The sequence below is a fragment of the Bradyrhizobium liaoningense genome, from assembly GCF_018130785.1.
In the GTDB taxonomy this organism is placed as follows: domain Bacteria; phylum Pseudomonadota; class Alphaproteobacteria; order Rhizobiales; family Xanthobacteraceae; genus Bradyrhizobium; species Bradyrhizobium liaoningense_A.
In genome coordinates this window covers 1-56,979 of sequence record NZ_JAFCJT010000027.1, presented here as the reverse complement: position 1 = coordinate 56,979, position 56,979 = coordinate 1, and the positions used below count along the sequence as shown (strand labels likewise).

The 56,979-nt window shown below is 64.0% G+C and carries 53 protein-coding genes and 1 pseudogene (1 of these 54 only partly in view); 32 read left to right on the top strand and 22 right to left on the bottom strand.

What is annotated here, in order from left to right; translation table 11 throughout:
- On the top strand, window positions 1–722 hold the 3' portion of the coding sequence (locus tag JQ627_RS33420) for a flavin-dependent oxidoreductase (protein WP_212488611.1). 556 nt of this gene lie to the left of the window's left edge; 722 of the gene's 1,278 nt are visible here — the last part of the coding sequence; its start codon lies beyond the left edge, outside the window; its stop codon occupies window positions 720–722.
- Between the two features lie 208 nt (window positions 723–930).
- Here JQ627_RS33420 and JQ627_RS33415 read toward each other — a convergent pair whose 3' ends face one another.
- Window positions 931–1,353: a PaaI family thioesterase gene (locus JQ627_RS33415; RefSeq protein ID WP_212488610.1), complete on the bottom strand. Its 423-nt coding sequence runs from the start codon at window positions 1,351–1,353 to the stop codon at window positions 931–933.
- Window positions 1,354–1,604: 251 nt separating this feature from the next.
- Between JQ627_RS33415 and JQ627_RS33410 the strand changes: the two genes are divergently transcribed.
- Window positions 1,605–3,353, top strand: coding sequence for a sensor domain-containing diguanylate cyclase (locus tag JQ627_RS33410; protein ID WP_212488609.1), 1,749 nt, complete (start codon window positions 1,605–1,607; stop codon window positions 3,351–3,353).
- Between the two features lie 4 nt (window positions 3,354–3,357).
- On the opposite strand, the gene mutY is transcribed toward JQ627_RS33410, so the two are convergent.
- Window positions 3,358–4,455, bottom strand: a complete 1,098-nt coding sequence (gene mutY, locus JQ627_RS33405; RefSeq protein WP_212488608.1) for an A/G-specific adenine glycosylase — start codon at window positions 4,453–4,455, stop codon at window positions 3,358–3,360.
- A 120-nt stretch (window positions 4,456–4,575) separates the two neighbouring features.
- Between mutY and JQ627_RS33400 the strand changes: the two genes are divergently transcribed.
- From JQ627_RS33400 to JQ627_RS33360, 9 genes are all read left to right on the top strand, one after another.
- Entirely contained in the window at window positions 4,576–5,067 is a 492-nt protein-coding gene (locus JQ627_RS33400) for a DUF721 domain-containing protein (RefSeq protein ID WP_212488607.1), read from the top strand.
- Window positions 5,068–5,207: 140 nt separating this feature from the next.
- The gene (locus tag JQ627_RS33395; protein ID WP_212488606.1) at window positions 5,208–5,864 is read left to right on the top strand and encodes a DsbA family protein; all 657 of its coding nucleotides are present in this window, start codon (window positions 5,208–5,210) and stop codon (window positions 5,862–5,864) included.
- 217 nt (window positions 5,865–6,081) lie between these two features.
- Window positions 6,082–9,546, top strand: coding sequence for a chromosome segregation protein SMC (smc, locus tag JQ627_RS33390; protein ID WP_212488605.1), 3,465 nt, complete (start codon window positions 6,082–6,084; stop codon window positions 9,544–9,546).
- Window positions 9,547–9,697: 151 nt separating this feature from the next.
- A complete protein-coding gene (locus tag JQ627_RS33385; protein ID WP_212488604.1) occupies window positions 9,698–10,678 on the top strand; it encodes a small ribosomal subunit Rsm22 family protein in 981 nt (326 codons plus the stop codon).
- Between the two features lie 136 nt (window positions 10,679–10,814).
- Window positions 10,815–11,375, top strand: coding sequence for a LemA family protein (locus tag JQ627_RS33380; protein WP_028158227.1), 561 nt, complete (start codon window positions 10,815–10,817; stop codon window positions 11,373–11,375).
- A gap of 32 nt (window positions 11,376–11,407) precedes the next feature.
- The gene (locus tag JQ627_RS33375) at window positions 11,408–12,610 is read left to right on the top strand and encodes a M48 family metallopeptidase (RefSeq protein ID WP_212488603.1); all 1,203 of its coding nucleotides are present in this window, start codon (window positions 11,408–11,410) and stop codon (window positions 12,608–12,610) included.
- A gap of 206 nt (window positions 12,611–12,816) precedes the next feature.
- Window positions 12,817–13,569, top strand: coding sequence for a hypothetical protein (locus tag JQ627_RS33370; protein WP_039146506.1), 753 nt, complete (start codon window positions 12,817–12,819; stop codon window positions 13,567–13,569).
- 62 nt (window positions 13,570–13,631) lie between these two features.
- Window positions 13,632–14,300, top strand: a complete 669-nt coding sequence (locus JQ627_RS33365) for a hypothetical protein (RefSeq protein WP_212488602.1) — start codon at window positions 13,632–13,634, stop codon at window positions 14,298–14,300.
- Window positions 14,301–14,393: 93 nt separating this feature from the next.
- Window positions 14,394–14,726: a GIY-YIG nuclease family protein gene (locus tag JQ627_RS33360; protein WP_212488601.1), complete on the top strand. Its 333-nt coding sequence runs from the start codon at window positions 14,394–14,396 to the stop codon at window positions 14,724–14,726.
- 24 nt (window positions 14,727–14,750) lie between these two features.
- Here JQ627_RS33360 and JQ627_RS33355 read toward each other — a convergent pair whose 3' ends face one another.
- The 5 genes from JQ627_RS33355 to petA form a co-directional block, all read right to left on the bottom strand.
- Window positions 14,751–15,290 carry an adenine phosphoribosyltransferase gene (locus JQ627_RS33355; protein ID WP_212488600.1) on the bottom strand — a complete coding sequence of 180 codons (540 nt, stop codon included), beginning with the start codon at window positions 15,288–15,290 and terminating at the stop codon, window positions 14,751–14,753.
- Window positions 15,291–15,299: 9 nt separating this feature from the next.
- Complete coding sequence (locus JQ627_RS33350) at window positions 15,300–17,465, bottom strand: anthranilate synthase component I (protein ID WP_212488599.1); 2,166 nt, start codon at window positions 17,463–17,465, stop codon at window positions 15,300–15,302.
- Window positions 17,466–17,693: 228 nt separating this feature from the next.
- Window positions 17,694–18,368, bottom strand: a complete 675-nt coding sequence (locus JQ627_RS33345; protein WP_212488598.1) for a dienelactone hydrolase family protein — start codon at window positions 18,366–18,368, stop codon at window positions 17,694–17,696.
- Between the two features lie 147 nt (window positions 18,369–18,515).
- Window positions 18,516–20,579: a cytochrome b/c1 gene (gene fbcH, locus JQ627_RS33340; protein ID WP_212488597.1), complete on the bottom strand. Its 2,064-nt coding sequence runs from the start codon at window positions 20,577–20,579 to the stop codon at window positions 18,516–18,518.
- Window positions 20,580–20,641: 62 nt separating this feature from the next.
- On the bottom strand, window positions 20,642–21,172 hold the full coding sequence (gene petA, locus JQ627_RS33335; protein WP_212488596.1) for a ubiquinol-cytochrome c reductase iron-sulfur subunit: 531 nt from the start codon (window positions 21,170–21,172) through the stop codon (window positions 20,642–20,644).
- A gap of 290 nt (window positions 21,173–21,462) precedes the next feature.
- On the opposite strand from petA, the gene JQ627_RS33330 reads away from it, so the two are divergent.
- From JQ627_RS33330 to JQ627_RS33310, 5 genes are read left to right on the top strand one after another with little or no spacing between them, the layout of a single operon-like run.
- Entirely contained in the window at window positions 21,463–21,930 is a 468-nt protein-coding gene (locus tag JQ627_RS33330; RefSeq protein WP_212488642.1) for a tRNA (cytidine(34)-2'-O)-methyltransferase, read from the top strand.
- Between the two features lie 10 nt (window positions 21,931–21,940).
- Complete coding sequence (gene queE / locus JQ627_RS33325) at window positions 21,941–22,573, top strand: 7-carboxy-7-deazaguanine synthase (RefSeq protein ID WP_212488595.1); 633 nt, start codon at window positions 21,941–21,943, stop codon at window positions 22,571–22,573.
- 17 nt (window positions 22,574–22,590) lie between these two features.
- On the top strand, window positions 22,591–22,956 hold the full coding sequence (locus tag JQ627_RS33320; RefSeq protein ID WP_028153666.1) for a 6-carboxytetrahydropterin synthase: 366 nt from the start codon (window positions 22,591–22,593) through the stop codon (window positions 22,954–22,956).
- Between the two features lie 4 nt (window positions 22,957–22,960).
- Window positions 22,961–23,860, top strand: a complete 900-nt coding sequence (gene hemF / locus JQ627_RS33315; RefSeq protein WP_212488594.1) for an oxygen-dependent coproporphyrinogen oxidase — start codon at window positions 22,961–22,963, stop codon at window positions 23,858–23,860.
- Window positions 23,851–24,609, top strand: coding sequence for an HAD family hydrolase (locus JQ627_RS33310; protein ID WP_212488593.1), 759 nt, complete (start codon window positions 23,851–23,853; stop codon window positions 24,607–24,609). The genes hemF and JQ627_RS33310 overlap by 10 nt, the downstream gene beginning before the upstream one ends.
- Before the next feature lie 291 nt (window positions 24,610–24,900).
- Here JQ627_RS33310 and JQ627_RS33305 read toward each other — a convergent pair whose 3' ends face one another.
- The 3 genes from JQ627_RS33305 to JQ627_RS33295 form a co-directional block, all read right to left on the bottom strand.
- Entirely contained in the window at window positions 24,901–25,902 is a 1,002-nt protein-coding gene (locus tag JQ627_RS33305; RefSeq protein ID WP_212488592.1) for an adenylate/guanylate cyclase domain-containing protein, read from the bottom strand.
- 356 nt (window positions 25,903–26,258) lie between these two features.
- Entirely contained in the window at window positions 26,259–26,900 is a 642-nt protein-coding gene (locus JQ627_RS33300; RefSeq protein WP_212488591.1) for an HD domain-containing protein, read from the bottom strand.
- A gap of 177 nt (window positions 26,901–27,077) precedes the next feature.
- A complete protein-coding gene (locus JQ627_RS33295; protein WP_212488590.1) occupies window positions 27,078–28,256 on the bottom strand; it encodes an alkene reductase in 1,179 nt (392 codons plus the stop codon).
- Window positions 28,257–28,337: 81 nt separating this feature from the next.
- On the opposite strand from JQ627_RS33295, the gene JQ627_RS33290 reads away from it, so the two are divergent.
- The 5 genes from JQ627_RS33290 (at window position 28,338) to JQ627_RS33270 (ending at window position 32,936) form a co-directional block, all read left to right on the top strand.
- Window positions 28,338–28,715, top strand: coding sequence for a helix-turn-helix domain-containing protein (locus tag JQ627_RS33290; RefSeq protein WP_212488641.1), 378 nt, complete (start codon window positions 28,338–28,340; stop codon window positions 28,713–28,715).
- Window positions 28,716–29,089: 374 nt separating this feature from the next.
- Window positions 29,090–29,317, top strand: a complete 228-nt coding sequence (locus tag JQ627_RS33285; RefSeq protein WP_212488589.1) for a YodC family protein — start codon at window positions 29,090–29,092, stop codon at window positions 29,315–29,317.
- Window positions 29,318–29,547: 230 nt separating this feature from the next.
- Window positions 29,548–30,999 (top strand): PLP-dependent aminotransferase family protein, encoded by a 1,452-nt coding sequence (locus tag JQ627_RS33280; protein WP_212488588.1) that lies wholly within the window; start codon window positions 29,548–29,550, stop codon window positions 30,997–30,999.
- A 282-nt stretch (window positions 31,000–31,281) separates the two neighbouring features.
- Window positions 31,282–32,400 (top strand): acetylserotonin O-methyltransferase, encoded by a 1,119-nt coding sequence (locus JQ627_RS33275; RefSeq protein ID WP_249143609.1) that lies wholly within the window; start codon window positions 31,282–31,284, stop codon window positions 32,398–32,400.
- 11 nt (window positions 32,401–32,411) lie between these two features.
- Window positions 32,412–32,936 (top strand): cytochrome c, encoded by a 525-nt coding sequence (locus JQ627_RS33270; RefSeq protein ID WP_212488587.1) that lies wholly within the window; start codon window positions 32,412–32,414, stop codon window positions 32,934–32,936.
- 106 nt (window positions 32,937–33,042) lie between these two features.
- On the opposite strand, the gene JQ627_RS33265 is transcribed toward JQ627_RS33270, so the two are convergent.
- Window positions 33,043–34,116 (bottom strand): TauD/TfdA family dioxygenase, encoded by a 1,074-nt coding sequence (locus JQ627_RS33265; protein ID WP_212488586.1) that lies wholly within the window; start codon window positions 34,114–34,116, stop codon window positions 33,043–33,045.
- 153 nt (window positions 34,117–34,269) lie between these two features.
- Complete coding sequence (locus JQ627_RS33260) at window positions 34,270–34,581, bottom strand: hypothetical protein (protein ID WP_249143608.1); 312 nt, start codon at window positions 34,579–34,581, stop codon at window positions 34,270–34,272.
- A 171-nt stretch (window positions 34,582–34,752) separates the two neighbouring features.
- Between JQ627_RS33260 and JQ627_RS33255 the strand changes: the two genes are divergently transcribed.
- On the top strand, window positions 34,753–35,796 hold the full coding sequence (locus JQ627_RS33255; RefSeq protein ID WP_212488584.1) for a medium chain dehydrogenase/reductase family protein: 1,044 nt from the start codon (window positions 34,753–34,755) through the stop codon (window positions 35,794–35,796).
- 269 nt (window positions 35,797–36,065) lie between these two features.
- Here the strand turns inward: JQ627_RS33255 and JQ627_RS33250 are convergent, their stop codons facing one another.
- Window positions 36,066–36,446: a hypothetical protein gene (locus JQ627_RS33250; RefSeq protein ID WP_212488583.1), complete on the bottom strand. Its 381-nt coding sequence runs from the start codon at window positions 36,444–36,446 to the stop codon at window positions 36,066–36,068.
- Window positions 36,447–36,796: 350 nt separating this feature from the next.
- A complete protein-coding gene (locus JQ627_RS33245) occupies window positions 36,797–37,636 on the bottom strand; it encodes a DUF1194 domain-containing protein (protein WP_212488582.1) in 840 nt (279 codons plus the stop codon).
- Here JQ627_RS33245 and JQ627_RS39700 point away from each other — a divergent pair.
- Together JQ627_RS39700 and JQ627_RS33235 are read left to right on the top strand one after the other, a co-directional pair.
- Entirely contained in the window at window positions 37,635–38,507 is an 873-nt protein-coding gene (locus JQ627_RS39700) for a hypothetical protein (protein ID WP_212488581.1), read from the top strand. The genes JQ627_RS33245 and JQ627_RS39700 overlap by 2 nt on opposite strands.
- Before the next feature lie 193 nt (window positions 38,508–38,700).
- A complete protein-coding gene (locus JQ627_RS33235; protein WP_212488580.1) occupies window positions 38,701–40,332 on the top strand; it encodes a winged helix-turn-helix domain-containing protein in 1,632 nt (543 codons plus the stop codon).
- 101 nt (window positions 40,333–40,433) lie between these two features.
- On the opposite strand, the gene JQ627_RS33230 is transcribed toward JQ627_RS33235, so the two are convergent.
- Window positions 40,434–41,861 (bottom strand): DUF1254 domain-containing protein, encoded by a 1,428-nt coding sequence (locus JQ627_RS33230; RefSeq protein WP_212488579.1) that lies wholly within the window; start codon window positions 41,859–41,861, stop codon window positions 40,434–40,436.
- Window positions 41,862–42,141: 280 nt separating this feature from the next.
- Between JQ627_RS33230 and JQ627_RS33225 the strand changes: the two genes are divergently transcribed.
- On the top strand, window positions 42,142–42,819 hold the full coding sequence (locus JQ627_RS33225; protein WP_212488578.1) for a hypothetical protein: 678 nt from the start codon (window positions 42,142–42,144) through the stop codon (window positions 42,817–42,819).
- Window positions 42,820–43,097: 278 nt separating this feature from the next.
- Here the strand turns inward: JQ627_RS33225 and JQ627_RS33220 are convergent, their stop codons facing one another.
- A complete protein-coding gene (locus JQ627_RS33220) occupies window positions 43,098–43,838 on the bottom strand; it encodes a dienelactone hydrolase family protein (protein ID WP_212488577.1) in 741 nt (246 codons plus the stop codon).
- Here JQ627_RS33220 and JQ627_RS33215 point away from each other — a divergent pair.
- Together JQ627_RS33215 and JQ627_RS33210 are read left to right on the top strand one after the other, a co-directional pair.
- A complete protein-coding gene (locus JQ627_RS33215) occupies window positions 43,837–44,034 on the top strand; it encodes a hypothetical protein (RefSeq protein ID WP_212488576.1) in 198 nt (65 codons plus the stop codon). The two genes, JQ627_RS33220 and JQ627_RS33215, sit on opposite strands and share 2 nt — an antisense overlap.
- A 70-nt stretch (window positions 44,035–44,104) precedes the next feature.
- Complete coding sequence (locus JQ627_RS33210; RefSeq protein WP_212488575.1) at window positions 44,105–44,407, top strand: hypothetical protein; 303 nt, start codon at window positions 44,105–44,107, stop codon at window positions 44,405–44,407.
- Between the two features lie 192 nt (window positions 44,408–44,599).
- Here JQ627_RS33210 and ppk2 read toward each other — a convergent pair whose 3' ends face one another.
- A complete protein-coding gene (gene ppk2, locus JQ627_RS33205; protein WP_212488574.1) occupies window positions 44,600–45,433 on the bottom strand; it encodes a polyphosphate kinase 2 in 834 nt (277 codons plus the stop codon).
- 384 nt (window positions 45,434–45,817) lie between these two features.
- Between ppk2 and JQ627_RS33200 the strand changes: the two are divergent.
- Window positions 45,818–45,964 (top strand): annotated as a pseudogene (locus JQ627_RS33200) (glutathione S-transferase family protein); the annotation flags it as partial.
- A 198-nt stretch (window positions 45,965–46,162) separates the two neighbouring features.
- On the opposite strand, the gene JQ627_RS33195 reads toward JQ627_RS33200, so the two are convergent.
- The 5 genes from JQ627_RS33195 to JQ627_RS33175 are packed head-to-tail and all read right to left on the bottom strand — an operon-like array spanning window position 46,163 to window position 49,736.
- On the bottom strand, window positions 46,163–46,933 hold the full coding sequence (locus JQ627_RS33195; RefSeq protein ID WP_212488573.1) for a sulfite exporter TauE/SafE family protein: 771 nt from the start codon (window positions 46,931–46,933) through the stop codon (window positions 46,163–46,165).
- Window positions 46,930–48,186 (bottom strand): CCA tRNA nucleotidyltransferase, encoded by a 1,257-nt coding sequence (locus tag JQ627_RS33190; protein WP_212488572.1) that lies wholly within the window; start codon window positions 48,184–48,186, stop codon window positions 46,930–46,932. The genes JQ627_RS33195 and JQ627_RS33190 overlap by 4 nt, the downstream gene beginning before the upstream one ends.
- A gap of 10 nt (window positions 48,187–48,196) precedes the next feature.
- Complete coding sequence (locus JQ627_RS33185) at window positions 48,197–48,460, bottom strand: DUF6111 family protein (RefSeq protein WP_212488571.1); 264 nt, start codon at window positions 48,458–48,460, stop codon at window positions 48,197–48,199.
- Window positions 48,457–49,128: a CoA pyrophosphatase gene (locus JQ627_RS33180; protein WP_212488570.1), complete on the bottom strand. Its 672-nt coding sequence runs from the start codon at window positions 49,126–49,128 to the stop codon at window positions 48,457–48,459. Before JQ627_RS33180 ends, JQ627_RS33185 begins: the two co-directional genes overlap by 4 nt.
- Window positions 49,125–49,736, bottom strand: a complete 612-nt coding sequence (locus tag JQ627_RS33175; protein ID WP_212488569.1) for a DUF1285 domain-containing protein — start codon at window positions 49,734–49,736, stop codon at window positions 49,125–49,127. The genes JQ627_RS33180 and JQ627_RS33175 overlap by 4 nt, the downstream gene beginning before the upstream one ends.
- A gap of 258 nt (window positions 49,737–49,994) precedes the next feature.
- Here JQ627_RS33175 and JQ627_RS33170 point away from each other — a divergent pair, with 258 nt between their 5' ends.
- The 4 genes from JQ627_RS33170 to JQ627_RS33155 are packed head-to-tail and all read left to right on the top strand — an operon-like array spanning window position 49,995 to window position 56,818.
- Window positions 49,995–50,993: a MoxR family ATPase gene (locus tag JQ627_RS33170; RefSeq protein ID WP_212488568.1), complete on the top strand. Its 999-nt coding sequence runs from the start codon at window positions 49,995–49,997 to the stop codon at window positions 50,991–50,993.
- Complete coding sequence (locus JQ627_RS33165) at window positions 50,993–51,937, top strand: DUF58 domain-containing protein (RefSeq protein WP_212488567.1); 945 nt, start codon at window positions 50,993–50,995, stop codon at window positions 51,935–51,937. Before JQ627_RS33170 ends, JQ627_RS33165 begins: the two co-directional genes overlap by 1 nt.
- Window positions 51,934–54,747 carry a DUF4159 domain-containing protein gene (locus JQ627_RS33160; protein ID WP_212488566.1) on the top strand — a complete coding sequence of 938 codons (2,814 nt, stop codon included), beginning with the start codon at window positions 51,934–51,936 and terminating at the stop codon, window positions 54,745–54,747. Before JQ627_RS33165 ends, JQ627_RS33160 begins: the two co-directional genes overlap by 4 nt.
- A 7-nt stretch (window positions 54,748–54,754) precedes the next feature.
- A complete protein-coding gene (locus JQ627_RS33155) occupies window positions 54,755–56,818 on the top strand; it encodes a hypothetical protein (protein WP_212488565.1) in 2,064 nt (687 codons plus the stop codon).
- The last annotated feature ends 161 nt before the right edge of the window (window positions 56,819–56,979 follow it).

Below are 56,979 nucleotides of genomic sequence, written 5' to 3'. Positions count from 1 at the left end.
TCTGGCGCGGCGTGACGCCTTCCAAGGCTTTCCTCACCGGCCGCACCATGATCATGGCCGGCCACGAGATCCTGAAATTCGTCTGCTATCCGATCTCGAAGGCGCCGGATGCGGCCGGCAATCATCTGATCAACTGGGTCGCCGAACGCCACATGCCGCCGACCTATCAGTGGCGGCGCGAGGACTATAACCGCACCGCGCGGCTGGAAGAGTTCCTGCCCTGGTTCGAGAGCTGGCAGTTCGACTGGCTCGACGTGCCCGGCCTGATCAGGAACTGCCCGCACGCCTACGAATATCCGCTGGTCGACCGCGATCCGGTGTCGCAATGGACTTTTGGCCGCGTCACATTGATGGGCGATGCCGCGCATCCGATGTACCCGATCGGCTCGAACGGCGCCTCGCAGGCGATCCTCGATGCCCGCACCATCACCCGCGAGATCCTGGCGCATGGCCCAACGACTGCGGCGCTGCTGGCCTATGAGGCCGAGCGGAGGCCGGCGACCACCGACCTCGTCCTGCTCAACCGCAAGAACGGACCCGAGCAGGTGATGCAGCTCGTCGAAGAGCGCGCGCCCGGCGGCTACGACGTCGTCACCGACGTGCTGTCGCAGAAAGAGCTGGAGGATATCGCAGCGAACTACAAGCGCGTCGCGGGGTTCCAGGTGGAAGCGCTGAACGCGAAGCCGCCGATCGTGAGCAAGGACGCCCGCGCGAGGGCGTGAGTTTGCCGGAGAGGCAGATGCCAGTTGATGCGCCCTCCCCCCTTGTGGGAGAGGGCAGCGACGCTGGCAGACACGGACACACCCGGGTGAGGGTTTGTCTCCGCACATTCATCTCGCTATTTGAATCCGCGGAGAGATACCCCTCATCCGGCGCTTCACGCCACCTTCTCCCACAACAAGTAGAGAAGGAAGAGCAGTGCGCGGCCAGCTATTTGCCCACCACCCTCGCCGCCTCCAGCAATCGCTCGCTCGCGGTTGCCGTCGCCAGCACCGTGCCGTCTTCGGCCATCAGCTTCGCCTCGACGAACGCAATCGTCCTGCCGAGCTGCGTCACCTTGGCCTCACCGACGATCGGGCCGGGCTTTGCGGGGCTGAGGAAATTCACGGTCATGCTGATGGTGGTGGTGTAGAGCCGGCCCTCGCTCATCACCAGGACCGCAGGCCCCATCGTATCGTCGAGCATGGCCGAGAGCATGCCGCCCTGGATAAAACCCGCCGGGTTGCAGAATTCGGGCTTGCCATCGAAGCCGAGCCTGATCCAGCCGTCCTCGGGACGGGCATCGAGCAGGCTCCATCCCAACAGCTCGGCGCAGGGCGGCCTCTTGAAGTTGTCGAGCGCAGTCTTGACCATGCGGACCTCCGTTGCCCTCGACAGATAGCGTAGGCCTGCTGACACCATCATGGCAGCAGGCGATCCGCCGCAGCGCAGCACTCCGGGGAAATACGGAAAGACATGCGGATTTAGGGCATTCCGCACGGGCCTTAAGGCCCCCTCAACCAACAGGCTTCACGACCGATTCAATACGATCCAATCGAGCAATTCGCCGGTAAGCGGTTGGAAGTTACGACATGGGACAAGCGACGGTGAACCGGAGCCTTTCCATGCGTGCCCTTTTGCAGCAGGCCGCGAACCGCCTGCACGCGATCGAAGACCATCTGACGGTGCGGACGCAGATCGCTGCGGCGGTGGCGGCGATGTCCATCGTGCTCGTGGGCACGTTAGCTGCCGGCGCCGCACTCGTGAGCTACAGAAACACCGCCGCACTCATTGAAAGCAGCGTCGCAGGCATAGCATCCAGCGCCTCCGGCCGGCTCGACCGCTTCATGGCGACGCGCCAGCAGGAGATGAAGCTGTTCGCGGAGCTGCAACCGATGAAGGGAACCTGGCAGGGTGATCCGGCTGCGCTGCGCAGCTCGCTGGAAGACCTCCAGCGCTCGTTCTCCGAATTCACCTGGATCGGCTTTGCCGACGTCCAGGGCAACGTCGTCGCCGCCACCGGCGGCCTGTTGCAAGGCAAGTCTGTGGCCGCACGTCCCTGGTTCAAGCAAGGTCTTGAAAGGGTCGCCGTCGGCGACGTGCACGAGGCCGTCCTGCTGTCCTCGCTGCTGACGCAGCGCGCCAACAACGAGCCCTATCGTTTCGTCGACATCGCCGTCCCCGTGCACGATGCTAGCGGCAAGCTGCTCGGGGTGCTCGGCGGTCATCTGAGCTGGGATTGGGCCAGCAATCTGATCAGGGACGTCGAAGCCAACGACGGCAATACGGACACGACGCTCTCGATCCTCAGCAAGGGCGGCATGGTCCTGCTCGGCCCGCAGAAAGAGACGATCCGGTATGGCGGCGACGAACTCGCCGGCCTTCTGAAGACCGGCGTCGGCACCTTCCGCGAGACAGCGGACGGCCAGCAGATGCTGACGGCATTCCACGTCGGCAAGGGTCACCGCGACTATCAGGGACTGAACTGGATCGTCACCGCGAGCCAGCCGGCGAGCGTGGCGCTGGCGGCTGCCATCTCCTCGGCGCAAATGATCTTGGCAATCGGTGCGGCCACCGCGCTGATCGCGCTGTCACTGGCCGTGCTGGTGTCGCGACGGATCGCGGCGCCGATCATCGCCATCACGCGGGAAGCGGACCGCATCGGACGCGCCCATGGCCCGACCATGCTCGCGCGGCAGAGCGGCTCGGCCGAGGTCGTGCAGCTCTCGCGCGCGCTGCGCTCGCTGCTGCGCCGCATCGGCCTTGCCGAGGAGCGCACCAGGGAAGCCGAGATGCGCGCGACCGAGAATGCGATGCAGCTCCAGGAGGACATGCTGAAGCTGCGCCAGCTCGCCGAAACAGATTTCATGACCGGCCTGATGAACCGCCGTTCGTTCCTCGCCGTCGCCGACGATACCGTCGCGTTCTGCCGCCGCTACAAGCGCAACATGGCGACGCTGATGATCGATATCGATCATTTCAAGAAGATCAACGACACCCATGGCCACGCCGCCGGCGACGACGCCATCAAGAGCATCGCCGAGATCATCGGCCAGTCGATCCGGACCACCGACAAGGCGGCCCGCTTCGGCGGCGAGGAGTTTGTGGTGCTCTTGCGCGAGATCGATCAGGAGACCGCAATCCTGCTCGCGGACCGTATCAGGACGTCGATCGCGGCCGCGACGGTGCGCCACGGCGACACCGTCATCCCCGTCACCGTCTCGGTCGGGCTTGCTCTGTTCGACGAGAGTGACCGGGACGTGCAGGACGTCATCGAACGCGCCGATCAGGGCCTCTATGTCGCCAAGAAAACGGGGCGCAACCGCACTTTCCTGATGCCGGCGACCGACGAGCGGGCGGCGCGCGCCGCCTGAGAGCTCAGCCCAGCGCATGCGCGATCACCTTGCGCATGACGTTGGGCAGCGCCTCATCGGCGAGGGTCGCGATCGGCACCCAGCGCATGCCGGCGGGCGGGCGCGTACGGGCTTCGGCCTTTGCCGCATAGACCACGAGCTCCAGCGGGAAATGCGTGAAGACGTGGGTGACCACACCGACCTTGCGCTGCCAGCGCGACAGCCCCTTCAGTTCCGGCGCCTGCTGTTTTGCGGTCGCGTCTTCCTGTCCGGCGAGCCAGTCCGAGCCGGGCACTTCGGTCATGCCGCCGAGCAGACCCTTCTCGGGCCTCGAGCGGACAAGCAGTTCGTCCCCGCGCGTGATGACGAAGGCGGCGCCGCGCCGCAACGTCCCGCTCTTCTTCGGCGCCTTGCGTGGAAACGTCTCCTGCGTGCCCTGCGCGCGCGCCGTGCAATCCTCGTTCAGCGGACATAACGAGCAGGCCGGCTTCTTGGGCGTGCAGATCGAGGCGCCGAGATCCATCAGTGCTTGTGCACTATCGCCGGCGCGGGAATTGGCAAGCAGCGTCGCTGCCAGTTGCTGGATCCGCGGTTTTGCCTGCGGCAGCTCCTCCTCGACCGCGAACAGGCGCGACACCACGCGCTCGATGTTGCCGTCGACGGGCATGGTGCGGCGGTCGAACGCGATCGCCGCAATCGCCGCCGCCGTATAGGGCCCGATGCCCGGCAGCGCGCGCAAGCCCGCTTCGGTGTCGGGAAAGAAGCCGCCATGGTCCCGCATCACCGCGACCGCGCAGGCATGGAGATTTCGCGCGCGGGAATAGTAGCCGAGCCCGGCCCACATCCGCAGCACGTCATCCTGCGAGGCCCGCCCCAGCGCCGTGACGTCAGGCCAGCGCGCGACGAATTTTTCGAAATAAGGGCCGACCGCCTTGACCGTGGTCTGCTGGAGCATGATCTCCGACAGCCAGACGCGGTAGGGATCCGACGCCTCGCCGGGCATCGCGCGCCAGGGCAGACGGCGGCGATGGCGGTCGTACCAGGCGAGCAGCAGCTGCGGGCGCGGCGACGCTTCCGGCTGCACGGGTTCCGGCTTGGCCTTGAGGGCGGACTTGAGGCTCATGCCCTCACTGTAACCACGTCGCGCCGGCCTCTCCACGTCATGCCCGCGCTCGTCGCGGGCATCCACGTCTTTCTTCGCGGCGGGGAGCCCTTGGATCGCGCCGGGGTGCTATAAGGGTCCATGTCCAAATTCCCTCCCAAACCCGGTCCCATCAGCGCCAAGCCGCTGTCGCTCCTGCTCAACGACGTTTTTGCCGAGGCCTATGCGAAGCAGGGTTTTGCCGCGCGCGAGCTGGTGACGCGGTGGGCGCAGATTGCCGGGCCGGAGATCGCGGCCCATGCCGAGCCGCTGAAGATGCAATGGCCGCGGCCGGTCGAGGGCCAGCCGCAGGAGCCGGCGACCCTGGTGCTGCGGGTCGAGGGGCCGATGGCGCTGGAGATCCAGCATTCGGCCGACGTCATCCTGGAGCGGGTCAACCGCTTCTTCGGCTGGAGCGCGGTCGGCAAGCTCGCCTTCCGCCAGGCCCCCCTGTCCCGGCCCCGGCAGCGGCCGCGACCCGGCCCGCCGGACCCCAAATCGGTGGCCAAGGTGGCGGAAAGCCTGGGGGACATCGAAGATGAAGAATTGAAGACGGCGCTGGCCCGGCTCGGGGCCGCCATCAAGCGAAATTGAGCCTCATTCCGCCGCTAATCTGGACCCGTCCTTGCCGCTCGCCATTGCCTCAAACGACGTTTCAAGCTAGCGACAGGCCGCCCGGGCGGGAACTCGATAAAACCCCTGGGGCGACACCACGCCAATCCCGGGAGCCGACCTTGATCATCACCCGCCGCGCCTTCACCACGATGCTGTCGCTGACCGGGCTTGCCGCGCTCGCCGGGTTGTCGCCGCTGCGGTTCATCTCCGAAGCGATGGCGCAGGCCGCCGCCGACGTCGCCAAGCCCGTATCGCTGCCCGACATGGCGCTGGGCCCGAAGGAAGCCGCCGTCACCATCACGGAATACGCCTCGATGACCTGCCCGCACTGCGCAGCGTTCAACGAGCAGGTGTTCCCCAAGATCAAGTCGGAATACATCGACACCGGCAAGGTGCGTTACGTCTTCCGCGAGTTCCCGCTCGACATCAAAGCGGCCGCCGGCTCGATGCTGTCGCGCTGCATCGCCAATGGCGACGCGCCGAAATACTTCGCCGTCACCGACATGCTGTTCCGCCAGCAGAGCGACTGGGTGATGAAGAACACCACCGAGACCCTGACGCGGATCGGCAAGCAGGCCGGCCTCACCCAGCAGCAGGTCGAGGCCTGCCTGAAGGACCAGGCGCTGCTCGACAAGATCGCCGCCGACCAGAAATATGCCAGCGACGTGCTGAAGGTGGATTCGACGCCGACCTTCTTCATCAACGGCGAGAAGATCAAGGGCGAGACCTCGTTCGAAGAATTCGCCAAGAAGATCAATCCGCTGCTGAAGAGCTGATTCGCTCGTCAAGATTCTGATTCGCATCTCGAAAGCCGTAGCTTTCCCGGCATAAATCCCTTGGGAAAAGCGGCTTTCGCCGGTTGCCCTTGCGGCGCACCGCGGCCATTGTCCAGCCGCATGAGGCGCCTCGCGCGACTCACCCAGAGAGTGACATTGCCTTCCATGGTATTGTCCCGGCAGGGGGATTCGCGCCTGCCAACAGAGATGCGTGCTTATGAAAATCACCCGCCTGCGCCTTCACGGCTTCAAGTCCTTCGTTGAAGCAACGGACTTCGTCATCGAGCCCGGCCTGACCGGTGTGGTCGGACCCAACGGCTGCGGCAAGTCGAATCTCGTCGAAGCGCTGCGCTGGGCGATGGGTGAGACCTCGTACAAATCGCTGCGCGCTGCGGACATGGACGCGGTGATCTTCGCCGGCTCCGGCAACCGTCCCGCGCGCAACCACGCCGAAGTGACGATGACGATCGACAACACCGATCGCACCGCGCCGGCGGCGATGAACGACAGCCAGCTTCTCGAAATCTCCCGCCGCATCGAGCGTGAAGCGGGCTCGGTCTATCGCATCAACGGCCGCGACGTCCGCGCCCGCGACGTGCAGATCCTGTTCGCGGACGCCGCCACCGGCGCGCGCTCGCCGGCGCTCGTCCACCAGGGCAAGATCGGCGAGATCATCCAGGCCAAGCCCGAGCAGCGCCGCCGTGTGCTGGAAGATGCTGCCGGCGTCGCAGGCCTGCACGCCCGCCGCCACGAGGCCGAGCTGCGGCTGAAGGCCGCCGAAACCAACCTCACCCGCGTCGAGGACGTGATCGGCCAGCTCTCCGGCCAGATGGAAGGCCTGAAGAAGCAGGCCCGTCAGGCCGTGCGCTATCGCGAGGTCGCGGCCAAGGTCCGCAAGGCCGAAGCCACGCTGTTCCACCTGCGCTGGATCGGCGCGCATGCCGACGTCAACGAATCCGGCCAGACCCATGATCTCGCCGTGCGCGAGATGGCCGAGCGCACCCAGCACCAGGCCGAAGCCGCCCGCATCCAGGCGATCCGCGCTGCCGAAATGCCGGCGCTGCGCGATGCCGAAGCGCGCGCCGCGGCCGGGCTGCAGCGCCTGACCAATGCCCGCGAGCTGCTCGACCGCGAGGAAGAGCGCGCCAAGGAGCGCGTTGCCGAGCTCGAGCGCCGCCTCGCCCAGTTCGAAGGCGACATCTCGCGCGCCCAGCAGCAGACCATGGACGCCGACGTCGCGCTGCAGCGGCTCGACACCGAAGATGCCGAGTTGAAGGAAGAGATCAAGTCGCGGGTCGAGAAGCGCTCCGGCGTCGACGAGCGCGTCGGCGAAGCCGAGGCGGTGCTGACCGAAACCGAGCAGCAATTCGCCGAGCTCACCACCGCGCTCGCCGACCTCACCGCCAAGCGCAACCAGCTCGAGGCCAACGTCCGCACCCACCGCGACAAGCTCGCCCGGCTCGACCAGGAGATTTCGAATGTCGCGGCCGAGGAGCAGAAGCTCGCCGACGAAACCGGTGGCTTCGGCGATCTCGACGAGCTGACCGCAACGGTCGAGACCGCGGAGCAGACCCTTGCTGCTTCGGAAGCCGCCGCGCAGGCGAGCGAAGCCGCGCACGTTGCCGCGCGCCAGACACTGGAATCCTCGCGCTCGCCGCTGGTCGAAGCCGACAAGCGCGTGCAGCGTCTCGATACAGAAGCGCGCACGATCTCCAAGATCGTCAACGGCGAGACCAAGAACCTGTGGCCGCCGATCATCGACGGTATCACCGTCGATAAGGGTTTTGAGAAGGCGATCGGCGCCGCGCTCGGCGACGATCTCGACGCGCCGGTCGATCCGTCCGCACCGATGCGCTGGACCAATGCCGGCGTCACCGACGGCGATCCGGAGCTGCCCGAGGGCGTCGTGCCGCTCGCGAGCCACGTTCAGGCGCCCGCGGAGCTGGCGCGCCGCCTCGCGCAGATCGGCGTGGTGCCGCGCGAGCGAGGTGCCGAGCTGGTATCGCAGCTCAAGACCGGCCAGCGGCTGGTCTCGCCCGAAGGCGATGTCTGGCGCTGGGACGGCTTTGTCGCCGCAGCCCACGCCCCGACCGGCGCGGCTCGGCGCCTTGCCGAACGCGCCCGCCTCGTCGACATCGAGAACGAGCTGGAGCAGGCCCGCATCGACGCGCAGATCAAGCGTCAGGCGCTGGAGAATGCCGAGTCCGAGCTGCAGATGGCCGCCAGCACGGAAGGCGCTTCGCGCGAAGCCTGGCGCGCCGCCCAGCGCGAGCTGAACGTCGCGCGTGAGCGCCATGCCACGGCCGAGCGCGAGATCAGCCGCCGCGCCGCGCGCAAGGCGACGCTGTCGGAGGCGCACAGCCGTCTCGCCGCCGACCGTGCCGAGGCCGAGGCCGCCTACGAATATGCCGAGGCCGGCATCACCGAGCTGCCGTCGAGCGAGGACACCGAGACCCGTCTCGCCGCCGTCCGCAGCGACATCGAAGGCCATCGCCGCATGGCCGCGCAGGTCCGCGCCGAGGCGCAGGCGCTGGCGCGCGAGGCCGAGCTTGCCGACCGCCGCGTGCAGGCGATCCTCGCTGAGCGCACCGAGTGGCAGAACCGCAAGGAAAGCGCGGCCTCTCACATCGACACCATCCAGACCCGCATCACCGAGGTCTCGATCGAGCGCAGCGATCTCGAAAACGCACCGCAAGTGTTCGCCGAGAAGCGCAGCGCGCTGATCACCGAGATCGAATACGCTGAAAACGACCGCCGCATGGCCGCCGATGCGCTCGCCTCGGCCGAGACCGCGATGGCCGAAACCGATCGCGTCGCGAAATTGACCCTCGAAGCGCTCTCGAGCTCGCGCGAGGCCACCGCCCGCGCCGAGGAGCGCATGGAAGGTTCGCGGCGCCGGCTCGAGGACATCGAGCGCGAGATTCGCGACATGCTCGAAGTCGAGCCGCAGGCCGTTGCCGGCCTCGCCGAGATCGAGCCCGACGCGGAGCTGCCGCCGCTGCACGACATCGAGGAAGACCTCGAAAAGATGCGCCGCGACCGCGAGCGCCTCGGCGCAGTGAATCTGCGCGCCGAGGAAGAGCTGCGCGAGGTCGAGACCCAGCACACCGGCCTCGTCACCGAGCGCGATGACCTCGTTGAAGCCATCAAGCGGCTGCGCCAGGGCATCCAGAGCCTCAACAAGGAAGCGCGCGAGCGGCTGCTGACCTCGTTCGAGGTCGTGAACAACCACTTCAAGCGCCTGTTCGTCGAGCTGTTCGGCGGCGGCGAGGCCGCGCTGCATTTGATCGAGAGCGACGACCCGCTGGAAGCCGGTCTCGAAATCATCGCCAAGCCCCCGGGCAAGAAGCCGCAGACGCTGTCGCTGCTCTCGGGCGGCGAGCAGGCGCTGACCGCGATGGCGCTGATCTTCGCGGTGTTCCTCACCAACCCGTCGCCGATCTGCGTGCTGGACGAAGTCGACGCGCCGCTCGACGACCACAACGTCGAACGCTACTGCAACCTTCTGCACGAAATGACCGGCTCGACCGACACGCGCTTCATCATCATCACGCACAACCCGATCACGATGGCGCGGATGAACCGTCTGTTCGGCGTCACCATGGCCGAGCGCGGTGTCTCGCAACTGGTGTCGGTGAGCCTGGCCGAGGCGGTGGACATTCTCGACCAGAACGTGGCGTGAGGCAGCGGTCGCGCCACACCCATTGACGTCATCATCCGCCTTGTGCGCAAATTGCGCGCTGGAGCGGATGATCCAGTACGCGGTGACCTCTCGGTTTGACGGCGCTATCTCGGAGTACTGGATGCCCCGCCTTCGCGGGGTATGACCGCGGATGATGATCGCTCCCACACTCCCCCCTGAACTGAGAGCAGCCCTCGACGGCAAGCTCCAGGGCTTTTCGCGCACCGACGCAGCACAGCGGTCGCAGAAAATCTCGACCACCTACCGTGCCGGCGGCGGCTCCGGCACGATCAAGTCGGAAGCCGATGCGCTTGCCTATGCACTCGCGCGGATGCCGGCGACCTATGCGGCCGTTGCCGCAAGCCTGAATGCGCTGACCGAAATCGTACCTGAGTTCGCCCCGGAAACATTGCTCGATGTTGGTGCAGGTCCGGGCACCGCGAGCTGGGCCGCAGCGGAGGCGTTTCCGTCGCTGCAGGATTTTACACTGCTCGACGCCAACGCCACGCTGAGCCGGCTCGCGCTTGAGCTGGCGCGCGACAGCACGCGACTGGCGGAGTGCCGCTATCTGCCCGGCGATGCCGGCGGCAACCTCGCCGAGGTCTCGCAAGCCGATCTCGTCGTAGCCAGCTACATCATCGGCGAGCTCAGCGAGGCCGATCAGCGCAGGCTCACGGAGGCGATGTGGGCCAAAGCACGTCACGCCCTGGTCGTGATCGAGCCCGGCACGCCGGCGGGATACGCCCGCATCCTCGCGCTGCGTCAGCAATTGATCGCGCTAGGTGCCTACGTCGCCGCGCCCTGCCCGCATGAAAAGCCCTGCCCGCTCGCGGCGTCCGACTGGTGCCATTTCAACCAGCGCCTGCCGCGCTCCCAGGCGCACCGGCAGATCAAGGGCGCTGAGGTGCCGTTCGAGGACGAACGTTTTATTTACGTCGCCCTGACCCGAACAGCGCCAGCAACACGGGCCGCGCGCGTGCTGGCGCCGCCGGATGTCGGCAAGGCCGAGATAAGCGCAAAGCTCTGCACGGAAGAGAACCTCGCGATCATCAAGGTCCCGCGGCGCGACAAGGCCGCCTATGCAAACGCCCGGCGCTGGCGCTGGGGCGACGCGGTCATTGCCGAAAGTTAACTTCGTCGGGCGCTTTTGCCTTGAACTCGGATGGTTCCTCATTCGACCAAGTCTTACCTCCCTCTGCGCCGGGCTCTCATCCTGCGCCAATTTGGTCTAGGCTGCGCCCGCCTTCTTTCCCCTTCAGGAGTTCTCCATGTCGACCGGCTGGATCGTCCTCGGCGTCATCGTCGTCCTCGTGTTCCTGGCGTTCAGCGCCTACAACCGGCTGGTGGCGCTGGGCCAGCGCGTCGGCCAGGCCTTTGCCGATATCGACGTGCAGCTCAAGCAGCGCCACGACCTGATCCCGAACCTGGTCGAGACGGTGAAGGGCTATGCTTCGCATGAGCGCGGCACGCTCGACGACGTCATCAAGGCGCGCAACTCGGCGATGTCCGCGCAGGGACCGGCGCAGGTGTCCGCCGCCGAGAACCAGCTCTCCGGCGCGCTCGGCCGGCTGATCGCGCTGTCGGAGGCCTATCCGGACCTCAAGGCCAACGCCAATTTCCAGCAGCTCGCCAGCGAGCTCTCCGACCTCGAGAACAAGATTGCGGCGAGCCGCCGCTTCTTCAACAACGCGGTCCAGGAATACAACACCGGCATCCAGCAGATGCCCGCAGCCCTGTTCGCCGGCATGTTCGGCTTCACCAAGAAGGATTTCTTCGATCTCGGCGCCAGCCGCACCGAGGTCGAGGCGGCGCCGCAGGTGAAGTTCTGATTTGAGCCGATAGGCCGGCAGGGCATCGCGTCATGGCCGCGTATGGTCTCTACACGCACATCGCCTCGAACAAGTTTCGTTCGATGGTGCTGCTCGCCGGCCTGTTCGCGCTGGTTTACGTGCTGGTCTATGCCGGCGCGCTGGTCGCCGAAGTCGTCCTCAACGGCAATGAAACCGTCGCCTACTATCTGAGCCGCGCCTTCGCCGACCTGCTCAAAGCCGCTCCCTTCGCGACGATCGCGGCGGCCGTCTGGATCGTGATCGCCTATTTCTTCCACCAGTCGATGATCGACGCCGTGACCGGCGGCCATGACGTTACCCGGCAGGAGGAGCCGCGGCTCTACAATCTGCTCGAAAACCTCTGCATCTCGCGCGGCATCACCATGCCGAAGCTGAAGATCATGGAGAGCCCGGCGCTGAACGCATTCGCAACCGGCCTCAATCCGCGGCAATATTCGATCACCGTGACCACGGGTCTCCTCAATGCGCTGAACGACAAGGAGACCGAGGCGGTGCTGGGCCACGAGCTGACCCACATCAAGAACGGCGACGTGCAGCTCATGGTCGTCGCCGTCATCATTGCCGGCGTGGTCGGCTTCTTCGGCGAATTGTTCTTCCGCCTGTTCACGAATTTCAGCTGGAGCTCCGGCTCCGGCGGCTCGTGGTCGTCGGGCTCGTCCTCATCGTCGCGATCGTCCTCGTCGTCAAGCGACGGCAAGAGCTCCGGCGGAGGTGCGGTGATCGTGATCATCATCGCGGTCGTGCTGATCGTGGTGGCGTGGCTGGTGTCGCAGGTGGTGAAGCTCGCGCTGTCGCGTTCGCGCGAATATCTCGCCGACGCTGGCTCGGTCGAGCTGACGAAAGATCCAGACGCCATGATCTCGGCGCTGCGCAAGATCGAGAACCGCGGCGAGCTGCCGGGCGCCACCTCGGCGGTAATGGAGCTCTGCGTCGACAATCCGCGCGAGGGCTTTGCCGATTTGTTCGCGACCCATCCCTCGGTGCAGTCCCGGGTCGACGCGCTGGTCAAGTTCGCGGGCGGCCATGATCCCGGCCCGCTGCCACCGCCCGACGAGGCGAACGAGCCTGAGGCACAGGTGGAGCGGCAGGACGGCCCGTCGCCGTTGCGCCAGGGGCCCTGGGGGGATGCAAGCGGCCCGGCCAGTCCGCCGCCCGTGCCCGCCCCCTCCGGAACTGCAGCCGGCAACCCGATGGGTCCATGGGGCCGTCGTTAAGGGTGGGATTTTAAGCGACTTGCGAAGGGTTGCGTTGCGATTGGGAAAAACCTCGGAAATTGCCACAACCAGAGGCCGAGGATTTGAATTCTCCCTTGTTTCTGCCATGTTCGCGCCCAACAGCAGACTTGGGACATCCTTGGGACATCGATTTGGGGCCCGGCCGATTGCGACCTCGCAATCGGAGGGCGCGTTAGGGGACAGCAATGGCAAAGCCGGCAGTGGTTGTGGTGGGCGCGGACAAGGGCGGAGTGGGCAAGACCACGGTGTCCCGCACCTTGCTCGATTATTTTTCCGCCAACAACGTACCGACACGCGCCTTCGACACGGAGTCGCCGCGCGGAACCCTGAAGCGCTTCCACCCCGAGATCACCGAGATCGTCGACATGATGACGACGGCCGATCAGATGAAGATTTTCGACACGCTCAACGCGGCGAGCCCGTCGGTGACCGTGATCGACGTCCGCGCCGGCCTGCTCTCGCCGGCATTGGCTTCGCTCCGCGACATCGGCTTCCTCGACGCCGCGAAGGCCGGCCAGATCACCTTCGCGGTGTTCCATATCCTCGGCCCCTCGATCGCCTCGCTGGACGAGATCGCCGAGACCGCGGGCTTCATGGGCGGCGCAAAATATTTCCTGGTGAAGAACTTCATCAACGACACCCAGTTCTTCCAATGGGACCAGTCGACCTACAATTCCTATTTCCACCGCATCAAGGACGCGACCGAGCTGACCATCCCCAAGCTCAACGAAATGGCCTATGAACAGGTCGAGGTATCCTCCGTCCCGTTCCTGAAATTCGTCGCCAACAAGGGCATCAACGACGAGGCCGCGAACTATTCGTTCGTGCTGCGCGGCTATGTCCGGCACTGGCTGGCGAATGTCTGGAGCGAGTTCGACCGGATCCGGCTGACCGACATCGTCGGTTCGAAGCCCGCCACCCGCAGCAGCGAAAAATAGTTGCGGACCCCGGGCGGATACGGCTGGATTGAGCGACAAGTCCGCTCAGATAATAGTTCGCAATGTCCGCAACGCCCGTCTACATCATCTGCTCGCCCCGCCCGCAGGTCGGCAAGACCCTGCTGGCGCGGCTGTTGAGCGAGTTCCTGTTGCTCAAGAACGGCAACGTCACGGCCTTCGACGTCAATCTGAAGGAGCCGTCGCTGCTCGACTATCTGCCAAAGATCACCGAGACCGCCGACGTGATCGACACCTACGGCAAGATGCAGCTGATGGACCGCGTCATCGTCGACGACGGGCTTGCCAAGGTCATCGACCTCGGCTTCCACGCCTTCGACGAGTTCTTCAAGATGACCGACGAGATCGGCCTGCTCAAGGAGGCGGCACGCCGGCATGTCGCGCCGATGATCATGTTCCTCGCCGACACCGACCGCGTCTCGGCCCGCGCCCATGAGATGCTGCGCGATCAAATCCCGCGCGTGAACCTGATCACGGTCGACAACGAATACGTCGTCCGCGGCGAGTTGCCGGCGGCGATGGCCGGCGGCCGGTTGTTCCGCCTGCCCGCGCTGCCCGGCTTCCTGAAAACCTATATCGACCGGCTGAACTTCTCCTTCACCGGCTATCTGCGCCAGGAAAAGGACGCCTCCACCGAGCTGCACCAGTGGACCCGGCGGAACTACCTCGCCTTCCGCGAGCTCGAGCTCAGCCTGATCCTGCAGCGGTCCTGAGGCGATAATTTTTACCCGGACAATATTGACTGCGAGCCCGACCGGATCTATCGAGGCGGACATCGGTATCCCCCTCAGCAAGGTCCCACCCCCGTGAGCATCGACCGGAAGGCAGCCGTCGCCGCCTACAAGGAGCGGAAGACCATTGCGGGCATCTTCGTCGTCCGCTGCGCGGCCTCCGGCGAGGCCTGGGTCGGCCAGGCGCCGAACCTGGAGACCATCCAGAACCGCATCTGGTTCTCGCTGCGCCAGGGCAGCCACACCTGCCGCGCCCTCCAGGCCGCCTGGAACGCGCATGGCGAGGCGGGCCTGACGTTCGGCGAATGCGAGCGTCTGGAAGATGAGGAGACGGACTACGTCAGGAATGCGCTCTTGAAGGAGCGCATGCTGCATTGGCGGTCGGCATTGAAGGCCGAGGCGATCTGACGATCGCCGGGGCGCCGACGCGGCTCAGTGCCCCTCGAACGTCGTCAGCGTGCGCACCGGCACGTCCATGGCGCGCAGCTTGGCGGCACCGCCGAGATCGGGCAGATCGACGATGAAGCAGGCGGCGACCACATTGGCGCCGATCTGGCGCAGCAGCTTCACCGCACCTTCCGCAGTGCCGCCGGTGGCGATGAGATCGTCAACCAGGATCACCCGCTCGCCGGGGCGGATCGCGTCGACATGCATCTCCATCTCGTCGATGCCATATTCGAGAGAGTAAGCGATGCGCACGGTGGTGTGCGGCAGCTTGCCTTTCTTGCGGATCGGCACGAAGCCGGCGGAGAGCTGGTGCGCCACCGCGCCGCCGATGATGAAGCCGCGCGCTTCCATGCCGGCGACCTTGTCGATCTTGTTGCCGGCCCAGGGATTGACCAGCTCGTCGACCGCACGGCGGAACGCACGCGCATCCGCGAGCAAGGTCGTGATGTCGCGGAACATGATCCCAGGCTTGGGATAGTCGACGATGGTGCGGACGCTCGCCTTCAGATCGTGGTCAAAAGTCATTGGTGCCTCTCAATCAACGCGCGCATCCAGCCGGAACGCATTCTCGACAATCCGCAGGCCCGCCTCGCCGCTGAGCGACATCAGCGATTCCGGGTGGAACTGCACGCCGGCAACCGGCAGGGTCTTGTGCTCGAGCGCCATGGCGACGCCGTCCTCGGTGCTGGCGGTGACATCAAGCACCTCGGGCATGCTCTCGCGCTCGACATAGAGCGAGTGATAGCGGCCGATGACGATCTCGTTCGGCAGATTGCGCATCAGGCGCCCGCCGCGGACCTGCACCCGCGAGGGCCGGCCGTGGGCGGGGTGCGTGAGCTGACCGAGCTCGCCGCCGAAATATTCGCCGATCGCCTGCACGCCGAGGCAGACACCGAACACCGGCAGCTTTTTCTCGAGCGCCGCGTCGATGGTCTTCTTGATTGCGAAATCCTCAGGCCTGCCGGGGCCGGGCGACAGCACCAGCAAATCCCACCTCTTCTTTTTGAGCATGTCGAGCGCATGCACATGGCGGACCACGGTGACGTCGGCGCCGACCTGGCGGAAATAATCGGCCAGCATGTGCACAAAACTGTCGTCGTGATCGATCAGCAGCACCTGCTTGCCCGAACCGGTCGCATCTGGTGCGAAGGCCGACAGCGGCTTTGGCGGATCGCCGCGCAGCGCCTGGAACAGGGCTGCGGCCTTGACCTGGCACTCGCGATCTTCGGCCGCGGGGTCGGAGTCGAACAGGCAGGTGGCACCAACGCGCACCTCGGCGAGACCATCCTTCATGCGGATGGTGCGGATGGTGAGGCCGGTGTTGATGCTGCCGTCGAAATTCACCGCGCCGATCGCGCCGGCATACCAGCGCCGCGGCGAACGCTCGTGATCCTCGACGAACTGCATCGCCCAGAGTTTTGGCGCGCCGGTCACCGTCACCGCCCACGCATGGGTGAGGAAGGCATCGAGCGCGTCGAAGCCGGGACGCAGCATGCCCTCGACATGATCGACGGTGTGGAAGAGTTTTGAGTAGGTCTCGATCTGCCGCCGCGCCAGCACCTTGATCGTGCCGGGGACGCAGACGCGCGCCTTGTCGTTACGGTCGACGTCAGTGCACATGTTGAGCTCGAACTCGTCCTTCTCCGAGTTCAGGAGCTGGCGGATCTGCTCGGCGTCGCCGATCGCATCGGTGCCGCGCGCGATCGTGCCCGAGATCGGGCAGGTCTCGACGCGGCGTCCATCCGAGCGCACGAACATTTCCGGCGAGGCCGAGACGAGAAATTCACCCTCGCCGAGATTCATCAGCGCGCCATAGGGCGACGGGTTGATGACGCAGAGACGCTGGAACACTTCCGCCGGCGAGCGGTCGCAGGGCTCGGCAAAGAGTTGTCCGGGCACCGCCTCGAACAAATCGCCGCGCGCGAAAGCCGCGCGCGCGGTCTCGACGGTGGCCTGATATTCGCCGGGCGCGTGATCGGCAAAACCCTGCCGCGGCGTCTTGAGGTACGGGCTCTCGGCAGTCTCGCGCGGCAGGCCTTCGGTGGACTTGCCCTTCCACGCAAAATCGTAACTCAGCACCACGCCGCGGCCGGTGGCGCGGTCATAGGCGAGAAGGCGATCCGGCACATAGAGCACGATGTCGCGTTGGTCCTGTTCGCGCGCACGCTTCTGCACGAGGTCCTCGATCTGGAACACGAGGTCATAGGCGAAGGCGCCGAACAGGCCGAGCAGCCCGTCGTCATTGGCGGAGAAGGCGGCGACGAGATCGCGCACCAGCGACATCACGCTGGCGCGGCGCGTGCGTTGGTCTTCCTCGACCGGCGCATCGCCGCGGATGATGTGGCCTGACAGGCGCGAAGCGGTCTTCTCGGAGATCACGACGCAGGGCTCGCGCAGAACGTCGGCGAGGAAGGCAATCAGCACCTGCCCGCGCCCGTTCAGCGCTTCCAGCTTGAAATTGACGCCAGTGGTTTCGAGCTTGAGCGGCGGATCGGAGAAGCCGAGGTCAAAACTTTCGTAGCGGCCGGGCACGGTGGTGCCCGAGGACAGCACCACGCCGCGGCGGCGGTCGAGCAGGCTGATGAGATCGTCGAGCCGGTTGGCGCCGCCGGTAAACTGCTCCGCCACGCGCGTGATCGCGAGACCGCCGCGCGTCACATAGTCGCTTCGGGCCGGGAGGGCAAAGACTGTCCTGTTCATGTCGTCCTCTTACGAAACTTGCCGAGGAAACGCCACACAGGACAAACGATCAGGCCGCCGCACTGCGTGGCGACCTTCGACGATTTTGAGAATTGAAATCGCACCGGCCACCTCTTTAGGAGGTGCGCCACCAAAGACGGGCTGGGCGGACGGCGGTGCTCATGGGGCGGATACTCACCATGGCGCGGGGACGGCGTCAAGGGTGGCCCCGCGACCCGGAAATAGCGATTACCCCAGATGCCTCCGGAAAAACTCCGTCGCCCTTCCCCAGGCAAGTTCGGCGGCTTCGCGGTCGTGCACGGCCTGGCGCTGCTCGTTGACGAAGGCGTGCTCGGCGTCATAGCGGAACAGCTCGAGCGACTTGCCGGCGGCCTTCATGGCCTTTTCGAAGCCCGTGACCAGCTCGGGCGTGCACCAATCGTCCTTGTTGGCGAAATGGGCCTGGAGCGGGATTTTGACGTCGGCGGGCTTGGCCGCCTGCTCGGGCGGGATGCCGTAGAACACGACACCGGCGGCGAGCTCCGGCACATGCACCGAGCCGATGATCGTGACGGCGCCGCCGAGGCAGAAGCCGGTCAGGCCGACCTTGGCACCGTTGCGCGACAGATATTGCGTGGCGCCGCGCACGGTCTGCGTGGTGGCATCCATGAAGTCCAGCGAGTTCATCTCTTTGCCGGCGGCGTCCATGTCGTGATACGGCACCACCTTGCCCTTGTAGAGATCGGGCGCCAGCGCGTCGAAGCCGGCCAGCGCAAAGCGGTCGCACAGGCCCTTGATCTGATCCGACAGCCCCCACCATTCCTGGATCACGACCACGCCCGGCGCGTTGCCGCGCGCGGCATTGGCGAGATAGCCCGAGGCGTCCTTGCCGTCCGGGCGCTTGAAGGTGATCACGGTTCCCATGGTGTCCTCCGACGAGTTTCTGGGGAGCGGTTAGCGGTATTTTGGCCGCTGCGCGCGCGATAGGCAATCGCGCCAAACAACACACGCTCGTGTCCAATAAAAAAGCCCCCTCACGGGGGCTTCTCTGTTTTGTCTCGTATGCACCGCTCAGTGCGAGTCGGCCCAGACCTTCTTCTTGGTGAAGTACATCAGGAACGCGAAGATGATCAGGAACACGAACACCTGGAAGCCGAGGCGCTTGCGCGCTTCCATGTGCGGCTCGGCGGCCCACATCAGGAACGTGGTGACGTCCTTGGAATATTGCGCGACCGTGGTCGGCGAGCCGTCGTCATAGGTCACCTGGCCGTCGCTGAGCGGCTTCGGCATCTTGATGGCGTGGCCCGGGAAGTACTTGTTGTAGTAGGAGCCTTCCGGGATGGTCACGCCCTCAGGCACCTTCTCCTCAAACCCCTGCAGCACGGCCGCCACGTAGTCCGGGCCCTGCTCCTGATACTGGGTGAAGAAGTCGAAGATGAACCAGGGGAAGCCGCGGCCGTAGGAGCGTGCCTTTGTGATCAGCGACAGGTCGGGCGGCGCCGCGCCGCCGTTCGCCGCACGAGCGGCCTGCTCGTTCGGGAATGGCGAGGGGAAATAGTCCGCCGGCCGGCCCGGGCGCTCGAACATGTCACCCGCATCGTTCGGACCGTCCTTGATCTTGTAGTCGGAGGCAAACGCCGCCGCCTGCGCCACCGAGTAGCCGGGTCCGCCGGCTTCCGCGAGGTTGCGGAAGGCGATGAAGGACAGGCCGTGGCAGCTCGAGCAGACCTCCTTGTAGACCTTCAGCCCGCGCTGGAGCGCGCCGCGATCGTACTTACCGAAAGGGCCGGCGAACGACCATTTGTTGCCCGGCGGCTTGTCGTTGCCTTCGGAGGCACGTGCGTCCTGCATGTTGCCGAGGAACAGCGCACCAGCGGCAACGAGCGCCACGGCGACGGAGGCCACCGCTTTGCTGCTCTTGGCGAGGATCGCCTCCGAGATCGAGTTCGGAACCGGCCGCGGCGTCTCGATGCGCGAGAGCAGCGGCAGCACGATCAGGAAGTAGGCGAAGTAGCAGAACGTCAGGACCCGGCCGGCGATCACGTAGATGCCTTCCGGCGGCTGGGCGCCGAGATAGCCGAGCAGGATGCAGACCGCGACGAAGATCCAGAAGAACTGCTTGGCCAGCGGCCGGTACTTCGACGACCTCGTCTTCGCGGCATCGAGCCAGGGCAGGAAGCACAGGATGATGATCGCCGAGAACATCCCGATGACGCCTGCGAGCTTGTTCGGGATCGAACGCAGGATCGCGTAGAACGGCAGGTAATACCATTCCGGCACGATGTGCGGCGGCGTCACGCCCGGATTCGCCGGAATGTAGTTGTCGGCGTCACCGAGATAGTTCGGCATGTAGAAGATGAACCAGGCGTAGAGCAGCAGGAAGCAGGCGACGCCGAACCCGTCCTTGATGGTCGCGTGCGGCGTGAACGGCACCGTGTCCTTTTCCGTCTTCGGCTCGACGCCGTCAGGATTGTTCTGGCCGGCGACGTGCAGCGCCCAGACGTGGAGCACGACGACGCCCGCGATCAGGAACGGCAGCAGATAATGCAGCGAGAAGAAGCGGTTCAGCGTCGGATTGCCGACCGAATAGCCGCCCCACAGAAGCGTCACGATGCTCTCGCCGACATAGGGAATGGCGGAGAACAGGTTGGTGATGACGGTGGCGCCCCAGAAGCTCATCTGGCCCCACGGCAGCACGTAGCCCATGAAGCCCGTCGCCATCATTAGGAGGTAGATGATGACGCCGAGGATCCAGAGCACCTCGCGCGGCTCCTTGTAGGAGCCGTAATAGAGGCCGCGCAGCATGTGGACGTAGACCGCGAAGAAGAACATCGACGCGCCGCAGGCATGCATGTTGCGCAGCAGCCAGCCGAAGTTCACGTCACGGACGATCAGCTCGACCGACTTGAAGGCGAGATCGGCATGCGGCGTGTAGTGCATCGCCAGGACCACGCCGGTCAGGATCTGCATCCCCAGCATGAAGGAGAGGATGGCGCCGAAGGTCCACCAGTAGTTCAGGTTGCGCGGGGTGGGATAGACGACGAAGGAGGAATGGACGAGACCGATGATCGGCAGACGTCGCTCGATCCATTGCAGTGCCGGATTGCTCGGCTGGTAGTCGGATGGTCCGCTCATGATGCGATCCTGAGGAAATAGTACGACGAGACGGCGCGAAGCTTCGGACGAAGGCCCGAAGCTCAGCCGATCTGGATTTTGGTGTCGGAAACGAACTGGTACGGCGGCACCGGCAGGTTCGCGGGCGCGGGCCCCTGGCGGATGCGGCCGGACGAATCGTACTGCGAACCATGGCAGGGGCAGAAGAACCCGTCGTAATTGCCCTCATGAGCGATCGGGATGCAGCCGAGATGGGTGCAGATGCCGATCACGACCAGCCACTGCTCATGGCCGGGCTTGACCCGGGCCTCGTCGGACTGCGGATCGGGCAGGCTCGCCACGTTGACGGCGCGCGCCTCTTCGATCTGTTTCTTGGTGCGGTGGCTGATGTAGATCGGCTTGCCGCGCCAGAACACCTTGATGTCCTGTCCCTCGGCGACCGGGCTGAGATCGACCTCGATCGGCGCACCGGCGGCGATGGTCGACGCATCAGGATTCATTTGAGAGATGAAGGGCCAGAGCGCGGCTGCGCCCCCTACTGCTGCAGCTGCCCCCGTTGCAACGAATAAGAAATCACGGCGTGTCGGATGGTCCGCCGAAGACGCTGTCGTCACGATTCCAACCCTTTCTTCTTATGCTGCCGACGGAACCGCTCCAGGAGCCCCCAAGGTCCCCAGAGCAGTGTGCCGGCGCCCGCGGCCCCCCGCGGCGGCAGAACTTGGCTTGTCTTCGCCAAAACAAGGCGAAAAACAGCAGTCCAGAATCGTTCTATTGGCACCCTTGCCGGGCGAGCGCAAGCCCGCTAACGGCGTGGGAGCGTGCAATGCACGAATTCCGCGGCCAGCGATGTTTTATTGAGACATTTCCGGCCCGCACCGACCCCGATACAGCCCTTGCACAGCCCATGCAGATCGCGCTCTTCCAACCCGACATCGCTCAGAACACCGGCACGATTCTCAGGCTCTGCGCCTGCCTGGGCATGGCCGCCCATATCATCGAGCCGGCGGGATTCCCATTCTCCGACCGCTTGTTCCGCCGGGCGGGAATGGATTACCTCGACCATGTCAGCGTGACCCGCCACGACTCCTGGTCGAAATTCGAGGAATGGCGCGCGGTACAGGGCTCCCGCCTGCTGCTGTTCACCACCAAAGGGGCCACCGACTACCGCGATTTCCGTTACCAGACGCCGGACATCCTGCTATTCGGACGCGAGAGCGCCGGTGTCACCGATGCGGTGGTCGAGGCTGCGGATGCGCGGCTGGTGATCCCGATCACGGCGGGGCTGCGGTCGCTCAATGTCGCCATGACTGCGGCGATGGCCGCAGGCGAGGCGCTGCGGCAGCTCCGGAACCCCGCAGGCCCATCAGATTGAGGAGAGAAGCTTGAGTTACGCGGTCAAGGAAATCTTCCTGACCCTGCAAGGCGAAGGCGCCCATGCCGGGCGCGCGTCCGTGTTCTGCCGCTTTGCGGGCTGCAACCTCTGGAGCGGCCGCGAGGCCGACCGGGTGGATGCGACCTGCAAATTCTGCGACACGGATTTCGTCGGGACCGACGGCACGCTCGGGGGCCGCTATGCCTCCGCCGTGGAACTCGCCGACACCATCGCCGCACAATGGACCGCATCATCCGACAACCGCTACGTCGTGCTCACCGGCGGCGAGCCGCTGCTCCAGGTCGACGGCGCCCTGATCGACGCGCTCCATGCGAGAGGCTTCGAGATTGGCGTCGAGACCAACGGGACGATTGCCGCGCCCGCCGGGCTCGACTGGATCTGCGTCAGCCCCAAGGGCGGCAGCGAGCTCGTGCAGCGCCGCGGCCACGAACTGAAGCTGGTCTATCCGCAGGCCCTCGCCGCGCCAGAGGCCTTCGAGGATCTCGCCTTCGAGCGCTTCTCGCTCCAGCCGATGGACGGACCGGAAGTCGCCCAGAACACCGTGCGCGCGATCGACTATTGCCTGCGTCATCCGCAATGGCGGCTGAGCGTGCAGACGCATAAGTCGCTCGGCATCAGATAGGATTGGTTTTCGAACAGATGTGGGAATTGACGAAATCGTTCCGCTTCGAGGCGGCGCATTCACTGTCGGGAACGACGTTTGGCGCGGCGAGCGAAGAGATCCACGGCCACTCCTTCCGCGCCGAGGTGACGTTGCGCGGCACGCCGGACCCTGCGACCGGCATGGTGGTCGATCTCGGCCTCGTCCAGCGCGCCATCGAGGACGTCCGGCTGACGCTGGACCACAAATACCTCAACAAGATCGAGGCGCTGGGCACACCGACGCTGGAAAACCTCTCGCGCTTCGTCTGGGAGCGGCTACAGCATATCGGCAAGCTCACCCGCGTCAGCATCCACCGCGACAGTTGCAACGAGAGCTGCACCTATTACGGTCCGCAGGGCTGATCAAATGACATCCACATTGGACCCGAGCACGATCGAAGATCGCAAGACCCGCGCCCGCGCCTGGTTCGAGCGCTTGCGCGACGACATCTGCGCGAGCTTCGAGCGGCTGGAGGATGACGCGCCGCAAAGCCTTTATCCGGGCGAAGCCGGCCGCTTCAAACGCACGCCCTGGCAGCGCACCGATCATACCGGCGCGCCCGGCGGCGGCGGCGTGATGTCGATGATGTCCGGCCGCCTGTTCGAGAAGGTCGGCGTGCACTGCTCGACGGTCCACGGCGAATTCGCGCCCGAGTTTCGCGCACAGATCCCGGGCGCAGCAGACGACCCCAGGTTCTGGGCCTCCGGCATCTCGCTGATCGCGCATATTCGCAATCCGCACGTGCCCGCCGTGCACATGAACACGCGCTTCGTCGTCACCACAAAGGCATGGTTCGGCGGCGGCGCCGATCTCACGCCGGTGCTCAACCGCCGGCGCACGCAGGACGATGCCGACACGCTCGCCTTCCACGCCGCGATGAAAGAGGCCTGCACACAGCCGAACGGCGTCGCCGACTACGACAAGTACAAGAAATGGTGCGACGAGTATTTCTACCTGCCACACCGCAAAGAGGCGCGCGGCATCGGTGGCATCTTCTACGACTGGCACGACAGCGGCGACTGGGACGCCGACCTCGCCTTCACCCGGGATGTCGGCCGCGCCTTCCTGAAGATCTACCCTGACATCGTCCGGCGCAATTTCGCGAGCGCCTGGACCGCTGATGATCGCGAGGAGCAATTGATCCGGCGTGGCCGCTATGTCGAGTTCAACCTGCTCTACGACCGCGGCACCATCTTCGGGCTCAAGACCGGCGGCAATGTGGACTCGATCCTGTCGTCGCTGCCGCCGGAGGTGAAATGGCCATGACCGCGATGAAGCCCGCATCAAAGCCGCTGCCGCGCGCCATGCTGATCGACATGGACGACACCATCCTCTCGGCCTATGGCCGGCCCGAGATCGCCTGGAACACGATCGCGAACGAGTTTGCCGAGGAGCTCGCGCCGCTGCCGCCGCCGCAGGTCGCGACCGCGGTGCTCGCCTATGCGCGGCAGTTCTGGTCGACTGCGGAAGCCGCGTGGCGGATGAAGCTTGGCGAGGCACGGCGGCTCACGGTGCGAGGCGGCTTCGCCGCGCTCGCCGCAGACGGCCACCGCGCCCTCTCCGACGATCTCGCCAATCGCCTCGCCGACCGCTTCACCACCTATCGCGAGGAAGCGATCTTCGTTTTTCCGGGCGCGCATGATGCGATCGACGCGTTCAAGGCGCACGGCGTCAAGCTCGCGCTGGTCACCAACGGCGCCGCCGACATGCAGCGCGCCAAGGTCGAGCGCTTCGAGCTGACCCATCGCTTCGATCACATCCAGATCGAGGGCGAGCACGGTTTCGGCAAGCCCGAGGAGCGCGCCTATCTGCACGCGATGGACGCCCTCGGCGTCACCGCAGACGACACCTGGATGATCGGCGACAATCTGGAATGGGAAGTCGTGACGCCGCAACGCCTCGGCATCTATTCGATCTGGATCGACGTGCATGGCGACGGCCTGCCCGAGGGATCGACCGTCAAGCCGGATCGCATCATCCGCTCGCTGACCGAGCTCGTGCCGGGGCCGGTCTGACTAAAACAGCGAAAACAACCCCATGCACAGTAGCCGGCCGCTGCAAATTCAAGGACTTACGGATTTTACGAAAAGCCTTTGACCCGTCGGGCAAAACACGGGCATGATGCCATCATAGCAACGCTTGCGATGGAAAGGCCGCCTGATAAGCGGCCTCTCGACATTCGAGCGTTCCGCGCACGAGACCGCGCAGCGAACGGGCGCCGTTGCCCTCCGGCAACCATCCGCCCCACCGTCACACTGAGCTGATTGATCTCGGAGCCGTGCAAATCCGCCTGGACGTATGAAAGCTCAACCTGCTTTTAAACTGTAGAGTTGAATGGGCTCTTTGCGACCTCGAAGCAGATGCTTGCCTTCACTAGTGAAGGCTTCGGCAACGTCGAAACTGCCCTCGGCGAGAAGAGATTTCATGAATTCACCAGTGACAAGCACCGTCGCATCAAGAACCCGGCAGTAAGATTCGACACGGCTCGCGATGTTCACAGTGTCGCCCACCACGGTGAATTCAAGCCGTTTGTCGGTGCCAACATCGCCCTGTATAACCTCGCCGCAATGGATACCGACGGCAATGCGAATGGCCTTATCAGGGTCGTTGGCATGTTGCTCGTTCCAACGGCCAAGACGCTCACGTATCTGCAATGCGCAAAGCGCTGCGTTTGTTGCATCTTGCCGGCCGGGAATTGGCGGGCCGAACACGGCCATGAGGCCGTCCCCAAGGAACTTGTCTATCGAGCCCTCGCACAAAAAGACGGCCTCGCTGAGTAAGCCCAGCAAATCGCGCAGGAGCCCAATGATTTCGTCGGGTGGTTTGCCAGATGCATGGGTAGTAAATCCGACGACGTCGGCGAATAGCACCGCTGCTTTCTGACGGCGCGCCACAGAAAGGGGCACGTCGATCTGAACAAGCTGTTCAACGATTTTTGGAGAGAAGAAACGCGCTAAATTTGTGCGCTCTCGTTTGACGTCTGCAAGGCGCTCATTTGCCGAACGGTTTCTAATCACCAAGACCACAGTAATCGTAATCGATACGAAGCTTACCAAAGACCTCAACGGCGCGGCGCCCTCCACCGTGCATCCGTGTGCAAGCACGTAACTGAGCGCGGTCAACGTCGCGCAACATATCCCAGTCAGAATGATTCCGCGGCGTTGAAGATCGTACGCGCCAATCAAGACGACGACCACGTACAAAGAGGCTACAGCAAATTGAAGAGAGGACAGCGTGTCGACAAGGAAGATGCACGCTGCCAGCACAATGGCAGGACCGAGAGAGTGGGGGCGCGGCGAATAGAACATATGTGCAGCTTTACAAGCTCGTTTGCGAGTGAGTTGAAAAAGTCGCCGATCACATGGTTCGCGAGGTCACCGCGCTACATCAACATTCCAATGGCAGCTTCCATTCGTTGTCTCCGATCCCTTCAACGCATGACCGCCAAGATCGGAATCTAGGCGGCTGGACCCAAGGTGTCGTGAGGCGATCACGCCCAATCACTCGGTCTAACGCGCACCGTCTGGCGCGCCGAGCAGCGGCGCTGACACGACCTCAGGGGCGTGATTGGCGCGACGCAGCTCCGCTGCTCGCCCAATCAACTGCTCTTCGGAGTTGTGGGCATCCACAACCACACCGACTCCGAATCCACGCCCACGGCGGCTCAGCTGCGCCAGGGCGCGTTGCGGATCAGAGCGCACGCGCCTGGCAGATGAAATGCGGGGTCGTGTTGCTGGATATAATCGAAATTGACGGTGCCTAACGTCGTCAGAGGTTTCTTCAAGGCAGAGCAAGTCTGAACCTGGATAAAATCACTCTTGAAATTGTCACCCCGGGGAAAGGCGGCAAGGACTTCGTCGCGTTGTTCAGGCGTGTATTCATCATATCCGACTCCGATGACATCAACCAGGACACCGGCATTGGTGAGGGCGATCTCGGGCCGCATGTATTGGGGAATGCCCGGCGTGGTATGGAGGGCGATGGCTTCCCAGACCAGATCCGCTTTCGGGTCGGGAATGCCATGACTGCGAAGGAATTCGCGCGCTGCGTCGGCGCCATCAACTTCAAACCGCTTTGAATCGGTATGATAAGCGTCGACAAGGCCCAAGTCGTGAAACAGCGCTGAGACATAGAGCAGTTCGGAGTCGAACTTCAGATTCTGGCGAATGCCCTTCATCGCACCAAACACAAAAACGCGAACCGAGTGGTTGAACAACAGCTCGGATTCGTGTTGCCGTACCAGTTCGGCGGCCTCGCGCGCGATCTTGCTGTCGGGAATCTTGATGTCGGACAAATTGCCAGTCATTGTCTAACTCCTGTCTTCGTGTGTGATCTGTTCTGCCTGTAGTGATCGGGCTGATGCATCGCGATCGCACCGACCACTGTCGTTAGCGCTCCGTCTGTCTGCGGCCGGGTTTCGTGGTCGACCAGCAGGGAGCCGCAGCACCGCCTGGCCCAACGCCTGCTCGACCCGCCGGCGCGGTCAGCCTGCCGCCGCGTGCAGCGCCACCGATCGATATGCAGGGAAGTCCGTGTAACCCACCTCGCCGCGTCGGGTGTAATAGGTTGACCGGTCCGCTACGGCCAACTGCCAGCCGTGCTTGAGACGCTCAACCAGGTCCGGGTTTGCGATATACGGTCTGCCGAAGGCGATCAGGTCGACCAACCCGGTGTCGAGCGAAGCCTGGGCGCGCTCGCGGTCATTGAAGCCGCCGCACCAGATGAAGGCGCCAGGAAATGCCGCCCGAGCCTTGGCGAGCAGAGCATGGTCGAGGTACCGAGGTTTGAACTCCGCCATCTCCATGTTTGCGTCGGGCATCAGCTCATAGAGCAGATGGATGTATGCCACTCCGCGGCGCCCAAGTTGCTCGGCAAGGTACAGAAAGGTGTCCTCGACAAGAGGGTCAGTCGGCATGGAGCCGTACTTGCCGAACGGAGACAGGCGAACGCCAACGCGCCCCGGACCGAATTCAGCCACCACCGCATCGACGACTTCCATCAGGAGGCGCGTACGATCTTCCATTCTGCGCCCGCCGTAGCGGTCGGTGCGCGTATTGAGCACCGAGTTCATGAACTGCTCGAACAGATAGCCGTTGGCCGCATGCAGTTCGACACCATCGAACCCGACCTTCCGTGCATTGGCGGCGGCTTTGGCGAAAGTGCCCACCATGGCCAACACCTCCTCGGTGCTGAGAGGCCTCGGTGTTTCCGTAGGCATATAACCCAACCGGCCGTCCGGGCCGTGGGCAAACACCGAAGAGCCCTCGGCCCGTTGCTCGGTCGCGCCCACCGGGGCCTGGCCGTTCGGCAGAATCGAGGAATGCGCCATCCTGCCGACGTGCCACAACTGCAGGAAGATCGTGCCGTCATGCCGGTGGACCTCATCGGTCACCAGACGCCAGCCCTGCATTTGAGCTTTCGAGTGGATTCCGGGTGTCCGCGCGTAACCATGGCCGGATTGATCCACGTCAGCGGCCTCGGTAATGATCAGGCCGGCACTGGCCCGCTGCCCGTAATAGGTCGCCATCAGCGCATTCGGGAGGTCACCGTCGGTCGGGAAGTCGCCCTCGGACGTTCGCGTGCGGGTCATGGGTGGCATGACGATGCGGTTCCTCAGCGGAACAGTGCCGCCGAGCAGTTGAGATTCGAACAAGTCGGTCATAGATCGTCCTTCCAGCAGATTTCTGCCGAAGGTTATTCTTCGGTGGTCATTTCCATCTACACACCCTTTGGTCAGTGGCGGATGAAGATCATCAAGAGACTACCGGGCTTGCCGGTCGAGCGCGCGCTGGGCGTCTTTTCGGGACGCTGGAAGGCGGTCATCCTCGATGTGCTGCTGGATGGCCCGCAACGCACCTGCGAGCTGGAGATGCGCATAGTCGGCATCTCGCAGAAGGTGTTGCTAGAGCAACTGCGAGCGCTCGAAGAACATGGAATGGTGAGCCGACAGTCCAGCGCCGGGCATCGTCAGGGGATCGAATACCTGCTCACCCCGCTCGGCGAAAGCCTGCGGCCCGTGTTGGATTCGCTTCGCGCGTGGGGCGCCCATCATGCCAAGGAGCTCGATGAGGTCGATCGGCTTGTGCCATGCGATGCTGTCGTTCGAGGTCGTACGACCTGACGCTTGATGGGTCGCTGTCCGAGAGTTCAGGCGCATTCCTCAATACATGAGACGAAGCCCTGCGTGGCAGCGCTTGACTGAAATAAAGAACCCGCCAACCAAGGCGGCCTCTTTGTTATCGCGCGGTAGCTCCGCTATTGCAGTCCCAGGCCAGCGGACCATCGTTTGAGGCGCCCGCCCGCGGCGGGCCCTCAGGATGAGGTCGCGCTTTGCGGGGCGCGAGATATCAGACCCTCATGGTGAGGAGGCCGCCAACGCGGGCGTCTCGAACCATGCAGGCCAGGCACGTTCGGAGCCTCCTGCTGCCCGTCCGTTTTCCGCGTGTCATGACGGCTTGCTAGTCTCTCCCTGATCAACCCGAAAGGACCAATTTCATGGAATTGAAAGCCGGCGATGTCGTGATGCTGAAATCCGGCGGCCAGCCGCTGACGGTTGCGGAAGTGAAGGCGGACGACGTGCTCTGCCTCTGGATGGGCTTGGAGGGCGATCTGTTCCGCGAGACGCTGCCGCTGGCCACGCTCGTGCAAGTGGAGGAAGACCCGGACGAGGAAGAGGACGACGAAGACGAGAATGACGACGAGGACGAAGACGAGGACGAGTAAGCGCGTCTCGGACTGCATCCTGGCCGGCCGTTTCGCTCCGGCGCTTCAGATGTCCGCTTCCCTGCCAATCACGGCGCAATAGCGGACATCGACGGTTGGATATCGCGGAAGGGCCAGCACGGCGTCGCGCTTCCCCACACCTCGACCAGGCGGTCCGGTGGAACGATCGTCTTTGTGCAAGGTTGCCAGTCCACACAAGAAGACGGCAAATCGATAGAGAGGCCGGAGCGATGGCTTTTCATATCAGCCTTGTTGGCCGAAATGATCTCAGCGGCGAAATCTATCGACAGATCCGGCAGGCCATCCTGGATGGACGCCTTCGGCCCGGAGAGCGGCTGTCACCAACGCGAGAACTGGCCGCCGCGCTCGCGGTTTCACGATCCACGGTGACCGTCGCGTATGAAAGCCTCCTCGCGGAAGGATTTGCAAGATCCCATACCGGCGCCGGGACATTCGTCAATCATCAGTTCGGGACCAAACGTCCGGCGTCGAAATCAAGGCGATCGGCAGCAGCTCGTTCAATTCGGGTGCGCGCAGTTTGGGAGACGATAGCGCTTCCGGCGCCCGCTTTCCGCGCGGCGCGCTTCGACTTCGACGCCGGCCATCCGGATGCTTCGCTGTTTCCGCACCGAGCCTGGCGGCGGGTCGTCGCCAGCGCACTGCGCTCGCGCGAGAGGGCGGATGGCGTTTACGAAGCGCCCGCGGGCAATTGGGACCTTCGCGTGGCGATCGCGCGCCATATCGGAGTTTCACGAAGCGTCACCGGCGCGCCCGCCGACGTCATCGTGACCAACGGCACTCAACAGGCTCTCGATATCATTGCCCGCGTCCTTGTCGAGCCCGGCGATATCGTCGCGGTGGAGAAACCGGGTTATGTGCCGGCGAAGGACCTGTTCAGGGCACTGGGCGCGCGCATCATCGGCGTGCCGGTCGACAGTGAAGGTCTGGTCGTCGAGGCGCTGCCGGCCGAGGCCAGGGTGGTGTATGTGACGCCCTCGCACCAATTCCCCCTCGGCATGGCCATGAGCCTGTCGCGTCGACATGCGCTGCTTGCCTGGGCCGAGCGCAACAACGCGGTCATCGTCGAGGACGATTACGACAGCGAATTTCGCTTCGGCGGACGTCCGCTCGAGCCGCTTCAGACGCTGGATGCGACCGGGCGCGTCGTATATGTCGGCACGTTCTCGAAGACGTTGCTGCCGGCGCTACGGCTGGCCTTCATGGTCGTGCCGCCGTCGCTGCGAGAGGCGGCGTACAAAGCGAAGTTCGTAACCGACTGGCATACTGCGACAACAGCGCAGGACGCGCTGGCGCAATTCATCGACGAGGGCGCGTTTGCGCGCCACATTCGCAGGGTCAGCCGCATCTATAGCGAACGGCACGAGATGCTGACCGCGGAGATCAAGAGGAACTTCGGCGACTACCTTGATCTCGTTCCATCGAGCACCGGGCTGCATGTCGCCGCCTATGCGCGAAGAGGATCGCTCGACGATATCGACGCGATCGCATCACGAGCCCTCGCCCTCGGCGTCGCCATTCGATCGTTCCCGCTGGAAGGAAAGCCTCAAGCCGGCATCATGCTGGGATATGGGGGAATCGAAACGACGCGGATCGCTGAAGGTATGAAGCGGCTGCGTCGATGCTTCGACGAACATATGGCCCGACGTCGAAAGGCGGCGTGACCGATGGCACCGACGGTGACGGCGCGGAGTGTTCCCCCAGATACGCCGCCCATGCCGCCCGAATTGGACTGCTCGATCATCCGCAGATTGGACCTTCCGTATTCCCGCATCGCTTCTAGTCTTCGCCTCAGGTCCTGAGCCGCAAATCAACAGATGGTCCTGCGGTGCGTTGCGGCGGACCACGGCTCTGCACGGCTTCGCGTCAGATAGTCCTCGCGAGCCTTGGCACGGCCGCGCCGCTTGAGAGCGGCGAATTGACCGTCACAACCTGAGGAGAGCACCATGCCCAACCATCAGCACGCTGCTGCGCAAAGGACGACACTTGCCCACCGGCCCGGCGCGGGCGGGACAACGCTGCGCGCAGCCGGTCCGCCAATCGTCACCACACAGGAGATGCCTTCGGCGGTCCCGCTCATGGCCCTTTCGACCGGCTTCTGGGCATTCAAGACCCTGGCTGCAGCACACGAGGAGGACTTGTTCACTCACCTTGCGGACGGTGCCGACACCACGATTGCGGAGCTGGCGGAGGCACTCGGCCTGCATCCGCGCCCGGCCGAGATGCTGTTGACCGGCTGCGCTGCGCTCGGGCTTCTGGAGAAGAGGGACGGTCGCTATCGCAATACGCCCCTGAGCGAAGCCTTTCTCGTGCGCGGGAAGCCGTATTACTTCGGTGGCTTCGTGGAAATGGCCGACAAGCGGCTCTACGCGGGCTGGGGCAGACTCGCCGAGGCCCTGCACACGAACCGGCCAACCACGTGGGACCCGACAGCGCAGTCTTCGATGTTCGAGGGTGAAGATCCTACGATGCTGGCGACCTTCTGGGAGGCGATGCATTCGCTCTCCGCGATGACCGCCCGCAGGCTCGGCGAAGCCGTGGATCTCTGTCATTTCCACCGCCTGCTGGACATCGGCGGCGGATCGGGCGCGTACGACATCGAGCTTTGCAAAATGTATGGGGAGTTGCGCGCGACCGTATTCGATCTGCCGCATGTGGCCGCGATCGCCGCGGGAAAAATCGCCGAGGCCGGCCTGGCCGAACGTATCGAGACCGCCGTCGGCAGCTTCTTCGAACAGATTCCCGGTGGTCACGACCTGCATCTCCTGTCGATGATCCTGCATGACTGGGAGGAAGCGAAGAACCGCGCGCTGCTGCGCCGGTCCTTCGAGGCTTTGCCGAGCGGCGGCGCAATCGTCATCAGCGAGCTTCTCGTCAACGACGAAAAGACCGGGCCGGCGCCGGCCGCCCTGATGAGCCTCAACATGCTGATCGAGACTGAGGGGCGAAACTACGCGTCGGCCGAATATTCAGCCTGGCTCAAGGAAGCCGGCTTCCGCAACATCGAGACGGTCTGGTTCGACGCCCCCGCCGCCAACGGCGCGGTGATCGGCCGCAAACCATAGGGAAGCTGATCATGTTGCGGATTTCAGCTCGTCTCGCATTCGCGACCGCGTCAATCATCGCGTTTCCGATCGCGGCCGCGGGCGACGATTCACAGATCGCACGCGGCAAATATCTCGTTACGATTGGCGGCTGCAACGACTGCCACACGCCGGGCTATTTCCTCGGGAAGCCGGACATGTCTCGCTTTCTCGGCGGCTCGGATGTGGGCTTCGAGATTCCTGGTCAGGGTGTTTTTGTGGGTTCAAACATCACACCCGACAAGAAAACCGGCATCGGAGGTTGGACCCGAGAGCAGATCGTGAAGGCGATACAGGCCGGTGAGCGGCCGGACGGTCGCATCCTGGCGCCGATCATGCCATGGCACGCCTTTGCGGCACTCACAGCGGATGACGCCACGGCAATCGCGGTCTTTCTCCAGAGTTTGAAGCCGGTCAGCAACCAGACCCCGGGTCCATTCAAACCCGGGGAGAAGGTTTCAACTTTCGTGTTCAGGATCATGCCGCCGGGGGGAACCGCGCCGGCTGCGGCGAAGTAGTCTGTGACGTTGAGGTCATCGAGGGATTGCTACTGACGAGCGGACAACGTCGGAATTGCTTCGATCATTGCCGCGCAGGAACGCACACCACAGGAAGCCTCGAACGTCAATCCAGCGGAACGTTCAGACTGGTCCCTTTGGTGATAATGCCGCCACGGTTGCCGATCTCGATCGAACCATAACGCTGCTTGAAGCAATTGGGCAGCGGCCGGTCGCCTTCCATGCTGAGCCAAAGGCGCAACAAATGACGCTTCTGGCCTGCGTTGGGCCAATCGCGGAATCCGGTCCGATCATGCAGCAAAGCATGATTGTAAACGAACTGCATGTCACCCGGCTGAAGCCGCATGCCAAAATGCAGCGCGGGATCATTTGCGAGCGCGTCGAAGAGATCGAGCGCCTCGACGTGAGCTGGCGTCAATCTTGGCGCATCGGGAAAGCGCTGCGCACTGTCGATATACTGGCGCTGATAGAACCCGGTTAAAAACCCCGCATGCCAATTCAGCACAGGGATTTCAAGATATGGCTTTTCGTTCTCCGGCACCTCGCCGCGCCGGTCTGTCGCGATTGGATCGAACAGGAGGGCGGCAAGATCGGGACGTCTGTCGAACATCTCGTTGTAGATGGCCGACGTACTGACGAGGAGAGAATCGCCTCCCTCCATGGCCTCGCGAATGCATAATAGTCCAACCACGTCGGACGAATCCGTGTGGAATGTTTGCCGCTCCGACGTTTGATAAATGCGGGTGTTCGGATCCCTCGCATCGGCGCCTATGTCCCGGACGTGACCAAGAATATGACCCGCCGCATTTTGGGACCGCGCCGATCCGAGATGCGCACCCACCCCGCAAAATATCGTAGCGGCAAACTCCTGGCTATAATTTGCCACCGGCAAACCGCGTATGACTTCGAAGCCCAGGCCAACCAGAAGCTTTGCCTTGAGCTCTTCCAGGTGCGCGCCGAAGCGGGGAAGCGGAAAGCTTTCCTTCGTGATGTCGGCGATTTTCTTGCTTCTGCCGAGATATGATTGGGCTGCGTTCTCGAGCTCCGCGATCTCGCTGGCAGCAAGCGATATCAACCATCGATCAGGATTGACCTTCATCTCGGCGCCCAGCCAGGCCGATGGGATATCGATCTTCCCCGGAGGGCGATCTATCCCGCTGGGCGCTGAGAGCACGTTCATATTGTTGACTCCTGAGAAAATTGGTCGTCAGAAAGAGCGTCGGATCATCGACGATATTGTGCCGACCGCTTGTTTGCAACTTGGCTGGGCCAAATGCACGGATCAAGCAAGAGACCGCCCGAAGGCGGTCTCGCACTCGGGAAAGGCGTTCCGTCAAATATCAACCTGGATGGCAATGTTGGAGCGTACCCAATCGGATTGCCCAGCCTTTAGCCGCTTGGCTTGGAATTCCGCGAAAGCTGGATCGGCACCCAGTGACGCCAAGGTGCGCCCATAAGCTTCTACACTATCGAAGCGAGCGACGAAGGCGTAGTTCCCGACTTCGCCACCGATCACCGACCAATAGCTGACATCGGCGCCGTGTTTCCTCCAAAGTATTGCGCCGTCCTTTGCGAGCTGCAAGACGGTCGCGAGATCGCTACCGGGTCTTGGATGCGAAACGAACTGCATAACAACTTCAGGCATATTCCCCTCCAATGAAAAATGATGGCGCCAAATAACCCGGTTGGTCATTTAGCCCGAGCAGAATTCCAGACCGTGCAGCCTCAAGCTTGATCTGGATCAATTTCATTTTTGCAGCCTGGCGGCAGTCTGCTCGTTCGTGCGCTGAATTGCGGCATTGCATGGAGATCGCCCATGATGGAGCAGCGCAATCGAGTTGTTCAAGTCAGCCGCTTCGGTGATCCCGAGAGACTGGAGGTCGTCGACGCTCGCCCGCCGACCGCCGGCCCGGGCGAGGTGCGCGTTCGCGTGCTCGCATCGAGCCTCAACTACACCGAGGTGTTGATCAGGCGCCATCTATACCCGCAAACGATGCGGCTCCGGCCGCCGTTCGTCATGGGCTACGACGTGGTGGGGGCGATCGATCAGCTCGGCGAAGGCGTGCACGACTTTCAGATCGGCGACCGCGTGGCCGACATGACGGTGGTCGGGTCAAACGCCGAGTATCGCACGCTTCGTGCGAACGACGTGGCCCGTGTGCCGGTGGGCGTAGACGCGGCCGAGGCGGCCACGCTGATCTTGAGCTGGACGACCGCGCACCAGCTTCTGCACCGTGTGGCCCAGGTCCAGCCAGGCCAACGAGTGCTCGTGCACGGAGCCGCCGGCGCAGTCGGCCAGGCGCTGCTCGTGCTCGGGAGGCTGGCCGGCCTCGAACTGTGGGGCACGGTGCGCGGCGAGCACATGGCGCTCGTCCGAGACCTGGGGGCAATCCCGATCGACTACAAGCATGAGGACTTCACGCGGGTACTGCCGGGCGGGTTCGACGTCGTCGTCGACGGCGTTGGCGAAGACGGCTATCGCCGCTCATACGCGGCGCTCAAGCCAGGTGGCCTGCTCTGTGCCATCGGGTTCTCGGCGAGCGTGCAGGCACAGCGTCGAATGCTCCCTATCGTGATGGAGATCGCACGCCTCTACCTGTGGAGATTGTTGCCCGACGGCAAGCGAGCCCGCTTTTACTCGGTAAATGCCATGCGGGCTCGCCATCCCACCTGGTTCAAGGAGGATTTGGAGGAACTGTTCGGGCTTCTGGCAGAAGGTGCCATCCGGCCGCGCATCGCCGAGCGGATCTCCTTCGACGAGGTCGCCGATGCTCACCGCCGCCTCGAGGCTGGCGGTCTCGAGGGCAAGCTCGTGCTGTGCCCGGATCCCTCCTCGCGACGCAGCCAGCGCGCCGCCTGACCGGCGCGACGGCACGATCCACCCGCGTCTCCGCTCATGAGCCGCGAAGGAAGGTCGCAACGCGCAAGGTGGATTATAGCCCGTGTGTTTCCGCCACGGGTCAGGAGCGCCGCTTGGAATGACCGCCAACAACTTCCCTTCGGACCCAAGAAGCCGAGCCGCTGGGACGGGGCAGCCTCCCGAGAGTTCAAACCTGCTTCGGGTCAAAGCACGACATCAAAGAGCTTCACAGACCTATCCGCCTCACCCCGGAAAGCGGATTGGGTCGATCAGGTCACGCAACGGCCGGGCTGCAGGAGCCTTGCGACTTCCGTGAGCGTGCTGACCATGGGCTCGCAGGCGACTGTCGGCTTACGGCTCGGATTCCACAGCGGCGTCTTGGTGATGTGGGCCTGCGCAGATGGAATACGGATCAGGACCGATGTATCGGCTTGATCGTTCAAGCGCAGAGAAACCGTTTTCGTCTGGACTGCGAACGGCTTGGAGGCAGCAAGATGATCTGCCTTGCCGGCGCGATTGACGATCTGACTTGGCTGTTCAGCGCCCGCCTGCCAGCGGTCTCCAAGGTCGTGACCTGACGCGAATTGCACGGCACCGATCGTCAATGCGGTCGCGAGAGCGCCCAAAAAAGGTTTGCGGATCTGTGACATGGCCTCGCTCCCCGCCCCGCGGCGATCATCGTTCTTTGTGCAGTTCCCCTTTGCCCATCGCTTCCAATGCTGCTTTTAAACGTCCGACTGTTTCACCATGCCTTCGTGAAGGCCGGAAAATGGTTTCATCCCGGCAGATTTTGTTTCGTCACCCCCGAACACTACTCGGCGGCGGCGATTCCAGAGGTAGCGGCGATCGTTGGCCGAGGTGCGCAACGGGGTCAAAAGCTGACGGCATCTTGCAGGAGGTTTGTGCTCGCAGGGATGGTCAGCTACGGGCCATGAACAGACCTACTACGCTCGTTCAACGCGGATCGAGCTGTGCGCCTTCCAAACAGGCATCGAAGCGCTCACCACCGGCTTCGCTTTGCCCATATTGCCTCACCAATGAGGCAGGATATTCGCGGCTCCCTTTCGGTCACCGAAACGAACCGGTCCCTGGGCAAGCCGCCGGCAACCTCGAGCACGAGTTTTGTTCGGATCGCCTCCTTGAACCCGTCACGGCTTCTGATCGCCACCATGAACGAGCCTGACCCGCCAATCACGCAATCCTCGAAATAGAGATCGAGGTCATCGATGTCCATTTGCGACGGAAGCCTTCCTTCGAGCATGATCGGCAATCCGTTGATGGTAATGCCCCTTGCCAGCGCCGCATCACGTGCGATGGTAACTGGGCTTCCGTCGTTGTTCACGCCATCGCCGGAAACGTCGATCACACGCCGCAGCCCACGATACGGATCCGCATCGAACAGCGGCAATGCGAAATTTATCGCGCCGGAGATCGAGGTGCGTGAGCCCATGCGAACCGGCGCTTTCGCGATTTCCGCCGCCACCGCAGCTGCAGATTCGTGGCTGTCGATCAATCTCCACGGCACGATGATTTTCTGATCGTTCAGTCCAGACCATTCGACATAGGCCAGGGCCAACCTTCGGTTCGGCCCGGCCTTGAGCGCCTGGAGAAATTCGTTGGAAACGATGGCCTCCGCGTAACCCTCGCGCTGAAGCAAAAGCTCGCCAGGATCCATTGAATAGGAGACATCTACAGCAAGAACGAGTTCGACATCGACCGATGGCTGCTTGCTGCCGGCAACCACTCGGTACCCCGAATTGAGGGCGGCCGTGTTGGCGACTTCAACTCCGGCGATCGCTCCGGCGATCAATGCCGCTGCGATGAAGACACGATGAAGCATGGTGGCCTCACTGCTTGATTCCGCTTCATGGTGGCAGAAACGCCGCGGCCTGATCGATCGGTCCAGCGTCGGGTGCGGATTGATGCGAGCGCGCGAAGACGAACCGAGATGTCACGTGTATTTCGGAACGGGCTCTGCCGTCCTGGCCGATGAGGATCAATCCGGCGCCGCCATTTGCTACATTCAGAACAATCGGCTCGCCACTCCACGTCTTGATTGGCTCCATTCCGATGATGAGAAATTCACCGATAGGCTGGTCAAGATATTGGATGCGCAATTGCGGGCCGACTTCGGCTGCTGCGAGTTCGAATCCGAACTGTCGAGCACGTGCGTAAACATCAGCCAAGGTCACAGTATCGGACGTGAATCCAAGCTGGGCTGGCGATACGAGGACAAGCTCCACGTCTGTCTTGCGAGAGCCAAGGATGAATGTCGGTCGAGCAAGTATTTCAGCGGCCTGCCCACCGATACCGCAGCCCATGCCGTCCAGTTTATTGCGCAGTCCAAGCGGATCAGCGAAGGTGCCAATGGTAATGGTCTTCCATGTCGCCACGTCGCGGCCGGACTGAATGAGTTGCTGGGACACTTTGGCGGGGCGCGTCTTGAGCTTCAGCTGGTTTTGCAAGACATCGCGAGCCGTGCATTGAGCCCACGCCGGATTGGTTGCGAACTGGACGATGCAGGCCGCGCAGAGTATCGCCACAACGAAGTAGCGGCTGCCCCGGCGCGCGCGCGAATGACGGTCGACTCCGCCGCAATGCGCCCTTCCCGCTGTGATGGCTATCGAAAATCTCTTCCGCATTTGCAATCTCGCGAGAAGAAAGAGTCCACCGTCTGCTGTTGTGCACTGGACACACTCCGCGCCCTGTGAGCGCGGTGCGGCTTTCTCGGTATCGCGTTATTCGGTTACCGCGGGCTCAGGGCAGCGGCTCTCCGGTTGTCAACGTAGTGCAGGTCTGCGGGAAAACCGTACGAAAAGGCACGATAAAGGACGAAATCGGGCTCTGCCGCTGCCTTGAGACGCACTTTCCGGTCCGCTAAGATCAATGGCGGGAGGTGTGCGCATGACCTGCCTGCGGCTGAACGGATACACGCTCAATTTGGATCAGGCGCAGTTATTTGACCGGCACGGCCAGGCCGTTGAGCTGCGGCCTCAGGCTCTGGCAGTTTTGCTTGAATTGGGGCGCCGTCCCGGAGAGCTGGTTACAAAACCAGATCTCGGTGCGCGAGTGTGGCCGGGCGTTTCGGTCACCGACGACTCGCTCGTGCAATGCGTGGTCGAGATCCGGCGCGCGCTCGGTGACAGCCGGCAGCAAGTCGTGCGGACGATGCCACGACGTGGTTACCTTCTGATCGCTGACGCGGCCGACACGGCGCCGCGCGATGTGCGAAGATTCTATCGCCTGGCCGCCGCCCTTGCGATGGTGGCAGTCGCGATTGTGCTGGTCTGGCAACTTCTACTGCTCGGCGCCGGCTCCGGGCCCCTCAAGGTACACAACAGGATGGTGGCCGACGTTGCAGTTCTGCCCCTGCGCGTACTCGACACCTCTCAGGAAGGCAGTCCGGACGGCAACGGGTTAGCCTACATGATTGCCTCCGAACTTGCGCGCAACCCCGACCTGCACATCGTCTCAACCCTCGCCACGGCCGAACTTAGCGGTAAGAACTTGTCGCCGGCGCAGATCGCCGCGATGACCCACGCTCGCTACCTTGTTGATGGCAGCGCGGAGAGACGCGGCGACCGGCTGCAGCTCCACGTGCAATTGATCGATTCCGGCAACAGCCGCATTGTCTGGAGCGGCCGGTTCGAGCCCACCGCGCAGGACCTGCCCGACGTTACTGAAACGTTGATCTCTCGGATCAGCGCCTCACTTGGTGCAACCGTGCGCGAGTCGGACCGGGCGGCGTTACGGAGCCGCGCGCCGGCCTCGCTTGATGTGCATGCGCGCGTGCTGCGCACGCTTGCGCTGACCATGGTACCAAGTTCCGAGAGCCTCCGCTCAGCTCGGCAGGAACTCGAACTGGCAGTCCGCCTTGATCCGAACTACGCGCCCGCGTGGACGGGACTTGGACTGGTGAAGAAGATGCTGATTTTTGGCCATCACGATCCTGGGCTCAGTCGTCAGGACTTGCCGCAGGCGATCGCCGACGTCAGGCGCGCGATTGCGCTGGACCCGCTGCGTGCCAGTTCGTGGCGAGTGCTGTCCTTGGTAACCGACGCAGGTCAGGACCCTGAGTCTGCGGTGAGCGCGGCCGAGCGGGCGATCGAGCTCGGCCCTGGCGATCCGGACAACTGGGTCGCCCTCGCCGGTGCATTGCATTATGCCGGTCGAACCCAGGCAGCGATTGCAGCCTTCGAGAAGGCGATCTCCTGGAACCCGGTACGCCCAGCACACTACGCGCTCTACGGGGCAAGGCTGCGCTATTCCGTGCAGGATTACGAGGATGCGCTGCGTTTCGCCCGCGAATGTATGGATCGAACACCTGCGATAGGTGTCTGCAAGGCGGTCTGGCTATCGTCGCTTATTCGTACCGGCCATGCCGCCGACGCGGAGGCGGCGTGGCCCGCTTTGATCGCGGCCGCACCCTCTTTGCAGACGTACCGGATGACGCCGCGGAATACGCCGATGGCTCTGGCGGTTGATGAGGATCTCGACAGACTTCGCAAGAGCAACACCTCGGCAATGGCCCAGTAAAGCTTCAGGCGCGTGAACCTGATGCGATCATTCCAAGTTGACCTTTTTCGGCGTAGCGGCGGTAAAAGTCTCCGCCGCCGACCGAGTTCTGTCGTGTTAATTCAGTTGACCTTGACTACCTGCGGCACTTTCCAGCTCCCATCGATGATCGAAGGCGGAGTGTCCTTCGGCCAGTACATCCGCAGCATCAGGACGAAGTCACCCTTCGGCGCCGGCAGCCAGTTCGCTTCCTTGTCTGCGCCCGGCGACTCGTTCTGGAAGTACAGGGTCAGTGAGCCGTCGGCATTGAACTTCGGGTCATCGCGCATGCTGACGGTGAACCTGTTCAGTCGATTGGGGACAAACCACCAGCCCTGATCGATCATGTACATTGTGAAGGACCAGAAGCCGTTGACGGGCGGTGTCGCCCCATTCTGGAAAGTCAATGTGTACTTGTTCGCACCGGTCAGCTTCTGTCCTGCCGAATCTTTTTCGGTATTCGGATAGACCGCGTCGCGCTCCTGGTTGGCGGGCCAGCCAAAGGCCGCCACCACTGCTCGCTTCATGTAGTCGGAGGGGCCGTAAGTACCGAGACCTTTCGTGACCGACCAGCCGTCGACTACGCCACCGAGGTTCTCCTTGTTGGCCTCGATCTTTTTCAGAGCGGCCTGGGGAATGTCCTTCAGAGCTTGCTGCACTGCTGGATCAAGCTTGCTCATCTCGAACGGCTTGCCGGGCGCGATGCCGATCTTTGCCATGCTCGCGAGCATCGGTGCATCCGCCGCTGGCGCTGGTGCTGCCGCAGCCATCAGCTGGGCCATCAGGTTGAAGTATCCCTCCGTTCCCATGCCGAGAATGACCGTCTGCGGCTTGTCGGTCATGCTGAAGCCAGGACTGGGATTTACCGGCGGCGCTACCGGCGCGTATGGCTTGCCCCAAGCAGAAAGCGGCGTGATCTTGTACTGCGCCTGCAGCGCGTTGACGGCCCTGTAGTCAGCCTCGCTACCATCGGCGTAGGTGCGGCCGAGAATGACCATGTAGCGCGTCGCCATTGGGAAGTGCTTCATATCCGCCGGCACCTCGCCCTTCCAGCCCGGGCCAGTGAACAAGTAATTGGCGGCCTTTCCGCTAGCTGTCCGCTTGCTCGGCGAGTCCTTGGAATCCGACATCCAGAGATCAGTGATCTCGAAGAGGTAGAAGCGGTCGCCCATATCCGGGTGACTGAACACTTGCGGCTCGGTGAGATCAAGCCAAGCAACCGAATAGAGTGTGTCGGCGTTGGGCGCGGAAACGCCTCGATAATCCGCCGGCGGATAGCGGGGAACGTTGACGAACTGTCCGGTCGGGCTTGTGAAGCCTTCTACTTTTGGCACGTTGCTCATCTGCACCCGCGTAACTTCGGTTGTGATGAGTGAATAGCCATAAACGTAGGCATCCTCCGCAATCTGCTGTGCTTCGGTCGGCGATATGGATTGCGCGCTTGCGGGTGGGATCGCTGTGAAGCAAGTCAAGCCAATAGCTAGGACCAGACGTCGATTAATCACGTTCATGAAGCCACCTTTTTGCTGCAGCAGCCAAATGGGATGAGGCACACGCCTTAATGCAACAGCGCCACCGAGCAGCTCCCATTGATTCAGATCAAGGCATGTCCGGTATGGGTCCAAAGGCTGACTTCGGCATCTTGCAGAGCTTTGTCCGTTCACCGCCTAGCAGCAGATATCGGGATGTTCGCAGGGATGGTCAGCTACGGGCCCAAATGCGGACAATATTGTCGCCAGTGGTTTAGTCGTGTATTCTCAACTTAAGGTTATCTTGGAGGAGGAAAGCTAGATGTTCGGCTGGCTGCGGAGGGCTCCCGCGTCTCCTACGGAGCAACAGCGCGAGGTGTGGCAGGCGCTGTCTGAGTATCCGCCTTACGCGCCACCCGAGTGGGATCCAGACACCAAGTCGATGCATGATGCTTGCGCGGAGTACCAGGAGTACTTTTTTGACAGCAAGCCGCTGCGGCTCGAAGCGTTGCGCACTTTTCTTGCGAAGTTTGATACTACGTTAGATTTCGACGACGCTGGCATTATGACGGTATCCATATGGATGCACGGGTACGCAGACCTGCTTGTCCATGATCTCAACGATCACGCTACAATTGACGCATACCATGGCTTCGCACCCCGATGGACAGGGCCGCTGGCGGGTCTCAATCCCATATTCGATCTGGGCATCTATCATGCCGAATGCCTTTGGTTTCGACGGACGAAGCTCGAATGGATCGTGGGGCGCGGCCCTCAGAAAAATGTATCGGCGCACTTGATTTCTGGTCTCCCTGGCACCGGAAAATTGTTCAATCCGATCTCCAGGGCATACGGGCACTGCAGCAATATCTGCCTCGCAAAACGACAAGTACGAAAACGTTTCCCAGGTGCCGAGGCTGCGTTGGAGCTACAGCGCGACACTCTTCATCGTCTTATACTGTCTCAAACTCCACCAGGCCGCAGGAGTCGCAGAACGTAGCTGCCGGGCGGTGGAGCGGCCGTCGAGCGACTCCGCATTGTCATTGCCCCCATGCAGATCGCTTCGTGCTTTCTTAGTTTCTCCTTAGGGTCAAAGGTGACACCTCGGCATCTTGCAGGAGCTTTGTCCGTTCACCGCCTAGCAGCAGACATCGGGGTGCTCGCAGCGATGGTCAGCTACGGGCCACGAGAGGATGTTGTTCAGACGGACTTCCCGCATCTATCCGCCGCCATTCGCGCCGTCGTCGCAGACCTATAAGCTTGTGCGACTCCGCGCGGTCAGTTGTCCGCTTTCTTGGCCTCGTTCAACGCACCAATGATTGCCTTGATGGTGCCTTCCGCAGCCGCGGCATTGTATCCGACATGGTAGCCATGGAAAACGTGGATTGGCTCGTGATCTTCGAAGCTGTGGTACGCCCCCTTCCACAGCACCGTCTTCACGGGAATCGAGCGCTTGCTCTCGGCCATCTGACCGCAGAGGATGGGGCTGGCCGCCTCGTCCTTCTCTGCCAGGATGAGATGGACCGGGGCGTAGAACTCGACGTTCTTCATCAAATAGCAGGACGGCTGCATCGCGAAGCCGCCCGCGAACATGTGCTCGTGCAGGTCGCCGATCGCCCGGTTCATGATGATCAAGGTCGTGGTCGCACCGTTGCTGCGGCCAAGGACGTAGACCCGCTTGGGATCGGCGATCTTCTGTCCGATGAGCCAGTCCAGCGCCGCATACGCATCGTCAGCCCGGCGCCGCGCCCAAGTCAACTGGCTGGGATCCGAGCAGACGCCGTCGGGTCCCAATCCCCGGCTGCCGAAGCTGTCGAGCAGGAGAACACCATAGCCTGCTCCGACCAATCTGCCGCCGTAGTCGCGCCCCCATTTCCTCTCGACCCGGCCGAACCCGTCGCAGCCGTGCAGCATGATCACGAAGGGGATTGGTCCCTTGGCGCCCTGCGGCTGCATAATGTCCGCCGACAGTTCGCCCTCGGCCTTTACCTTGGCCTTTTCCTCGACGGTGCCGTCCATGAAGTTTTTCGACCTGCCGTCGATGTATTCGTTGCCGGGAATCCAAGGCAAGGACTGTGCTGAAGTATGCCAAGGTATCTTGACCATCTCAGCACGCGCAGATGAGAACGACAGAACAGCAACTATTGAGAATATGATTTGCCTCATTGGAAATTGCACCTTCGCCCCCCTTGATTCTGGTCAACACCATATCTGACTTGGGAAAGCGTAAGTATCCTTGAAGAGGATTCGCACCGCGAAGCGCGCCTCTAAAATCCACTCCCGCGGTGAAGGCAGCGGATGCGAGCCAGAAGCAAAGCCCGTTTTGCGAAAAGATAAGAGCGCTGACCTCCGAGGCCGCCACCCTCTTTACTGCCATCAGCAAGGAAAAGAGGGAGCAGTGGTTCATCGAACCGGGCACGCTCGGAAGCAAGGGCGTCAAGATCGGCGATCTCGTACCGATCGACGAATACGTTACCACCGTGACTCTCAAGAGGCACACGCCGGTAGAAGACAAGGCTTGCATCGACTACGGCTTCCACAAGAAGGCCGAAGACAGAAAGCTCCGCATGGGCCGCTTCCGGCCATGAGCTCGAAGGCCGGCACCCGGGCGTCATTGAATGCAATGTCACCGTAATACCTGGGCCGTGAACCCATAAATCGGCCGAGCTTACGGCTCGCGAGAAACCGCTATGCCCTGGTAGCGATCAAATTTCGCATCGCAACGAAATGACGCGATGCCACAACCAGACGGCAGGCGGAAAACGCAACGCGCCGAAACATCAGTAGCGGTTGGGAATCGGCTGGCCTGCTCCCAGACCTTCGGTCGCGTTCTTGGGTCGGTGCTGCGCCTTGGGAATCTTCGGCAAGTCTACGTCGACCTTCTTGTATGGGATACTGTCGAGCAGATGCCGGATCAGGTTTAGCCGGGCGCGACGCTTGTTGTCGGCGGGAACGATGTACCAGGGCGCCGTTTGCGTGTCGGTGGCCTTGATCATACGCTGGTAGGCCGCCGTGTAGTCCCACCAGCGCCGCACCGATTCAGTGTCCATCGGGCTCAGCTTCCAGTGTTTCATCGGGTCCTTGATCCTCGCCTCAAATCGGCGCCGCTGCTCGTCCTGGCTGACATCGAGAAAGTACTTTCGCAGGATGATACCGTTGTTGACGATCAACTCCCGCTCGACCGCGGGGACCATCGTCAAGAACCGGTCGTATTCCTCATCGGTGACGAAGCCCATCACCCGCTCGACCCCGGCCCGGTTGTACCACGAGCGGTCGAAGAGGACGATTTCGCCCGCTGCCGGGAAATGCGCGATGTAGCGCTGAACGAAAACCTGTGTCTTTTCGCGGTCCGACGGGACGGGCAGCGCCACGTGGCGGTAGACGCGCGGACTGGTGCGTGCAGTTATCCGGCTGATCACGCCGCCCTTGCCCGCGGTGTCTCGGCCCTCGAAGACCACAATGATGCGTGCCCCCTTGTCTTTGACCCAGGCCTGAAGCCGCGTTAGCTCGACCTGAAGCTTTGCGAGTTCCTTCTCAAATTCCTTGCGGCTCACCTTGCCAGACGCGGCGTGCGCCTCAATGACCTCGTCCTTATTCCGCTTGTCCTTCAACATCCGGCAACCTCCCGCCACTGCTGACAACAATTCGATTGCGTTACGCTCGTTCTGCCCAAGATTACAACAACGGGTAGGAATTGAGGTCATGAGCATTGAGGGTATGGCCAACTTCGAGCTGCCATAGATCGCGTCTCTTCAAATCGTCAGCGGACCCCAGCCGTTGCCAGTTCGGATTTGCTTGATTCACCACCTCAATCCCCTCTGGCAGGCGATCGTCCTGTCCGTCATGGCGTGTCCCTTCGAACCGCCTATGGCCAAGTGCAACCGAAGCCTTTGCAAGCCTTGTTGATCTAGATCAACTCAGGATGCGCTAATGGCCGCACCCGGATGCGGTCGGAAATCCCGCGCGGCCAGTCACGACCAAGTCGGAAGAGCCGCCAAATGGGCATGCTCGTCGACGGCGAGTGGCGTGACGTCTGGTACGACACGGCAAGTACCGGCGGCCGCTTTGAGCGCAAAGCCAGCGCCTTTCGCAACTGGGTAACACCCGATGGCGCGCCCGGTCCGACCGGCGAGGCCGGCTTCCTGGCAGTATGGATCGGACCGCCAGCCATGGAGATGGCGTTCGACAGTGTTGGCGTTCTCCAGCCTGAAGCCCGGTCTTCCCGCAGATCGGCGTCACCCGCAGCACCGCAATTCCTATTTTTCGGCAAATGAATCCAGGAGCGAGCGAAACCGCCGGACTCGACCGCGCGAAAAACGCCCGCGCCTTACGGCCGGGATCGTCTAAGCAATCAGCTGCCTTGCCGCAGCGGATATCATCACCAGCCCGCCGGTGATCACGGCGACGTCGAGGATCGCGGTGTGGATGTGCACCGGCATCCGCTCGACGAACGCCTTGGCGAGGAATGCGCCGGGGATCGCGATGCCGCCGATCAGAAGTGCGAAGGCGAGCACCTGCGCGGTGACGGCGCCAGCCAGCCCAAATACCGAGATCTTGATGAGGCCGGTGCCGAGCGAGATCATCGCATCGGTTGCGATCACGGCGGCGCCTTCGAGGCCGGCGGCCATCAGCAGCGAGAGAAGGATCACGCCGGAGCCGGAGGTGCCGCCGACCAGCACGCCGTAGCCGACGGAGCCGGCAGCAAGGCCGGTGTCGCCGATCCTGACCTGGCGACGTCGCAACACGCGGCGCAGCGGCACGCTCAGGATCAGCATGGAGCCGATCACGAGCGCCGCGCCGGCATTGGTCAGGCGCGTGTAACCATAGGCGCCGAGCGCGGTCGTCAGCGCGGCGCAGGCGAGCACGATCAGTGCGCGGCGGCGATCGGCATAGCGCAGGTAAGCCATGGCGCGGCTTGCATTGGTGAAGATCGCTGAGATCGCGATGATCGGCACCACCGGCTCGGCGCCGACGAGGGGCACCAGCACCAACGGCATCAGGGCGCCGGTGCCGTAGCCGGCGAGACCACCGATGATCGAAGCAAACAACGCCATCAACGCGACCAGCAGGAGCTGGAAAATCGAGATGTCGGCGAAGCCTGAGACGATGGTCAATTTCTCTCATCGCGGCTGACGCGTGCCGCAGCTTGATCGGCGATGGAAGCGAGTGCGGCTTCCTCTAGTGGAAAATCCGCCGCAAGCCAAGCGTCCTCGGCGAGCGTCAACACATGTCCGAGCGAGGGTCCTTCCGCCATGCCCCGCGCGATGAAGTCGGCGGCGCGAAGCGGAAATTTCGGCGCAGTCCAGCGCTGCGGCAGCTCGGCGAGTTCGCGCCAGCGCGACGAACGCACATCGCTCGCCGCCCGCGCCCAGCCGAGCAACACGCGATCGTGATAGCGCTCGGCGCCGAGCCGGTAGAGCAACCGCCGCGCATTGGCCTCGTCCTTGGCCGCAAACCGCCACCAGCGGTGTCCCATCGAATCCAGCGCCTTGGCTTCGGCGTTGGAGAGCCGCAGCCGCGCGGCGACGCGCCTGGCGTCTTCGGTCACGGCGACCGTCAGCGCGGCGAGCCGCCGCGTGCTGCTTGCCGGCAAGCCAAGCTCGCCCTCGATCGCGATCATTGCCGACAGCGGTCCGATATAGACGACGCCCCCGCTCAGCGCTTGCAGCAACCCGCCATCCGCCATCGCGAGCGCGGCGTCGGAGGCACCGTGCGCGACCAGCAGCTTCAGCATCTCCATGCGCACCCGCTCGGCCGACAGACTCGCAAGACCCGCACGTCCGCGGATGCAGGCAAGATAGCCGTCACGGTCGGGCTCGCCGGCCCCGAAGGCGGCGTGGATGCGAAAGAAGCGCAGGATACGCAGGAAATCCTCGGCGATGCGCTGGTCGGGATCGCCGATGAAGCGCACGCGCCGCGCGGCCGCATCCGCGATCCCTCCGACATAGTCGTAGACGACGCCGGTTGCATCGGCCGACAGTCCGTTCATGGTGAAGTCGCGGCGCTCGGCGTCCTTCACCCAGTCGCGGCCGAACGCGACCTTGGCCTTGCGGCCGAAGGTCTCGGTGTCCTCGCGCAGCGTCGTGACTTCGTAGGGGTGCCCGTCGATGACCAGCGTGATGGTGCCGTGGTCGATGCCGGTCGGCACGCTCTTGATGCCGGCAGCCTTGGCGCGGCGCATCACCTCGTCCGGCAACGCCGTGGTCGCGATGTCGATGTCGCCAGGCACGAGACCGAGCAACGCATTGCGCACGGCGCCGCCGACCACGCGCGCTTCCTCGCCGTTGGCGTTGAGCAGCGCCAGGACGCGCGCCGTCCCGCCGGAGGTCAGCCAGGGCGCATTGGCGAGTAACGGCTCCGCGCTCATGGTCCAGCCCCTATTTTTCCACGCCCGGCACGAGCTTGCCGTTCTCGACATGGGCGGGAATGTAGGTCGAATCCGGCGCGGCGCCGGAGAAATGCGCAAAGCCGATCAGCCCCGCGATCACAAGCACGAGCGCGGCCAGGACAAGACGCGCGACGACGGTGACCGGCCAGGACGATCGCGCGAACAGCCCGGAACGGGTGGCGGCCAGGAACAGCGCATAGACGGCAAAGGGGATGAGGAAGATTCCGATCTCGGTCAGAACCGGCCGGATCATGATGAATAGATCCGCTCATACAGCACACGCAGCATTCCGGCCGTCGCACCCCAGATGTAGCGTTCCGCGAACGGCATCGCGTAGTAAAACCGCTCCATGCCGCGGAATTCCTTGCTGTGCACCTGGTGGTTCACCGGGTTCATCAGGAAGGATAGCGGCACCTCGAAGGCATCATCAACCTCGGAATGGTTGATCGTGAGCTCGAAGCCGGGCCGCACCTTGGCGACCGTCGGCAGGATGCGGAAGCCGAAAGCGGTGCCGTAGAGATCGAGATAGCCGATCGGCTCGACGAAGTCGCGCGACAGTCCGACCTCCTCCTCGGCCTCGCGCAACGCCGCATCGAGCGGCGAGGTGTCGGTCGCGTCGATCTTGCCGCCGGGGAAGGCGATCTGGCCGGCGTGGTCGTTGAGGTGCGCCGAGCGCTGCGTCAGCAGGATGGTCGGCTCGGGACGGTCGACCACGGCGATCAGGACCGCAGCCGGCCGCACCGGCTGCTCGCACGCGACGATCTCGAGCATCTTGTCGGTGCCGGGATCGCCCGAGGCGGGGATGATGTTCGGATCGTAGAGGCCGGGCGGCACGTCGAAGCCGAGCCGCGCCCGGGAGCGGGCGAAGAAGTCCGCAGCTCCGATCGCGACGGGCTCGTTCCTCAGGATAGGCTTGTTCAAAGCGCGGCCCTCACCTGCTCCGCATCGGCCATGGCGAAGAACTCGCCGGCCGACTCGACGCCGAACATCGGCTGGCCATCGACCATCCGCTCCTCGCCCATGTCAACCAGATCGTAGTAGAGCGCGCGGGTGACCTTGGCCCAGAGATCGGCGCGGACATGCAGGTATGGCGTCAGCCCGCCGTCCCTGGCCTGCTCGAAGCGCAGCCGGTGCGCGGCGTCGCAGGTGACCCAGTCGTCGACATTGGTGCGGAAGCTTAGCACGGGATGGTTGTCCTCGCCGTCCTTCTGCATCTCGACCGCCATGAACGGCGCGTCGTCGACGCGAATGCCGACCTTCTCCACAGGCGTGACGAGAAAATGCTTGTCACCCTCGCGCTTCAGGATGGTCGAGAACAGGCGGACCAGGGCATGACGCCCGATCGGCGTGCCCATGTAGAACCAAGTACCGTCGGACGCAATTCGGATGTCGAGATCGCCGCAAAACGGCGGATTCCACAGATGCACCGGAGGCAGGCCCTTTTTGGCGCCCTCGGCACTGGCGGCGCTTTTGGCGGCGGCAGTCAGCCCCTCAAGACCGCGATCGGCGCTCTGCCCTTGGTTCGCCATGGTTTGCCCTGACTCTGTCTTTTGGCACGATTGGTGCAGGTTTACGTTGTACTCGTGTACACGGTTCCACTCCGGATTAACCCGGTGTGGAGGTCGCCACTTCGTGATGCCCTACATATCCCTAAGCCGATAAGGTGGGGATAGGTTAATTCAACGAATACATGGCCTTCCTGCAAGTCTAGCATAGGGCCCATGTGCGACTTGTGATGATCTGACGACGCAGGCGAGCCGCGTGGCGGACTTTTGAGGAGCTGACGGATGGCGGAAAGTGTCGAGAAACTGGAAGACGGAATCGTCCGTTCGGCCGAGCAGGTGTCGAGCCAGATTCGCGCGGCGAAAGAGGCGATCGCGTCCGTCATCTTCGGCCAGGACCGCGTGATCGAGAACACGCTCGTCACCATCCTCTCCGGCGGCCATGCGCTGCTGATCGGCGTGCCCGGCCTCGCCAAGACCAAGCTGGTCGAGACGCTCGGCGTCACGCTCGGTCTCGACGCCAAGCGCATCCAGTTCACGCCCGACCTGATGCCGTCGGACATTCTCGGCGCCGAAGTGCTCGACGAGAGCACCGCCGGCAGGCGCGCCTTCCGGTTCATTGCAGGTCCCGTGTTCGCGCAGCTCTTGATGGCCGACGAGATCAACCGCGCCAGCCCGCGCACGCAGTCGGCGCTGCTCCAGGCGATGCAGGAGCAGCACATCACCGTCGCCGGCGCGCGTCACGACCTGCCGAAGCCGTTCCACGTGCTCGCCACGCAAAACCCGCTGGAGCAGGAAGGCACCTATCCGCTGCCGGAAGCCCAGCTCGACCGCTTCCTGATGGAGATCGACGTCGACTATCCCGATCGCGACGCCGAGCGCCGCATCCTGTTCGAGACGACGGGGGCCGAGGAGACGCTGGCGAGGGGATCGATGGACGCGGATGCGCTGATCACCGCACAGCGGCTGATCCGCCGCCTGCCGGTCGGCGATTCCGTGGTGGAGGCGATCCTGTCGCTGGTCCGCTCGGCCCGTCCGGGCGAGGAGAGCGGCGAGACCGGCAAGTTCATCGCCTGGGGTCCGGGCCCGCGCGCCAGCCAATCCCTGATGCTCGCCGTGCGCGCTCGCGCGCTGATCGACGGACGCCTGGCGCCCTCGATCGACGACGTGCTCGACCTCGCCGAGCCCATATTGAAGCACCGCATGGCGCTGACGTTCCAGGCGCGCGCCGAAGGCCGCACGATTCCGGACGTGATCAAACAATTGAAGGCACGGATCGGTTGATGGCCGCAGACAACGGGCACACAGCGAAGGAGATCATCGCGATCCGACGTGCCGATGGCGAAAGCCGTACGCTTGCCGCTTCGCTCCCGCGTCTGGTGCTCGAGGCCCGCCGTATCGCCGCCAACGTCATCCACGGCCTGCACGGAAGGCGCCGCGCCGGCTCCGGCGAGAATTTCTGGCAATACCGTCGCTTCGTCTCCGGCGAACCGGCGCAGAATGTCGACTGGCGCCGTTCGGCGCGTGACGACCATCTCTATGTCCGCGAGCTCGAATGGGAAGCCTCGCACACGGTGTGGATCTGGCCCGACCGCTCGCCGTCGATGGCGTTCGCCTCGAAGACCGCGCGCGAATCCAAGCTCGAGCGGACACTGATCGTCGCCTTCGCGCTGGCCGAATTGCTGGTCTCGGGCGGCGAACGCGTCGGCATTCCCGGACTGATGGCGCCGACCGCGAGCCGCAGCGTCATCGACAAGATGGCCCAGGCGATGCTGCATGACGATGCCGACCGGCTGAGCCTGCCGCCGTCCTTCGTGCCTGCGGCGCTCGCCGAGATCATCGTGCTGTCGGATTTCTGGTCGCCGATCGCGGAGATCAGGACGACCCTCGCAGGGCTCTCCGGCTCGGGCGCGCATGGCACGCTGGTGCAGGTGGTCGATCCCGCCGAAGAGAGCTTCCCCTATTCCGGCCGCGTCGAGTTCGTCGAGCCGGAAGGCTTCGGCATGATCACCGCCGGCCGCGCCGAGAGCTGGGCGCAGGATTACACCGCGCGGCTCGCGCTGCACCGCGACCAGATCCGCGCCGAGACCAACAGGCTCGACTGGCTGTTCACGACGCATGCGACCGACCGCTCCGCCGCCGAGCTCTTGCTGTACCTGCATGCCGGCATGCAGGTGAGCAAGTCGGGCGCCCGCACCACGACGATCAAGGCGGGGCCGGCCGCATGATGGGATTGCCGCTCGCCTTCACCCAACCGCTGCTCCTGATCGGCCTTGTCAGCCTGCCGGTGCTGTGGTGGCTGCTGCGGGTGATGCCGCCGCGGCCGCGCCGCATCGAGTTTCCACCGACGCGCCTGCTGTTCGACATCGCACCAAGGGAAGAGACGCCCTCGCGGACGCCGTGGTGGCTGACCGCGCTGCGGCTTCTGGCTGCGGCTCTCGTCATTTTCGCCGCCGCCGGCCCGATCTGGAATCCACAAACCGGCGCGGCCGGCAGCAAGGCGCCGCTGATGATCATGTTCGACGACGGCTGGAGCGCCGCATCGCACTGGGACGTCAGGGTCAGGGCCGCCGACGAGCTGATCGCCAATGCCGACAACGACCGCCGCGCCATCGCGCTGGTGCCGCTGTCGGAGCCGAACCGCGACATCACCCTGATGCCGGCGGGTGCCGCGCGCGTCGCGCTGCGGCAGATCGTGCCAAAGCCCTATTCGATCGACCGCGTTGAAACCCTGACCGCGATCGACCGTTTCCTGAAGGCCACCGGCGACTGCGAGATCGCCTGGCTATCGGATGGCGTCGATACCGGCCGCGGCGAGGACTTCGTGCAAGGCCTTGGCAAGACCATCGGAGATCGCAGCTTGACGGTGTTCGAAGGCGGCACGTCCTCCCCGCTGGCGCTCGTCGCCGCCGAGAACGCCGCCGCCAAGATGACGGTGAAGGTGCTGCGCACCGACAGCGGCATCGCGGTCGGCACCGTGCGCGCGCTGGACCAGAAGTCCTCGCCGATCGGCGAGGCGCGTTATTCGTTCGGCCCGCAGGACAAGGAAACCGAGGCCTCGTTCGACCTGCCGGTCGAACTGCGCAACGACATCACGCGGCTCGACATATCAGGCGAGCGTTCGGCCGGCGCGGTGCAGCTGCTCGACAAGCGCTGGCGCCGCCGCGCCATCGGCATCGTCACCGGCACGACCAGCGAGACCGCGCAGCCGCTGCTGGCGCCGACCTTCTACCTGACCCGTGCGCTGGCGCCGTTCGCCGACGTGCGGCTCGCCGACCGGGGCTCGCCGCAGCAGGGCATCACGCAATTCCTCGACCAGAAGCTGCCGATGATCATCCTCGCCGATGTCGGCACCGTCGCCCCTGAAATCCGCGAGCGCCTCAATGCCTGGATCGACCAGGGCGGCGTGCTGGTGCGGTTCGCCGGCCCCCGGCTGGCGCAGGCGGAGGACGATCTCGTGCCGGTCAAGCTGCGCAAGGGCGGCCGCACGCTCGGCGGCAGCCTGACCTGGGAGAAGCCGCAGCACCTCGCCGCCTTCGCGGCCGATGGTCCGTTTGCCGGCGTCGCAGTCCCCAAGGATGTCACCGTGAACCGCCAGGTCCTGGCCGAGCCCGACGCGGTGCTCGCCACCCGAAGCTGGGCCTCGCTGGAAGACGGCACGCCGCTCGTCACTGGCGAGCATCGCGGCAAGGGCCTGGTCAGCCTCTTCCATGTCAGCGCCGACATGCGCTGGTCCGATCTGCCGATGTCGGGCACCTTCGTCGAAATGCTGCGCCGGGTCGTCGACATGTCCGGCTACACCGCCAAGCCCGGGCCCGGGGTCGCGGGCGAGGCGAGCACCGAAACGGTGGCGCCGCTGCACATCCTCGACGGTTTTGGTGCGTTCGGTCCGCCGCCGGCCACCGCGAAGCCGCTGCCCGCGGATTATCGCGACCGCGCCACGCCCGATCATCCACCCGGCTTCTATGGTCCGGCAGAAGGACCGCTCGCCGTGAACACGCTCGCCGCTTCCGACCGCATCGCAGCGCTGAACACCGCCAGCCTGCGCGCCCGGCACGCGACCTACACCAATGCCGAGCCGCGCGATTTGCGCGGCTGGCTGCTGTCGACGGCGCTCGCGCTGTTCCTGATCGACGCCATCATCGTCGCGGTGCTCGGCGGCGGCATCGCCGCGCTGCTGCGCCGGCGCGCGGCGACAGCCGCGATCGTCCTGGGGCTCATGCTTGCGGGCTTCGCGTCGCTCTCGCCCACGCCGTCCCACGCGGACAGCGCGTCCGACGAGTTCGCGATGAAGGCGGTGTCGCAGACCCGCCTCGCCTATGTCGTCACCGGCAATGCCGACGTCGATTCCATCGTCAAGGCCGGCATGTCCGGTCTGACGCAGTTCCTGGCGCAACGCACCGCGCTGGAGGCCGGCGATCCCGTCGGCATCGATCCGGGCCGCGACGAGCTCGCCTTCTTCCCGCTGATCTACTGGCCGATCGTGCCGGGCGCGCCCAAGCCGCCGCAGGATGCCATCAACAAGATCGACGCCTACATGAAGCAGGGCGGCACCGTGCTGTTCGACACCCGCGACGCGATCGAGGCGCCGCCCGGCGAGAACGGCGCCGCGCAGACCCCGGGCATGCAGACGCTGCGCGAAATCCTGTCCTCGCTCGACGTGCCCGAGCTCGAGCCGGTGCCGCGCGAGCACGTGCTGACCAAGACGTTCTATCTGCTGCGCGACTTCCCCGGCCGTTTCAGCACCGGGCAGACCTGGGTCGAGGCCCTGCCGCGCGACGAGGACGAGGACAGCGCGCAGCGGCCTGCCCGCGGCGGTGACGGCGTCTCGCCGATCATCATCACCTCGAACGATCTGGCCGGCGCCTGGGCCCAGCGCCTCGACGGTCAGTTCATGCTGCCGATGTCCGGCGGCGACGCCCGCCAGCGCGAATTCGCCTACCGCGCCGGCGCCAACATCGTGATGTACACGCTGACCGGCAACTACAAGGCCGACCAGGTGCACGCACCGGCCCTGATCGAACGGTTGGGGCAATAGGATCAACATGAATTACGGCATCGCGTTCACGCCGCTTGTTCCCGCGATCGTCCTGTGGCTCGCGCTGGCCGCGATCGTCGTCGTTGCGCTCGTGCTGCTGCTGTCGCGCGCGCGCGGCGCTGCCGTGCGCGTGGCCGCGCTGGCGCTGTTCCTGCTGGCGCTCGCCAATCCCTCCTTCACCCGCGAGGACCGCGATCCGCTCACCTCGGTCGCCGCCGTCGTGGTCGACAAGAGCCCGAGCCAGAATTTCGGCAACCGCAATCGCGAGGCCGCGCAAGCGCAGGAAGCGCTGGTCGACAGCCTGAAGAAGATCAAGGGCCTGGAAGTCCGCGTCGTCGATGCCGGACAGGCCGACGGCGAGACCGACGGCACGAAGCTGTTCGGCGCCCTCGCCTCGGCGCTGTCGGACGTGCCGGTCGACCGCGTCGCCGGTGCATTCATGATCACCGATGGCCGCGTTCACGACATCCCGGCCAACACCGCCGCGCTCGGCTTCCAGGCGCCGGTGCACGCGCTGATCACCGGGCAGAAGGACGAGCGCGACCGCCGCATCGCGATCACGGCCGCGCCGCGCTTCGGCATCGTCGGTCAGACCCAGACCATCAGCTACCGCCTCGACGACCAGGGCGTCTCCGGCGAGCGCGCCAAGGTCACGATCCGCAGGGACGGCGAGGTCCTGAGCGAGCGCACGCTGTCGAGCGGCCAGAGCGCAAGCGTCGACGTCGACATCAAGCATGCCGGCCCGAACATCGTCGAGATCGAGGCCTCGCCGCTCGAGCGCGAGCTGACGCCCGTGAACAATCGCGCCGTCGTCGCCATCGACGGCGTTCGCGACAAGCTGCGCGTGCTGCTGGTCTCGGGCGAGCCGCATTCCGGCGAGCGCACCTGGCGCAACCTGCTGAAGTCCGACGCCAGCGTCGACCTCGTGCACTTCACCATTCTGCGTCCGCCGGAGAAGCAGGACGGCACGCCGATCAACGAATTGTCGCTGATCGCGTTTCCGACCCGCGAGCTGTTCCAGCAGAAGATCAACGAATTCCAGCTGATCATCTTCGACCGCTACGCCCGCCAGGGCGTGCTGCCGATCGCCTATTTCGACAACATCGCGCGCTACGTCCGCGCAGGCGGCGCGGTGCTGGTCTCGGCGGGCCCCGACTATGCCTCCAACACCAGCATCTGGCGCACGCCGCTGGATTCGGTGCTGCCGGCAGAGCCCGTCGGCGTAACGGAAAAACCGTTCTATGCGCATCTGTCGGAGATCGGCAAACGCCACCCCGTCACGCGCGGCCTCGAGGGCTCCGCCAGCGAGCCGCCGCACTGGAGCCGGTTCTTCCGCACCGTCGACACCCGCAATGCGGTCAACCCGCCGGTGATGACGGGCGTCGACGGCAAGCCGCTATTGTTCCTGTCGCGCTTCGGCGAGGGCCGCGTCGCGCTGCTGCTGTCCGACCACATCTGGCTGTGGGCACGCGGCTATGAAGGCGGCGGCCCGCATCTCGACCTGCTGCGGCGGATGTCGCACTGGCTGATGAAGCAGCCGGACCTCGATGAAGAGGCGCTGCGCCTCCAGGTGCAGGGCAAGAATCTCGTCGTGGTGCGCCAGACCATGTCGGACAGCGTCCAGCCGGTCAGCGTGACCTCGCCGTCGGGCGTGTCGCAGGACCTGACGCTCGCGCCTGCCGATCCCGGCGAGTGGCGCGCCAGCCTGCCGGCGAGCGAGCTCGGCCTGTGGCAGGCGACCGACGGCACGCTGAAGGCGCTGATCAATGTCGGCCCGACCAATCCGAAGGAGTTTTCGGAAGTCACCTCCACCACCGACACCTTGAAGCCGCTGACGCAGGCGACCGGCGGCAACGCCGTGCGCGTGGTCGACGGCGCCAGCGTGGAGCTGCCGCGCATCGTGCCGGTGCGTTCGGCGAGCGTCTTCGCCGGCGATGGCTGGATGGGCGTCAGGATGCGCGACGCCAGCGTGGTGAAGGGTGTCGGCGTGCTGCCGATCTTCGCCGGCCTGATCGGCCTGCTCCTGCTGCTCGGCGCGTTCGCCGCCACCTGGGTCCGCGAAGGGCGCTGATCTCCTGGGTCGTGATGGGCTCTCCTGGCGGCGAGGCCTGAGCAAGCGCCTCGTCCTTCGAGACGACCGCTCCGCGGGCTCCTCAGCGACTGTGTTCTTCGTCAAGCGGGTTGCCATTGTTTTTGGTCCCTGAGCATGGCGTTGAGGATGGTGAGGACTTT

Coding starts and splice junctions, on each gene's coding strand:
- JQ627_RS33415 (WP_212488610.1), bottom strand. CDS start 1,353: ATGGTCAAGACTGCGCTCGACAACTTCAAGAGGCCGCCCTGCGCCGAG.
- JQ627_RS33410 (WP_212488609.1), top strand. CDS start 1,605: ATGCGTGCCCTTTTGCAGCAGGCCGCGAACCGCCTGCACGCGATCGAA.
- mutY (WP_212488608.1), bottom strand. CDS start 4,455: ATGAGCCTCAAGTCCGCCCTCAAGGCCAAGCCGGAACCCGTGCAGCCG.
- JQ627_RS33400 (WP_212488607.1), top strand. CDS start 4,576: ATGTCCAAATTCCCTCCCAAACCCGGTCCCATCAGCGCCAAGCCGCTG.
- smc (WP_212488605.1), top strand. CDS start 6,082: ATGAAAATCACCCGCCTGCGCCTTCACGGCTTCAAGTCCTTCGTTGAA.
- JQ627_RS33385 (WP_212488604.1), top strand. CDS start 9,698: ATGATGATCGCTCCCACACTCCCCCCTGAACTGAGAGCAGCCCTCGAC.
- JQ627_RS33380 (WP_028158227.1), top strand. CDS start 10,815: ATGTCGACCGGCTGGATCGTCCTCGGCGTCATCGTCGTCCTCGTGTTC.
- JQ627_RS33375 (WP_212488603.1), top strand. CDS start 11,408: ATGGCCGCGTATGGTCTCTACACGCACATCGCCTCGAACAAGTTTCGT.
- JQ627_RS33370 (WP_039146506.1), top strand. CDS start 12,817: ATGGCAAAGCCGGCAGTGGTTGTGGTGGGCGCGGACAAGGGCGGAGTG.
- JQ627_RS33365 (WP_212488602.1), top strand. CDS start 13,632: ATGTCCGCAACGCCCGTCTACATCATCTGCTCGCCCCGCCCGCAGGTC.
- JQ627_RS33355 (WP_212488600.1), bottom strand. CDS start 15,290: ATGACTTTTGACCACGATCTGAAGGCGAGCGTCCGCACCATCGTCGAC.
- JQ627_RS33350 (WP_212488599.1), bottom strand. CDS start 17,465: ATGAACAGGACAGTCTTTGCCCTCCCGGCCCGAAGCGACTATGTGACG.
- JQ627_RS33345 (WP_212488598.1), bottom strand. CDS start 18,368: ATGGGAACCGTGATCACCTTCAAGCGCCCGGACGGCAAGGACGCCTCG.
- fbcH (WP_212488597.1), bottom strand. CDS start 20,579: ATGAGCGGACCATCCGACTACCAGCCGAGCAATCCGGCACTGCAATGG.
- JQ627_RS33330 (WP_212488642.1), top strand. CDS start 21,463: ATGCAGATCGCGCTCTTCCAACCCGACATCGCTCAGAACACCGGCACG.
- JQ627_RS33320 (WP_028153666.1), top strand. CDS start 22,591: ATGTGGGAATTGACGAAATCGTTCCGCTTCGAGGCGGCGCATTCACTG.
- hemF (WP_212488594.1), top strand. CDS start 22,961: ATGACATCCACATTGGACCCGAGCACGATCGAAGATCGCAAGACCCGC.
- JQ627_RS33310 (WP_212488593.1), top strand. CDS start 23,851: ATGGCCATGACCGCGATGAAGCCCGCATCAAAGCCGCTGCCGCGCGCC.
- JQ627_RS33305 (WP_212488592.1), bottom strand. CDS start 25,902: ATGTTCTATTCGCCGCGCCCCCACTCTCTCGGTCCTGCCATTGTGCTG.
- JQ627_RS33300 (WP_212488591.1), bottom strand. CDS start 26,900: ATGACTGGCAATTTGTCCGACATCAAGATTCCCGACAGCAAGATCGCG.
- JQ627_RS33295 (WP_212488590.1), bottom strand. CDS start 28,256: ATGACCGACTTGTTCGAATCTCAACTGCTCGGCGGCACTGTTCCGCTG.
- JQ627_RS33290 (WP_212488641.1), top strand. CDS start 28,338: ATGAAGATCATCAAGAGACTACCGGGCTTGCCGGTCGAGCGCGCGCTG.
- JQ627_RS33285 (WP_212488589.1), top strand. CDS start 29,090: ATGGAATTGAAAGCCGGCGATGTCGTGATGCTGAAATCCGGCGGCCAG.
- JQ627_RS33280 (WP_212488588.1), top strand. CDS start 29,548: ATGGCTTTTCATATCAGCCTTGTTGGCCGAAATGATCTCAGCGGCGAA.
- JQ627_RS33275 (WP_249143609.1), top strand. CDS start 31,282: ATGCCCAACCATCAGCACGCTGCTGCGCAAAGGACGACACTTGCCCAC.
- JQ627_RS33270 (WP_212488587.1), top strand. CDS start 32,412: ATGTTGCGGATTTCAGCTCGTCTCGCATTCGCGACCGCGTCAATCATC.
- JQ627_RS33265 (WP_212488586.1), bottom strand. CDS start 34,116: ATGAACGTGCTCTCAGCGCCCAGCGGGATAGATCGCCCTCCGGGGAAG.
- JQ627_RS33260 (WP_249143608.1), bottom strand. CDS start 34,581: ATGCCTGAAGTTGTTATGCAGTTCGTTTCGCATCCAAGACCCGGTAGC.
- JQ627_RS33255 (WP_212488584.1), top strand. CDS start 34,753: ATGATGGAGCAGCGCAATCGAGTTGTTCAAGTCAGCCGCTTCGGTGAT.
- JQ627_RS33250 (WP_212488583.1), bottom strand. CDS start 36,446: ATGTCACAGATCCGCAAACCTTTTTTGGGCGCTCTCGCGACCGCATTG.
- JQ627_RS39700 (WP_212488581.1), top strand. CDS start 37,635: ATGGTGGCCTCACTGCTTGATTCCGCTTCATGGTGGCAGAAACGCCGC.
- JQ627_RS33245 (WP_212488582.1), bottom strand. CDS start 37,636: ATGCTTCATCGTGTCTTCATCGCAGCGGCATTGATCGCCGGAGCGATC.
- JQ627_RS33235 (WP_212488580.1), top strand. CDS start 38,701: ATGACCTGCCTGCGGCTGAACGGATACACGCTCAATTTGGATCAGGCG.
- JQ627_RS33230 (WP_212488579.1), bottom strand. CDS start 41,861: ATGAACGTGATTAATCGACGTCTGGTCCTAGCTATTGGCTTGACTTGC.
- JQ627_RS33225 (WP_212488578.1), top strand. CDS start 42,142: ATGTTCGGCTGGCTGCGGAGGGCTCCCGCGTCTCCTACGGAGCAACAG.
- JQ627_RS33215 (WP_212488576.1), top strand. CDS start 43,837: ATGAAGTTTTTCGACCTGCCGTCGATGTATTCGTTGCCGGGAATCCAA.
- JQ627_RS33220 (WP_212488577.1), bottom strand. CDS start 43,838: ATGGACGGCACCGTCGAGGAAAAGGCCAAGGTAAAGGCCGAGGGCGAA.
- ppk2 (WP_212488574.1), bottom strand. CDS start 45,433: ATGTTGAAGGACAAGCGGAATAAGGACGAGGTCATTGAGGCGCACGCC.
- JQ627_RS33190 (WP_212488572.1), bottom strand. CDS start 48,186: ATGAGCGCGGAGCCGTTACTCGCCAATGCGCCCTGGCTGACCTCCGGC.
- JQ627_RS33185 (WP_212488571.1), bottom strand. CDS start 48,460: ATGATCCGGCCGGTTCTGACCGAGATCGGAATCTTCCTCATCCCCTTT.
- JQ627_RS33175 (WP_212488569.1), bottom strand. CDS start 49,736: ATGGCGAACCAAGGGCAGAGCGCCGATCGCGGTCTTGAGGGGCTGACT.
- JQ627_RS33170 (WP_212488568.1), top strand. CDS start 49,995: ATGGCGGAAAGTGTCGAGAAACTGGAAGACGGAATCGTCCGTTCGGCC.
- JQ627_RS33165 (WP_212488567.1), top strand. CDS start 50,993: ATGGCCGCAGACAACGGGCACACAGCGAAGGAGATCATCGCGATCCGA.
- JQ627_RS33160 (WP_212488566.1), top strand. CDS start 51,934: ATGATGGGATTGCCGCTCGCCTTCACCCAACCGCTGCTCCTGATCGGC.
- JQ627_RS33155 (WP_212488565.1), top strand. CDS start 54,755: ATGAATTACGGCATCGCGTTCACGCCGCTTGTTCCCGCGATCGTCCTG.